Origin of the sequence: Mucilaginibacter sp. 3215 (assembly GCF_050433785.1) — a bacterium.
In the GTDB taxonomy this organism is placed as follows: domain Bacteria; phylum Bacteroidota; class Bacteroidia; order Sphingobacteriales; family Sphingobacteriaceae; genus Mucilaginibacter.
In genome coordinates this window covers 57,672-115,342 of record NZ_JBNPWO010000015.1, presented here as the reverse complement: position 1 = coordinate 115,342, position 57,671 = coordinate 57,672, and the positions used below count along the sequence as shown (strand labels likewise).

59 protein-coding genes (2 of these 59 cut by a window edge) are annotated in these 57,671 nt (G+C 43.8%); 36 read left to right on the top strand and 23 right to left on the bottom strand.

What is annotated here, in order from left to right:
• From ABIC84_RS21140 to ABIC84_RS21110, 7 genes are all read left to right on the top strand, one after another.
• Positions 1-34, top strand: partial view of a Crp/Fnr family transcriptional regulator gene (locus ABIC84_RS21140; protein ID WP_429264850.1) — the final stretch only. The gene continues 539 nt to the left of window position 1, outside the view; only the last 34 of its 573 coding nucleotides appear in the window; its start codon lies beyond the left edge, outside the window; the stop codon is at positions 32-34.
• 109 nt (positions 35-143) lie between these two features.
• A complete protein-coding gene (locus ABIC84_RS21135; protein ID WP_429264849.1) occupies positions 144-677 on the top strand; it encodes a YceI family protein in 534 nt (177 codons plus the stop codon).
• A 27-nt stretch (positions 678-704) separates the two neighbouring features.
• Complete coding sequence (locus ABIC84_RS21130; RefSeq protein ID WP_429264848.1) at positions 705-923, top strand: tautomerase family protein; 219 nt, start codon at positions 705-707, stop codon at positions 921-923.
• A gap of 4 nt (positions 924-927) precedes the next feature.
• Positions 928-1,662: an SDR family NAD(P)-dependent oxidoreductase gene (locus ABIC84_RS21125; RefSeq protein WP_429264847.1), complete on the top strand. Its 735-nt coding sequence runs from the start codon at positions 928-930 to the stop codon at positions 1,660-1,662.
• A 71-nt stretch (positions 1,663-1,733) separates the two neighbouring features.
• Positions 1,734-2,111 (top strand): nuclear transport factor 2 family protein, encoded by a 378-nt coding sequence (locus tag ABIC84_RS21120; RefSeq protein WP_429264846.1) that lies wholly within the window; start codon positions 1,734-1,736, stop codon positions 2,109-2,111.
• 120 nt (positions 2,112-2,231) lie between these two features.
• Positions 2,232-3,308, top strand: a complete 1,077-nt coding sequence (locus ABIC84_RS21115) for an NAD(P)H-dependent flavin oxidoreductase (RefSeq protein WP_429264845.1) — start codon at positions 2,232-2,234, stop codon at positions 3,306-3,308.
• Entirely contained in the window at positions 3,305-4,054 is a 750-nt protein-coding gene (locus tag ABIC84_RS21110) for an MBL fold metallo-hydrolase (protein ID WP_429264844.1), read from the top strand. The genes ABIC84_RS21115 and ABIC84_RS21110 overlap by 4 nt, the downstream gene beginning before the upstream one ends.
• Positions 4,055-4,070: 16 nt before the next feature.
• Here ABIC84_RS21110 and ABIC84_RS21105 read toward each other — a convergent pair whose 3' ends face one another.
• The 8 genes from ABIC84_RS21105 to ABIC84_RS21070 all read right to left on the bottom strand — a co-directional run bounded on the left by ABIC84_RS21105 (position 4,071) and on the right by ABIC84_RS21070 (position 15,982).
• Positions 4,071-5,330 (bottom strand): cation:proton antiporter, encoded by a 1,260-nt coding sequence (locus ABIC84_RS21105; protein ID WP_429264843.1) that lies wholly within the window; start codon positions 5,328-5,330, stop codon positions 4,071-4,073.
• A gap of 23 nt (positions 5,331-5,353) precedes the next feature.
• A complete protein-coding gene (locus ABIC84_RS21100) occupies positions 5,354-6,655 on the bottom strand; it encodes a phenylacetate--CoA ligase family protein (RefSeq protein ID WP_429264842.1) in 1,302 nt (433 codons plus the stop codon).
• Positions 6,652-7,029: a holo-ACP synthase gene (gene acpS / locus ABIC84_RS21095; RefSeq protein ID WP_090533594.1), complete on the bottom strand. Its 378-nt coding sequence runs from the start codon at positions 7,027-7,029 to the stop codon at positions 6,652-6,654. Before acpS ends, ABIC84_RS21100 begins: the two co-directional genes overlap by 4 nt.
• On the bottom strand, positions 7,026-8,708 hold the full coding sequence (locus tag ABIC84_RS21090) for a C45 family autoproteolytic acyltransferase/hydolase (RefSeq protein ID WP_429264841.1): 1,683 nt from the start codon (positions 8,706-8,708) through the stop codon (positions 7,026-7,028). Before ABIC84_RS21090 ends, acpS begins: the two co-directional genes overlap by 4 nt.
• A complete protein-coding gene (locus ABIC84_RS21085; protein WP_426583009.1) occupies positions 8,701-10,215 on the bottom strand; it encodes a phytoene desaturase family protein in 1,515 nt (504 codons plus the stop codon). Before ABIC84_RS21085 ends, ABIC84_RS21090 begins: the two co-directional genes overlap by 8 nt.
• Complete coding sequence (locus ABIC84_RS21080; RefSeq protein WP_426583010.1) at positions 10,208-14,068, bottom strand: 1-acyl-sn-glycerol-3-phosphate acyltransferase; 3,861 nt, start codon at positions 14,066-14,068, stop codon at positions 10,208-10,210. Before ABIC84_RS21080 ends, ABIC84_RS21085 begins: the two co-directional genes overlap by 8 nt.
• Before the next feature lie 3 nt (positions 14,069-14,071).
• A complete protein-coding gene (locus ABIC84_RS21075) occupies positions 14,072-15,268 on the bottom strand; it encodes a DUF2062 domain-containing protein (RefSeq protein WP_429264840.1) in 1,197 nt (398 codons plus the stop codon).
• 183 nt (positions 15,269-15,451) lie between these two features.
• A complete protein-coding gene (locus ABIC84_RS21070; protein WP_426583013.1) occupies positions 15,452-15,982 on the bottom strand; it encodes a hypothetical protein in 531 nt (176 codons plus the stop codon).
• A gap of 197 nt (positions 15,983-16,179) precedes the next feature.
• On the opposite strand from ABIC84_RS21070, the gene ABIC84_RS21065 reads away from it, so the two are divergent.
• The 19 genes from ABIC84_RS21065 to ABIC84_RS20975 all read left to right on the top strand — a co-directional run bounded on the left by ABIC84_RS21065 (position 16,180) and on the right by ABIC84_RS20975 (position 31,600).
• Positions 16,180-17,799 (top strand): HAL/PAL/TAL family ammonia-lyase, encoded by a 1,620-nt coding sequence (locus ABIC84_RS21065; RefSeq protein WP_426583015.1) that lies wholly within the window; start codon positions 16,180-16,182, stop codon positions 17,797-17,799.
• On the top strand, positions 17,796-18,524 hold the full coding sequence (gene fabG, locus ABIC84_RS21060; protein ID WP_129569468.1) for a 3-oxoacyl-ACP reductase FabG: 729 nt from the start codon (positions 17,796-17,798) through the stop codon (positions 18,522-18,524). Before ABIC84_RS21065 ends, fabG begins: the two co-directional genes overlap by 4 nt.
• A 334-nt stretch (positions 18,525-18,858) precedes the next feature.
• The gene (locus ABIC84_RS21055; protein WP_426583017.1) at positions 18,859-20,079 is read left to right on the top strand and encodes a beta-ketoacyl-[acyl-carrier-protein] synthase family protein; all 1,221 of its coding nucleotides are present in this window, start codon (positions 18,859-18,861) and stop codon (positions 20,077-20,079) included.
• Between the two features lie 11 nt (positions 20,080-20,090).
• Positions 20,091-20,348, top strand: coding sequence for an acyl carrier protein (locus ABIC84_RS21050; RefSeq protein WP_426583019.1), 258 nt, complete (start codon positions 20,091-20,093; stop codon positions 20,346-20,348).
• Positions 20,348-21,226, top strand: coding sequence for a hypothetical protein (locus ABIC84_RS21045; protein ID WP_426583021.1), 879 nt, complete (start codon positions 20,348-20,350; stop codon positions 21,224-21,226). The genes ABIC84_RS21050 and ABIC84_RS21045 overlap by 1 nt, the downstream gene beginning before the upstream one ends.
• Entirely contained in the window at positions 21,223-21,645 is a 423-nt protein-coding gene (locus tag ABIC84_RS21040; RefSeq protein WP_426583023.1) for a 3-hydroxyacyl-ACP dehydratase, read from the top strand. Before ABIC84_RS21045 ends, ABIC84_RS21040 begins: the two co-directional genes overlap by 4 nt.
• A gap of 8 nt (positions 21,646-21,653) precedes the next feature.
• The gene (locus tag ABIC84_RS21035) at positions 21,654-22,298 is read left to right on the top strand and encodes a hypothetical protein (protein WP_426583025.1); all 645 of its coding nucleotides are present in this window, start codon (positions 21,654-21,656) and stop codon (positions 22,296-22,298) included.
• A 12-nt stretch (positions 22,299-22,310) separates the two neighbouring features.
• Positions 22,311-22,736, top strand: coding sequence for an acyl-CoA thioesterase (locus ABIC84_RS21030; RefSeq protein ID WP_426583027.1), 426 nt, complete (start codon positions 22,311-22,313; stop codon positions 22,734-22,736).
• A 12-nt stretch (positions 22,737-22,748) separates the two neighbouring features.
• Complete coding sequence (locus tag ABIC84_RS21025) at positions 22,749-23,876, top strand: beta-ketoacyl synthase N-terminal-like domain-containing protein (RefSeq protein WP_429264839.1); 1,128 nt, start codon at positions 22,749-22,751, stop codon at positions 23,874-23,876.
• Positions 23,876-24,421, top strand: a complete 546-nt coding sequence (locus ABIC84_RS21020; protein WP_426583031.1) for a hypothetical protein — start codon at positions 23,876-23,878, stop codon at positions 24,419-24,421. Before ABIC84_RS21025 ends, ABIC84_RS21020 begins: the two co-directional genes overlap by 1 nt.
• Positions 24,422-24,448: 27 nt before the next feature.
• Positions 24,449-25,699, top strand: coding sequence for an NAD(P)/FAD-dependent oxidoreductase (locus ABIC84_RS21015; RefSeq protein WP_429264838.1), 1,251 nt, complete (start codon positions 24,449-24,451; stop codon positions 25,697-25,699).
• 63 nt (positions 25,700-25,762) lie between these two features.
• Complete coding sequence (locus tag ABIC84_RS21010) at positions 25,763-26,401, top strand: hypothetical protein (RefSeq protein WP_429264837.1); 639 nt, start codon at positions 25,763-25,765, stop codon at positions 26,399-26,401.
• Between the two features lie 95 nt (positions 26,402-26,496).
• Positions 26,497-26,832, top strand: coding sequence for a phosphopantetheine-binding protein (locus tag ABIC84_RS21005; RefSeq protein ID WP_429264869.1), 336 nt, complete (start codon positions 26,497-26,499; stop codon positions 26,830-26,832).
• 3 nt (positions 26,833-26,835) lie between these two features.
• Positions 26,836-28,035, top strand: coding sequence for a beta-ketoacyl-[acyl-carrier-protein] synthase family protein (locus ABIC84_RS21000; RefSeq protein ID WP_429264836.1), 1,200 nt, complete (start codon positions 26,836-26,838; stop codon positions 28,033-28,035).
• Positions 28,036-28,038: 3 nt separating this feature from the next.
• Positions 28,039-29,088: a beta-ketoacyl synthase chain length factor gene (locus tag ABIC84_RS20995; RefSeq protein WP_429264835.1), complete on the top strand. Its 1,050-nt coding sequence runs from the start codon at positions 28,039-28,041 to the stop codon at positions 29,086-29,088.
• Positions 29,082-29,855 carry a polysaccharide deacetylase family protein gene (locus ABIC84_RS20990; RefSeq protein WP_429264834.1) on the top strand — a complete coding sequence of 258 codons (774 nt, stop codon included), beginning with the start codon at positions 29,082-29,084 and terminating at the stop codon, positions 29,853-29,855. The genes ABIC84_RS20995 and ABIC84_RS20990 overlap by 7 nt, the downstream gene beginning before the upstream one ends.
• A 163-nt stretch (positions 29,856-30,018) precedes the next feature.
• Complete coding sequence (locus tag ABIC84_RS20985) at positions 30,019-30,642, top strand: outer membrane lipoprotein carrier protein LolA (RefSeq protein ID WP_429264833.1); 624 nt, start codon at positions 30,019-30,021, stop codon at positions 30,640-30,642.
• Positions 30,605-31,240, top strand: a complete 636-nt coding sequence (locus tag ABIC84_RS20980; RefSeq protein WP_429264832.1) for a hypothetical protein — start codon at positions 30,605-30,607, stop codon at positions 31,238-31,240. Before ABIC84_RS20985 ends, ABIC84_RS20980 begins: the two co-directional genes overlap by 38 nt.
• Positions 31,241-31,600 carry a hypothetical protein gene (locus ABIC84_RS20975; protein WP_429264831.1) on the top strand — a complete coding sequence of 120 codons (360 nt, stop codon included), beginning with the start codon at positions 31,241-31,243 and terminating at the stop codon, positions 31,598-31,600.
• Positions 31,601-31,760: 160 nt separating this feature from the next.
• Here the strand turns inward: ABIC84_RS20975 and ABIC84_RS20970 are convergent, their stop codons facing one another.
• Positions 31,761-32,348 carry a DUF308 domain-containing protein gene (locus ABIC84_RS20970; protein WP_429264830.1) on the bottom strand — a complete coding sequence of 196 codons (588 nt, stop codon included), beginning with the start codon at positions 32,346-32,348 and terminating at the stop codon, positions 31,761-31,763.
• Positions 32,349-32,463: 115 nt separating this feature from the next.
• Positions 32,464-33,060 carry a Crp/Fnr family transcriptional regulator gene (locus ABIC84_RS20965; RefSeq protein ID WP_429264829.1) on the bottom strand — a complete coding sequence of 199 codons (597 nt, stop codon included), beginning with the start codon at positions 33,058-33,060 and terminating at the stop codon, positions 32,464-32,466.
• Between the two features lie 180 nt (positions 33,061-33,240).
• Here ABIC84_RS20965 and ABIC84_RS20960 point away from each other — a divergent pair, with 180 nt between their 5' ends.
• Positions 33,241-33,408, top strand: coding sequence for a hypothetical protein (locus tag ABIC84_RS20960; RefSeq protein ID WP_429264828.1), 168 nt, complete (start codon positions 33,241-33,243; stop codon positions 33,406-33,408).
• A gap of 124 nt (positions 33,409-33,532) precedes the next feature.
• The gene (locus tag ABIC84_RS20955; protein ID WP_429264827.1) at positions 33,533-35,956 is read left to right on the top strand and encodes an outer membrane beta-barrel protein; all 2,424 of its coding nucleotides are present in this window, start codon (positions 33,533-33,535) and stop codon (positions 35,954-35,956) included.
• Positions 35,957-36,011: 55 nt separating this feature from the next.
• On the opposite strand, the gene ABIC84_RS20950 is transcribed toward ABIC84_RS20955, so the two are convergent.
• A complete protein-coding gene (locus ABIC84_RS20950; RefSeq protein WP_429264826.1) occupies positions 36,012-36,335 on the bottom strand; it encodes a hypothetical protein in 324 nt (107 codons plus the stop codon).
• 156 nt (positions 36,336-36,491) lie between these two features.
• Between ABIC84_RS20950 and ABIC84_RS20945 the strand changes: the two genes are divergently transcribed.
• From ABIC84_RS20945 to ABIC84_RS20935, 3 genes are all read left to right on the top strand, one after another.
• Complete coding sequence (locus ABIC84_RS20945) at positions 36,492-36,818, top strand: nucleotide pyrophosphohydrolase (RefSeq protein WP_429264825.1); 327 nt, start codon at positions 36,492-36,494, stop codon at positions 36,816-36,818.
• Positions 36,819-36,933: 115 nt separating this feature from the next.
• A complete protein-coding gene (locus ABIC84_RS20940; protein ID WP_176626455.1) occupies positions 36,934-37,812 on the top strand; it encodes a DUF4349 domain-containing protein in 879 nt (292 codons plus the stop codon).
• Between the two features lie 168 nt (positions 37,813-37,980).
• Positions 37,981-38,394: a hypothetical protein gene (locus ABIC84_RS20935; protein ID WP_426583062.1), complete on the top strand. Its 414-nt coding sequence runs from the start codon at positions 37,981-37,983 to the stop codon at positions 38,392-38,394.
• Positions 38,395-38,541: 147 nt separating this feature from the next.
• Here the strand turns inward: ABIC84_RS20935 and dapF are convergent, their stop codons facing one another.
• A complete protein-coding gene (dapF, locus tag ABIC84_RS20930) occupies positions 38,542-39,327 on the bottom strand; it encodes a diaminopimelate epimerase (protein ID WP_429264824.1) in 786 nt (261 codons plus the stop codon).
• A gap of 192 nt (positions 39,328-39,519) precedes the next feature.
• Between dapF and ABIC84_RS20925 the strand changes: the two genes are divergently transcribed.
• Positions 39,520-41,049 carry a Do family serine endopeptidase gene (locus ABIC84_RS20925; protein WP_429264823.1) on the top strand — a complete coding sequence of 510 codons (1,530 nt, stop codon included), beginning with the start codon at positions 39,520-39,522 and terminating at the stop codon, positions 41,047-41,049.
• Between the two features lie 650 nt (positions 41,050-41,699).
• On the opposite strand, the gene ABIC84_RS20920 is transcribed toward ABIC84_RS20925, so the two are convergent.
• The 9 genes from ABIC84_RS20920 to ABIC84_RS20880 form a co-directional block, all read right to left on the bottom strand.
• Positions 41,700-43,454, bottom strand: coding sequence for a carboxypeptidase-like regulatory domain-containing protein (locus tag ABIC84_RS20920; protein WP_429264822.1), 1,755 nt, complete (start codon positions 43,452-43,454; stop codon positions 41,700-41,702).
• Between the two features lie 171 nt (positions 43,455-43,625).
• Positions 43,626-44,618, bottom strand: a complete 993-nt coding sequence (locus ABIC84_RS20915) for a FecR domain-containing protein (RefSeq protein WP_429264821.1) — start codon at positions 44,616-44,618, stop codon at positions 43,626-43,628.
• Entirely contained in the window at positions 44,615-45,253 is a 639-nt protein-coding gene (locus ABIC84_RS20910) for an RNA polymerase sigma-70 factor (protein ID WP_429264820.1), read from the bottom strand. The genes ABIC84_RS20915 and ABIC84_RS20910 overlap by 4 nt, the downstream gene beginning before the upstream one ends.
• Positions 45,254-45,276: 23 nt before the next feature.
• Complete coding sequence (locus tag ABIC84_RS20905) at positions 45,277-45,960, bottom strand: DUF6134 family protein (RefSeq protein WP_429264819.1); 684 nt, start codon at positions 45,958-45,960, stop codon at positions 45,277-45,279.
• Positions 45,961-46,535: 575 nt separating this feature from the next.
• A complete protein-coding gene (locus tag ABIC84_RS20900) occupies positions 46,536-47,741 on the bottom strand; it encodes a type II restriction endonuclease (RefSeq protein WP_426583076.1) in 1,206 nt (401 codons plus the stop codon).
• Between the two features lie 49 nt (positions 47,742-47,790).
• A complete protein-coding gene (gene dcm, locus ABIC84_RS20895; protein WP_426583078.1) occupies positions 47,791-48,993 on the bottom strand; it encodes a DNA (cytosine-5-)-methyltransferase in 1,203 nt (400 codons plus the stop codon).
• Positions 48,994-49,007: 14 nt separating this feature from the next.
• Positions 49,008-49,238, bottom strand: a complete 231-nt coding sequence (locus tag ABIC84_RS20890) for a helix-turn-helix domain-containing protein (protein ID WP_129569492.1) — start codon at positions 49,236-49,238, stop codon at positions 49,008-49,010.
• Positions 49,239-49,298: 60 nt separating this feature from the next.
• Entirely contained in the window at positions 49,299-49,718 is a 420-nt protein-coding gene (locus tag ABIC84_RS20885; protein ID WP_426583080.1) for a very short patch repair endonuclease, read from the bottom strand.
• Between the two features lie 40 nt (positions 49,719-49,758).
• On the bottom strand, positions 49,759-50,142 hold the full coding sequence (locus ABIC84_RS20880; protein ID WP_429264818.1) for a (deoxy)nucleoside triphosphate pyrophosphohydrolase: 384 nt from the start codon (positions 50,140-50,142) through the stop codon (positions 49,759-49,761).
• 669 nt (positions 50,143-50,811) lie between these two features.
• On the opposite strand from ABIC84_RS20880, the gene ABIC84_RS20875 reads away from it, so the two are divergent.
• Positions 50,812-51,753: an NADP-dependent oxidoreductase gene (locus ABIC84_RS20875; protein ID WP_426583084.1), complete on the top strand. Its 942-nt coding sequence runs from the start codon at positions 50,812-50,814 to the stop codon at positions 51,751-51,753.
• Positions 51,754-52,549: 796 nt separating this feature from the next.
• Here the strand turns inward: ABIC84_RS20875 and ypfJ are convergent.
• Both ypfJ and ABIC84_RS20865 read right to left on the bottom strand, forming a co-directional pair.
• Positions 52,550-53,401, bottom strand: coding sequence for a KPN_02809 family neutral zinc metallopeptidase (gene ypfJ / locus ABIC84_RS20870; RefSeq protein ID WP_112656461.1), 852 nt, complete (start codon positions 53,399-53,401; stop codon positions 52,550-52,552).
• Positions 53,402-53,519: 118 nt separating this feature from the next.
• Entirely contained in the window at positions 53,520-54,218 is a 699-nt protein-coding gene (locus ABIC84_RS20865) for an SIMPL domain-containing protein (protein WP_321556125.1), read from the bottom strand.
• Positions 54,219-54,561: 343 nt separating this feature from the next.
• Between ABIC84_RS20865 and ABIC84_RS20860 the strand changes: the two genes are divergently transcribed.
• From ABIC84_RS20860 to ABIC84_RS20850, 3 genes are all read left to right on the top strand, one after another.
• On the top strand, positions 54,562-55,332 hold the full coding sequence (locus ABIC84_RS20860; RefSeq protein WP_426583089.1) for a Ku protein: 771 nt from the start codon (positions 54,562-54,564) through the stop codon (positions 55,330-55,332).
• A gap of 243 nt (positions 55,333-55,575) precedes the next feature.
• Entirely contained in the window at positions 55,576-56,121 is a 546-nt protein-coding gene (locus ABIC84_RS20855; RefSeq protein ID WP_091173178.1) for a ferritin-like domain-containing protein, read from the top strand.
• Positions 56,122-56,364: 243 nt separating this feature from the next.
• Positions 56,365-57,671, top strand: partial view of a hypothetical protein gene (locus ABIC84_RS20850; protein ID WP_429264817.1) — the 5' portion only. 88 nt of this gene lie beyond the right edge of the window; only the first 1,307 of its 1,395 coding nucleotides appear in the window; the start codon lies at positions 56,365-56,367; its stop codon lies beyond the right edge, outside the window.

The window sequence follows — 57,671 nt, the reverse complement described above, 5'->3', positions numbered from 1 at the left end:
AAGAGAAACACTGAGCCGTTTATACCATTCTTAAACTGTGATCTACATCACATAAATAAAGCGGCGTTTCAATTGTGATGTAGGTCACACAGTTTCGCGGTCATTAGTCCCCAACTTTGTATTGTCATTAAAGACATAACAAAATGGAAACTCAAAAATTTGAAATCATCAGCGCAAAAAGTAACATCGACTGGATTGGTCGTAAGGTTACAGGCGCACACAATGGTACCATCGCTATAAAAGAAGGCACTTTAACTTTTGCAGATGGACAATTAACCGGCGGTAAATTCGATATCGATACCACCTCTATTAAAATCCTTGACATAACTGACCCGGCTACCAACGCCCAGTTTGCAGGCCACCTTGCTTCCGACGACTTTTTTAATTCAGAAAATTATCCCGAAGCTCAATTTGTGGTTACTGCTATCAACAAAGGCAGCAACGGCACTTATCGGATCACCGGTGACCTGACCATAAAAGGCATTACCCATCCTGTAGGTTTTGATGCACAGGTTAGCCGCGCTGCCGATACCGTAAGCGCAACCGGTAAAGTTGTAGTCGACCGTACCAAATATGGTATGAGGTTTCGTTCCGGAAACTTTTTTAAAGACCTGGGCGATACGCTTATCTACAATGATTTTGACCTGAATGTAAACATAACCGCAAAAGCTGTTTAAAACAGCTTTTGCTTAAAAACCAAAGCCATGCCATACGTAAAAATTGAACTGACCCGCGAAGGTGTTACCCGCGAGCAGAAACAAATCCTGATAAAGGGTGTAACCGATTTGATTACCGAAACCCTGAACAAAGACCCGCATTTAACCCATGTAGTGATCAGCGAAGTTGAGTTGGATGATTGGGGATATGCCGGCGAACAGACATCAGTATTAAGAGAAAGAGGCATCACTGCCAACAAGAAATAAAAAAATGAAAAAGCAAACAATAATCGTTACCGGAGCTTCATCCGGTATCGGTAAAGAAATAGCCCGTTATTTTTTAGAAAAGGGCGATAACGTAGTCATCAACTCAACAACTGCCGATAAACTGGAAGCTGTTTACCAGGAGCTTGGCGCAGGCGATAACCTGGCCATGGTTGCCGGAAATGTAAGCGATAAAGCCACTGGCGAAAAGCTGGCCCAAACAGCCCTTGATAAATTTGGAAGCGTAGATGTGCTGATCAACAACGCCGGTATTTTTGAAACCAGGCCGTTTCTTGAAGTTGATGAAGCCTACCTCGACCGCTTTTTAAACACCAACCTTAAAGGAACCTACTTTACCACCCAGGCCGCTATACCGCAAATGATTAAACAGCATGACGGTGTTGTGATCAATATAGGTACACCATTAGTTGGCCATGCTCTTGCCGGGGTACCTATTACAGCGCAAATGGCTTCAAAAGGCGCGGTACATGCCCTTACCATACAGCTGGCCGGCGAATTTGGTAAAGATAATATCCGGGTAAATACTATTGCGCCCGGTACCATCCGTACCCCAATGCACGGTGATGATGCCGACCAAAGCGCAGGATTACACCTGCTGAACCGCGTGGGCGAAGTTGAAGACGTAGCCCAAATGGTATACGCCGTTGCCAAAAACAATTTCATCAGCGGGGCCATTATCAATGTTGATGGTGGCATGGCAGCAGGCCATAATTTAAATTGAGTGTAAAATTCTTTTAGCAATTGCATTATGCCTTGCTTAGCGGCAGGCATAATGTTTAATTTATCAGTGAAATGGAAACTAACGATCAAAGCAAAGCCGCCATTGAACAGGCGCTTGAAAATTACTACTTCAAGGGGATTTATGAAGGTAATTTGGATTTGTTAAACCAGGTAATGAATACCGGCACCCTGCTTTTTGGCGATGTAAAAGGACAGCCTTATGCCAAAACATTGGATGTTTATCTGGATGGGGTAAAAAACAGGGTAAGCCCCAAAGATTCGGGAAAACCATTTGACGGAAAAATCATTTCTGTTAAAGCGGTAAATTCAATTGCTGTTGCCGAAGTAATGGTAAAAATGTACGACTTTAATTATCATGAGTTTTTGTCGTTCCATAAACTCAATGGCAAGTGGCTCATTGTAAATAAAATGATCAGCGATACGAATTAATTTCGTTTCTGTGATAAATTGATCTATAGTCTTCAGTCAGAAGTCGAAAGCTCTAAGTGCATAAAAAGAAAATCAGACTTGTGACTTCAGACTTAGTACTATCCACTTAATACTAAAATCATGTGGTATAACACAAAAGCATCGGAAATACTGGGTATTGATTACCCGATTTTACAAGGGCCTTTTGGCGGTAATTTATCGTCGGTTGAATTGGTAGCCGCGGTATCAAACGCAGGCGGGCTGGGCGGTTATGGGGCTTATACCCTAAGTGCCCCCGAAATCGCGGCAGTTGATAAACAGATCAGGGCAGCAACCAACAAGCCATATAATATCAACCTGTGGGTTTCGGAAACAGACGCGCCGAACGGTGAAGCTACTGATGAGCAGTTTGAACAGGCAGCACAATTGTTTAAACCTTATTTTGACGAAGCCGGGATCCCGTTGCCCGCTAAACCGGCTCCGTTTAAATTACGATTTGAAAACCAGTTGCAGGTGATCTTTGATCTGCGACCAAAAGTATTCAGCTTTATGTTTGGCACCCTACCTGCGGATGTTTTGGAGCAATGCCGCAGACTGGGTATTGTTACTGTTGGTGCTGCTACCACATTGGATGAAGCTATAGCTTTAGAAGCCACCGGGGTAGATATGATAATTGCTTCGGGCTTTGAGGCGGGCGGCCACAGACCATCATTTCTCGCCCCTGCCGAAGCTTCAACTACAGGCACTTTTGTGTTACTTCAGCTGATAAAAGATAAAGTTAAAACACCTGTTATTGCCGCCGGTGGTATTGCCAGTGGCAGAGGAGTAGCAGCAGCTTTAACATTAGGTGCCGATGCTACACAGATAGGGACTGCTTTTTTGGCCGTTGATGAATCGGGTGCACTTCCCGTCCACAGGCAAATGCTGTTCTCAGATGCAGCGAAATATACTACCTTGTCCCGCGCGTTTACAGGCAGGCTTGGCCGGGGGATTACCAGCAGGATTGCTAAAGACCTGGCCGGAAAGGAAGCCGGATTTTTACCCTTCCCCCTCCAAACAACTTTTATGTCGCCGTTAAGAAAAGCCGCGCTTGAGCAGCAAAAATGGGATATGATTTTGTTTTGGGGCGGACAGATAGCGCCAATATTAAAACACACCAAAGCAGCCGCGTTGATGCAATCATTAATTGAAGACACTACTAAAATTATGAACCCATGAAAAGCGAAGTTAATGTAACCTACCTGGGCGGACCGACCATCATTTTGGAGATCGGCGGTTTAAGGCTTATGACCGACCCTACGCTTGACCCCGCCGGCGAGCAATTCATGATCAACGATAAGCCTGCCTACCATAAAACCGAAGGCCCTGCTAATACCGACATCGGTAAAATAGATGTGGTTTTGCTAAGCCACGATCAGCATGGCGATAACCTTGACCATGCCGGCCGGGAACTGCTGAAACAGGTTGATAAAACATTAACCACCCAAATAGGAGCCGAAAGATTAGGCAGCAATGCCCTTGGCCTGGCCCCATGGGAAAGCGTAGCGCTTAACGATGAAGTGGTTATAACAGGTACACCTGCGAGGCATGGTCCCGCTGGCAGCGAAAAACTTACCGGTGATGTAACGGGTTTTATTATAACTATTGCCGGGCTCCAGATCTATATTACCGGGGATACCGTGTTTTATGATGGCGTAAAGGAGGTTGCAGAAAAATTTAAACCTCAATATGTATTCATATTTGCCGGGGCAGCCAAACCCCGCGGTCCGTTCAATGTAACAATGGGTACTAATGATGCTATTGATACCGCCTTTGCATTTCCTGATGCTACAATCATTCCGGTGCATTTTGAAGGCTGGTCGCATTATACCGAAACGGGCGAGATGCTGCAGCAATCATTTAACGCGCTGGGCATTGGCGGTCAGCTCAGGATTTTAGAGCCGGGCGTAAAAACAAGTTTATAAGCAATTACTGGTATCATTACCGCTCGTGGCAGGTATTTTGGGGTTCTGATAAAATTTCGGGCTCTTCTATTGATGCAACCACCTTTTTAGCGGCGCGCTCTGTAGCAAATGATGCTACCACGCAAGTAACCAGTATCAATATAATGGTGCCGTTCAGGATATTGTCGTCAATAATCTGCGCCTTATATCCCACTAAAATAATGGCAAGGGTAGCCGCAGCATGTGCACTGCTTAAACCGAAAATGAGGTTACGCTGTATGCCCGAATATTTGAATATTTTTTGGGTAGATAATGCCGCCAGCCATTTACCCAGCAAGGCTCCAAGCGTTAAGCTTACTGCAACAATGGTAGCCTGCGGCCCGCGGCCCAGCACACGCAAATCAACCAGCATACCTACACTGATCAGGAAGAATGGAATAAATATGGCATTACCCACAAAATCGATCCTGCTCATTAGGGTTGATGACTGCTGTACTGCTTTATTTAAAGCAAGCCCCGCCACAAAGGCCCCTATAATGGGTTCAACCCCTGCCAGCTGGGATAAAAAGGCCGACACAAACACAATAAAAAGCACAAACACATATGGCAGTGTTTTACTATCGCGATAGCGGTTAAAAAACCAGTTTGCCAGCGGCGGGATCAGCACAAACATGATGAACGCGAATATCGAAAGCGAGATCATCAGCTGCAACCAGAAGCCGAAACCCAGCCCTCCATCCTTAGCGCCCATAATTACAGGCAGCAAAATCAGTACGGCGGTATCGGTCAATATGGTGCCCCCTACACTTATGGCGACGGCCTCATTTTTTGCGACGCCATATTTGCTCACTATGGGATAGGCCACCAGTGTATGCGTGGCAAACATACTGGCCGTTAAGGCCGATGTTATTAACGAATAACCGAGCGCATAATAACAAACAGGAAAACCGATCAGTATTGGGATGCAGAAAGTAAAGAAGCCAAACACAAAGCTTTTATGTTTCTTCTGCTTAAATTCGTTCAAATCAAGCTCGATGCCGGCAATGAACATAATATAGAGCAGCCCTATGGTAGAGAACAGCTCAACCGCCGAGTTTTTGGTGAGCAGGTTTAACCCATGCGGACCAACTGCTATGCCAGCCATAATAAAACCCACAATACCCGGAATTTTGAACTTGCCCATGATGATTGGAGCAAGTAATATGATCAACAATATCAGCGAAAAAACAAGTACCGGGTTACTAAATGGCAGCTCAAGCTGTTGTGTTAACCGGCCCAGGATATCGGCATTATGCATGGGACAAAGTTAGCACATAATAGCTACTTTCTTTTATCGATAAACTTAACAGGCTTGCGCACCGCTTCAGGGAATTGTAATTTCTGCATCTCATCGTGCTTCAGATAGGTGATATGCGGGCTCACCCTTAGCCTGGCCTGCAAATTAGCCCGGATCTTGCGGTCGCATTCATCCGTATAGTTAACAGGCAACAGGTGAAGCAGTACTTCGTCCATACCTATCTCATTCGAGTACACTTCGGCTACAAAATCTTTAATCTCTTCCATGCCATTTAGCAGATCAAACAACGCCGGAGGGTAAAGGGTTGTACCCTTAAATTTGATCATTTGCTTTTTACGGCCAACGATAGATGATAGCCTAATACTTGTACGACCGCAGCCACATGGTTCATCAAAATAATGGCAGATATCCCCGGTTTTATATCGTAATAACGGCATACCCTCAACGCCAAGCGTGGTAATGGTAACCTCCCCCGATTCACCCGGAGCCACCGGGTTGTTCTGCTCATCCAGTACTTCAACTATCAATAGCTCTGGTTGGTGATGGCCGCCCCTGCCTTCGCCGCATTCGGCAAAAGCGGTTTGCATTTCGGTAGAAGCATAGGTTGAATACAACTTGATATCCCAGGCTTCGGTGATCTTTTGGCCTAAGATATTCAGGCTGAAATCGGTATTACGGATATTCTCGCCAATACAAACCGCCTTTTTTACTGACGATGTATTGATATCGATATGATGCTCCTGCGCAAAATGGATCAGCTTTAAAATAAATGATGGTACCGCTACAATAGCAGTCGGCTTCAATCGCAAAATGGTTTCCCATTGTAGCGATGGCACACCAGGTCCAAGCCTGATGATACCCGCCCCTATTTTGCGGATCCCCGAGTAATAGGCCATCCCGGCCATAAACTGCCTGTCGAGCGTAAGCATCAACTGGTATAAGTCGGCAGGCAAACCATCAGCACAGGTAAAAGAATTGTATTCGTTATAAGCCAGCCGTTCCAAATCATTTTCGGTAAGGGCAATAGTTACCGGGCTGCCTAAAGTGCCGGAGGTGGAACTGTACTCAATGATTCTCCCCTTATCCACACATAAAAAATCATCATTTCGTTTTTGCAGGTCTTCTTTAGTGGTGGTCGGGATCAAACGCAGGTCATCAAGCGTTTTGACCTGGTTGATATCGATCTGATGTGCTGCGAAAAGGTCTTTATAAAACGGCGAGTTTTGGCTGAGGTATGCCAGCAACTCCTGCAGCTTTTGCTCCTGGTATTTTACAACCTCGTGTTTGGGTTGGCGTGCTAATGGCTTAGGGTGTTGTGTTATCACTGTTCAATAATTACCACGGCCGATGCCATTGTTTTCAGATGGGTTAATGATACGGAAATTTTTAACGGCCCGTTACGGTTAATCACTCCCGCACTTTCGCCGGTAGGTTCTAAAATGGGCTTGCCGTTTTCATCATTGCTGATCTCAATTTCGCTAAAAGCGGTATCTTTTAGCCAGCCCGTACCTAATGCTTTAAAAAAAGCCTCTTTGGCGGCAAAGCGGGCGGCATAATGCTGATACTTATTGGTCTTACTCTCGCAATAGGCTATCTCTTTTGCCGAAAATACCAGCTCACGAAAACCCTGTTCTTTAGCAATACTGCTTTGCACACGCTCCACCTCTATCATATCAATACCTACACCTAAAACTGTCATGAGCTTACCTTTTTAGTACATTTTTCAACCTGCTTTTTGATATAGTTTTCCTCATTTACTGTGGCTATTACCTTGGTTAAAGCCGTTTTGTAATACCCGAGGGCTTTTTTATACTCGTTATGCTTAAACGAGTAATCGCCGGCAATCACATACGCGTGGTAAAATTGCGGATTGCTGGCCACTACGCTATCAGGGTTAATCTCGCCGCCATCAAAAGCTTTTTGCTTCAGCGTACGATAGGTTATAAAATTACGATAAGCCCGGGTGTTCAAAAACGTATCGGGCTTAATGGTAAGCGCGGTATCCATAATTTCATGATCGGTTTGCATGCCTTTCATGGCGAAGATTTTTTTTAAATCATAAGCAACAAACTCACCCAGCTGCCATGGCGAAGTGGAAACCCAAACCAGCAGCTTTTGCGGCTCGAACACTACCGAGTGGTGCGCTATCAATTGGTTCGGCGCTTTCTCGTTGCCCATACCAATATCTTCACCGTGCAGGCCCTGGCGGTCGCGCAAAATATCAACTGTTTTTTGCACGGTGTTCTTGCCTTCGGCATTCAGCAGTTCCATTAAACGCTGGTAACGATAGGGCGAAGCGCTATTGCTTAGTTGTACCAGGTTTTCTTTAGAGTGTGCCAGTCCTTTGCTTTGAAAGTGGTTGGCGCAAACAATATAGTTTTGGCGAGGATCATACACATCCAGCGTATCCGGTGTTTTCTCGATCACTACGGCTTTGTTATCCTCGGCAGAGGCAACCAAAAATGATTCGGACACAAACATTTTGCGCTTTTTGGCTATTGTGATGGCCTCTTTAATGTTTTTGGCGTACTGCAAGATCTCCCGGGCCACTAAAGATACCGGTGTAGCCGAACCCGATGGGATATTGGTTTTATCAGCGTTGATGGTAACGCTCAGGCCTTTTTCGTTCATGCCGGATACCGCGCCTACGAAGCCGCCCCAGGATATGGTCATGAATTTATGCCCTTCAGATGGATTGAAGAATGCCACTATTTTATCATGCGCAAAATTATCACCCACATAAAAATCAAAGTTGCGACCTATGATCATGGTACCATCGGCCGAGCGATCATTCCAGGTACCGAACGAGGTGCAGCCCACCAGCGCCATACTCTGCAATGCGTGACCAATATCATGTGCAGCATGGTAATTCAAAATGCGCTGATAGTTAGAGCCGATATACTGGTATTTATCCGAGGCTGATTTAGAGATGCCGTAGATCTCCTCTTTATATTCCTCGCTTACGTTCTTAGCCAGATCGCGGTTAAACCAGGCTATAAAATATTTCAGGAACGACAGGTATGATTTTGATGGGATGATTTTGTTGATCTGATCAGTAAAATAAACCTCCTGGTTTACCACCAGCTCTTTGCTCAGTTTGCCATTAATTACCCCGCGCTCAAAAGGCTTACCCTCTACATACATTTCAAACAAACCGCTTTTACTTTTCCGGAACCAGTTGTTATTAATGGTATAAAACCCCGGCGAAGGTTCCTTTCGTTGTAATTGCAAGCTGCTCAAGTCGGCAGGTTTGGGCGGGTAATCGATAGCTACGCAGTACAGGTAAATAAAGCCGATCAGCAGCAAGCCCACAAACACAAGGCCTGTATACAACAACCTTTTCCCAAACCGCTTCCAGCTAAATTTCCTGTTACGCATTTCTTATTTTATCTATCAGATCATCATTGCCCAACAAGGCGCAACAGGTAACTATCCCGCTCATGGCCGCGCCTAAAATGCCATGTAAATTAAGGTTTTGCCCGGTGAAGTACAAATTAGGCAATTTAGTGCGAGGCGAAATAAACGTTTTCAGCGGGTGTTTATAATCCTTGGCAATGCCATAAAGCGAGCCATCATCATTACCTATATAATCGCGGTACGAGAGCGGTGTGGCGGTATAGTATGAATAGATCTGACCTCTTAAACCCGGAAACTTTAACTCCACATCATCCAGTAAAACTTCAGCTCTTCGCTTTTTAAATTGCTCGTAAGTTTCTCCGCGATAAGCCTCATCAGATACGGTATTGAAAGTATCTTCCCATGGCTTCACTTCCTCATAACGCATATAGGCCAGTATGGTCATACCGTCTGCATATTCCTTATTTTTTGACGATGGTGTCATGAACACGGCATAGCCCAGCGGCCAGTTTTGCTCCGTGTAATCGGCCATGTGCCATACCTGTCCGTCCTTAAAACTATAAACGTTGTGGCTAAAGTATTTGAACGTATCTTTTTTAAATACGATGTTAATGGTAAACGACGATACGGAGTTTTCCAGGCTTTTCAATCGGTTACGATACACGTTCTTGATTATCTGCGAGTCCGTCATCTCCAATGTTTTTACCGGGTGAATGTTGGATATAAAATGACAGGCATCCAGCTTTTCGCCATGCTGCAGTTCAACATACGCTATTTTACCATCCTGTTCTACCAGTTTTTTCACGGCTTTATTCCGGATGATAACGCCGCCCCTGTCGCGGATATTGCGGGCAATGAGCCTGGCAATCTGCGATCCGCCGTCAACACATTTCCAAGAGCTTTCAATGTAGCTGTTAAGGATAAGTGCATGAACGTAGAGCGGTGTTTTATCGGCCTGCCCGGCATATAAAGAATTGTTACCGGCCAATACCTGCTGCAATTTTTTATTGTTGGTGATAGATGCCAGGAAAGCCTCCGTGTCCACCTCCAGCACATCGGCCTTTTCATAAAAATCATCCGACGAGCGCAAATTATACAGCGGGAACTTATCGCAAACCTCTTTCAGTTTATTGCAATAGGCGCGCAAAGCCGGTTCCTCATCCGGGAAATAGACCAGTAGCTGTTTGATGAAATTATCATAACCCTGCGCCTGCGGATATTCAACCGGATCATTATCGATCAAGATCTTATCAAAAGCATCAGGGCTTTGCTTTTCCAGTTTCAGATTATTAATAATATCTATATACTTAAAGATCTGGTATAGGTTTTGGCCTTTATCCAACCCGCCAAGATAATGAACCCCAGAGTCGAAGATCACCCTATCCCGCACATAAGTTTGCAGCGAGCCGCCAAGCTGTTTGTTTTTTTCAACAACGCAAACCCGATACCCTTCGCGACCAAGCATATCGGCGCAAACCAGCCCACCCATACCGCTGCCAATGATCAGTACATCAAACTTATCACCCATAAACCGGCTGCCCTTCCTTTTTGATCACAAAAATAATATTTGAAGTGTATTTCGTGTTGTCGATCTCGGTGACCGAAAGCTTATGCACAGCTGCGATGTCCCTCAGCATTTGTCCGGAAAAAAAAGATAAGCCATTTGCCCCCGTTTTATTAAAACCGAGCAGTTTGGTTGAAAACGTTTCGGTAAGCTCCGTGCCCTTGTGCCTTTCCTGCATATCCTTATTGCCATCTCTGATGATGAGCTGGCCATTAGGAGTTAGTTGGGTGATACATTTTTCTATCAATTGCTTTTGCTCAGCGGGTTGTAAATAATGCAGCATATCGGCCATAATAATGGCATCATATTGCTGCATTTCAAAAGCAAGGGCATCAGCATAAACAAAATTGATCTCAGCCGTTTTGCTGAAACAATTGTTGGCTACTTCAATTTTCTCCTCATCATAATCAACCCCGGTAAACTCGCGCTCCGGTGCGGCGAAATGCAACATGTAGGGCATAAACCCATATCCGCAACCCAGGTCGAGCATTTTCCCCTGTTTAGGCAACAGCTCATGAAATACCTGGTAATTTTTTTCGAGGCAGACTTTGATCCGCATATACCATTCTAATACCGGGCCTTTGTACAGGTAGTTGTAAAACAGTTGCTCTTTAAAATAAGCCGGTTGCTCAATTTCGGCGCTTAGCTTTTGATATTCTTCTTTAAAATAGCGGCTGATATTTTTGGTGCGTTCGGCATAACCATTGCCAAATGATGTATCAGCAGCAGCAATGCGCGGCAGGTATTTGATGGTAATCGTTCCATTCTTCAGCAGAAAGTCGCCTTTGGTCATGTTATAACCTGTGCCGTGCAGCATAATGGGCAGAATATCCATACCCAGTTGCCCGGCCAAAAAGAAAGCGCCTTTATGGAAACGTTTCATTTTGCCATCGGGCGAGCGGCTTCCTTCGGGGAAGATCACCATTGAGTAACCTTGTTTAACTTTTTCGGCCAGTTCATCAACATTCTGCTCCACGCCTTCGGCCACCGGGAAATACCCGGCCATCCGTACCACGGCACCAAACACCGGCGAATTCCATACCCAATGATTGGTAAACAATATCAGCTTAGGGTGCTGCATGATCAGCACCAGGATATCTAAAAACGATTGGTGATTACTGATCACCACGGCAGGTTTCTCAAAACTGTCCTTGTTAACCACACGCTTACGCAGGTTAGGCATAATGTACATCATCGACCAACAAAACTTCGACAGGATAGCATGATAAACATATTTGCTCCTTGGCCCTTTAAACGGGTTGAGCTTGATAAGGAACAAGCCGATCAAACTTGATAACAAACATCCGCTTACGAAGTAAGTGAAGGCGAAAACCGAGATTATGAAGCCGCTCAATGTCCATGGGAAGCGTTTGGCTTTTACCCGGTTCCTGATCAGCAGGTTAAACAAAAACGGGATCAGGATCTGAGCCATTACCACTACGCAAACTATGCCGATGATGGAGATCAACGCGATAGAACGCAAGGCCGGGTGTTTGGCAAAGATCAGCACCCCCAAACCCACAACCGTAGTAATGGCTGATAGAAAGATGGACGACTTGTATGACGATAAATTCTTTTTACCCGTTTTATATTCCTGCAGCAACCCATCCATAATAAACAGGCTGTAATCATCGCCCAAACCAAATATCAGTGCCGATATAATGATGTTCACGATATTGAACTGAATGCCCAGCAAGCCCATCAAGCCCAAAATCCAGATCCAGGAAATAAACATGGGGATAAAGGAAACCAGTGTAAGTTCGATCCGTCCGTAAGTGAGCAGCAATACCGTAAACACCAGTAATGACGACATCACCGCGATACTGGTAAAATCATTATTAATGATACCAACAAAACGGTTTGTTAAGTATTGCTTATCAACAACAGTAACATTTGGCGAGTTCTCGAACAAGTTGTACAGCTTGGTTTTATCACCCTGCGAGATCTTAACCAATGTAATTACACCGGCCCTGCCTGGTCGCTCGGTGATGTAATCATCCAACAAACTTTTGCGGATGCCGGCCATTTCATCCTGGCCAACCGGTTTAAAGTTTTTATTGATGAGTTCCTTAAAATGGTCAAAAGCGGATGGCTTGAAACCTACGGCAGCGCCTTCATTAACCAATACAGCCATTAACTGCTGTTTTTTTGCAGGTGTCCAGTAGTTATTCCAACGGGCAATTCGGGCTTTTTGCAGCGAATCGGAAATAATTAGCGATGATACGCCGGAGTATTTTTTGACGATGTTTTTTTCTTTCAATAATTCTATCTGTGCCGAGAGCTTTTCGTTGGTGCGAAGCGCATCATCAAGGGTTTTTCCCTCGGCCAGGAGGTAAACTGATTGCAGGGCGTATTTATTAATCGCATTCAGCTTAGCTTCGGATGCTTTGAGTTTATCGGTCATGAAATTCATGCGGTTCATATCCGTTTCAAAGCTTACGTTCCGGGCGGTATAGCTAAATACTACGGTAAGAATGACAATAGTTGAAATAATAAATTTATTATACTCGGGATTATAGGCCGATAGCTTATCAATCCACGAAAGCTGGGCTGTATGCTGATCCTGTTCTTTTTTTGAGGCGATGAAATGCGGGAGAAACACCAACGAGCAAAACGACGCGCCGATTAAGCTAAAGGCCGCAAACAGACCAAGATCTTTCAGCATTTCCGACTCTACAAATTCCAGGCACAAGAAACCGCCGATAGTAGTAAAACTGCCCACAGTAAGCGGCATAGCCAAATCGCGGATCACCTGTTCAATACTACGGGTATGGCGATAATGATTAAACACATGCAGCGAATAATTAACCGCAATCCCCAGCACAACCGAGCCCGTCCCTAAAGCAATTACCGAAATACTGCCTTTCACAAAATAGATCACCGCCAGCGAAAACCAAGCACCGAACAATACCGGCACCAGGATCACTACCGGGGCACGCTTCTTTTTAAAATAAAATGCCAAAAAAACGACCAGGAAAACTATGGTAATGCCCTGAGTAAACATCGAATCACGCCGCAATTGCAGGGCGTTGCCTACCGATACGGCCGTTGTACCGAAGTAACGGCAATTGATCGTTGTAAAACTTTTTTTTTGCAGGCTATCGATAGTATTGTCCAGTCCCTTAAGCAGTACGGCGTTTTCGCCGGTATTATTGGGCGAATATTTTGGTGTGATGAACAGCAGCAGGTTTTTGTGATCTCTGGTCATTACATAGCTGTCGTACAATTCAAAATTTTCGTCGTATTGCAGCTGCTGTAATTTTTTAAGGCCGAGGTATGAGATGCCAACCGGGTCGCTGCTAATCATACTTTTCAGCGCTAAACCGGCAGGCGAGGTTAGCGTGCGCAAATCGCGGGCGAGGGTTTCTTTTACCTGATCGGGGCGGATAAGTGTGTCAATATTTAAATAATCGCGCTCGGTAAGGTAAATGGGCAGGTTTTTATTAATAGTACCAAAAAGCGCCAGCACCAACCCCTCATCAACCTTTGCATTGATCTTACTTACATACCGTGGAAGTTTTTGCTGAACGGTTTCGGTAAAATTATCGGCAAAGACGATAAGGCTATCGGGCTGCTGTTGTGTGGAATCTTTTAACGATACCATCACCACCAGCTTATCAACAAACTTGGAGTTTTGAAAAATATAGTTGAGTTTCTCTATCTTTTTATCCTTCGGCAGTATTTTGGAAATATCCTCCTCAAATCTTATCCTCGAAGCGAAAAAACCGATAAGCACAAAGCTTAACGCAAACACAGTATAAAACAGTGGTTTGCGGATATTGAAATAATTATAGATGCCTACCAGGATTTTTTCCATGAATTACAGGGCGGGGACTGGCCTCCGCTTAAACAGCTTTAGTAACGCAAAAGTGAGCAATCCAGCTATAATACCTGCAAAAATTGCCAGCGAAATGCTGCCGTAAAGATATTGTTCCAAATGTTCGCCAATGGATTTAAGCGAAATTTTATCCAACGGGATATCCACATCCTTGCCGCCCATCCATAGGCTACCTGTTTTATAACTCAGAAAAATAATAACCGGGATCATGGGCGCAACGCTGATGTGGGCTGCCGTAACCACAATGGCTTTATTGAGCCTGAACAGGAAGGCCAGCGAAATAGCCACCAACAACTGGAAACCCCAGATAGGGACAATCCCCATAAAAACGCCAAAAGCTACAGATTTAGCTTTTAACTGATGCGAGTGTTCAGGGTTAAAAAACAGGTTTTTGAGCATCTGCTTTGCTTTTTTTTTATCAAAAAGCGTCCTGAAAAAATCGCGGGGTTTGATGTATGCGAAAGTTATGATAACCAGTACAGTGTTGAGTACACTAATGCGCGAAAAATCCTGAAAAGGGCGAAAATGCGATACCCGTATTTCTTTGGGGGCATAATAAACCTTTACCGGAACCCAATCTATCTTGATACCTTTCCAGGCGGCACGAACGATCACTTCTATCTCAAACTCATATTTACGGGTAATGAATTTGGTGTTCTTTAACAGATGAATGGGATACAAACGATAGCCTGATTGCGTATCCGGGCATTTAATGCCTGTCTCCACCCGAAACCAAAAATTAGAAAACTTATGCCCAAAACTACTTTTCCCCGGCACCGACGATTGCTCCATATTTCGCGAACCAATGATCAGCGAATCCGGTTCCTGTTCCAGTTTTTCAATAAAAGCAGGTAGGTCGGTAGCAAAATGCTGACCGTCCGAATCAATGGTGATAGCGTGTTGGTAACCCTGCTCGGCAGCAAATTCAAAAGCTTTGCGCAGGGCCCAGCCTTTTCCCACATTTTGGGTATAACTTACTGATTGTATTTGCGGGACCGACCGGATAATGGCAGGAGTACTATCAGTAGAGCCATCATTTACCACAATAACCTGATCGGTATAAGCTAACACATCGGTAATAACAGCGGCCAGCGTACCCTGGTTATTATAGGTGGGTATAATAACGCATACCTGTAATTGTTTAAACTTTGCCTGTATAAGTTCTAAATTATCCGTCATATATCATTCAATCGCACGTACCGGCTTCAGTCCAGGTTTTTATCAATGGGTTTTGTGGGTTTACGTTTAATACTTTACAAAAGTATTGTTTCAGGTTAAATTAAACGTTAAATTTTAGTGTGAAGTATTTTATAATACTCAATGTTCGGTGATAGCGACTCCTCACCTTGGCTACGTCTTAGTTTAATATTTTAAAGAAAACACTGTTAACAGAAACCATATCCCCATATAAATCACAAAAATTAAAAAGTCTATCCCTGTTATTTTCTCACCTTCAATCCAATCTGTTCTTGCTCCTTTTGACGGCACGCCAAACTCTCGCTTTTGTGCTTTTATACTAAACATCCTCAACAATTGAAAAAGCAACAGCAAAGGGAAAGTATTGGCAAGAGCGCCAGATGGATTTGCCATCCCTATGCCTAATTCAACATCATATCTAAACCATAAAAAAACGATAAAATGTATTATCCCGAAACACAACCAGATGAGATACGATCTAAAATTCCTTAATGACACATATAGGAATCCATAAAAAAATAGCTGGGTCGATATGGCATAGGCGACAATGGAATTTTGCCTTGCACTTACCCCTAAGATAAACGGAGAAAATACAATAACTAACGTTAGTGCAGTATAAATAACAATAGTAACCTGCTCCCAGTATTTAAGCTCTTCATAGTGAATAAACGGCTTCTGGATTTTAGTTTTCTTCATTTGCAACAAGGTCAGCTATCAAAACTATCATTTTTTTGAATATGATTTAGAGGCAGGATTATTATTAACGATAAATAGCCCAATGTCTCTACAATACCCACCCGCCGGGCCCGTTAAATAGCAGCCACCCCTCCGAAGCAAAGGACGGCGTTGTTATTTTCAAATCCGAACATTTACCTTATTTTCGCCCTGATTTTGTGAAAAAGAGTAATCAAACCTTATTAAATAAAACTGCTGTGCCCATACTACAGGTTGGAGGAAAAACCCTTACGCTAGATGATTTTTACCAGGTAATTTTTAATAGTGCTACGATTGCTCCTGACGAACAGGCACTGCAAAAGGTAGAAGCCAGCTTTACTTTTCTTGGCAATTTTTCATCCAACAAGCTTATTTACGGCATTAACACCGGCTTTGGCCCAATGGCGCAATACAAGGTGAGCGATGAAAACCGTTTGCAATTACAGTATAATCTCATCCGCAGCCATGCTTCGGGCGGTGGCAGTTTGATGCAGCCCCAGTTGGTAAAAGCCCTGATGCTTGCCCGGCTTAACAGTTTTATGCAAGCCCATTCCGGTGTACACCCCGAACTGGTGAACCTGCTTGCCGAACTCATCAATAAAAACGTTACTCCCTGTATATTTGAACATGGCGGCGTAGGTGCCAGCGGCGATCTGGTACAGTTAGCCCACCTTGCACTGGTTTTAATTGGCGAAGGCGAGGTGATTTATAACGAAAAAGTACAACCAACAGCTTCTGTTTTTGAAAAACTGAATATTAAACCACTGCAAATCCATATCCGTGAGGGACTGGCCATTATCAACGGTACTTCGGCCATGACCGGGATTGGATTGCTGAATATTATCCGAGCTAAAAAACTGCTGGGCTGGTCGGTAATGTTATCGGCCATGATCAACGAGGTGGTGGGTGCTTTTGATGACCATTATTCGCACGAGCTAAACAGGGTTAAACATCATACAGGTCAAAATGCTATTGCCGCGCAATTGAGGGAAATCCTGAAGGATAGCCAAATGACCCGCAGCCGCTCAGAGCATTTATACAATCCCGAAAATATTGATCAGGAAGTTTTTGAGGATAAGGTGCAGGAATACTACTCGCTTCGTTGTGTTACGCAAATTCTCGGTCCGGTGTATGATACAATTGCTCGGACAGAAAGCGTGGTTGTAGATGAACTGAATTCAGTGAACGATAATCCGGTTATCGATCATGAAAACCATAACATCTTCCACGGCGGTAATTTCCATGGCGATTATGTTTCGCTGGAGATGGATAAACTCAAGATAGCTGTTACCCGTTTATCGATGCTATCAGAAAGGCAGTTGAATTATTTACTGAATGATAAGCTGAACCAGAAGTTTCCGCCGTTTTTGAATTTAGGTGTATTAGGCTTCAACTTCGGAATGCAGGGAATGCAGTTCACGGCTACCTCAACCGTTGCCGAAAACCAAACCCTTTCGTATCCCATGTACGTACACAGTATCCCAAACAATAATGATAACCAGGATATTGTAAGCATGGGTTGTAATGCGGCATTGTTAACAAAAAAAGTGATCGATAACAGTTTCGAGGTACTGGCTATCCAGGCTATGACGCTGCTGCAGGCTGTCGATTACCTTGATTGCGCAAACAAGCTATCTACCCAAACCAACAAAGTTTATACCGGCTTGAGGGCTATATTCCCTACATTTATTGAGGACAAACCCAAATACCAGGACCTGCAGCAAGTAAAAGCCTATTTTGAAACTGCCGAAATATTTCCTGAATTTATTAAACCTTTTAACACCAAAAACATCATATGAAATGTGCATTAGTAACCGGCGGCTCAAGAGGAATTGGCAGGGCCATTTGCTACAAAATGGCCGCTATGGGTTATTATGTACTGGTAAACTACAAAGGCAATATTGATGAAGCCAACAATACCCTCGCCCAGATCAGGGAGAACGGCGGCGATGGCGAACTGTTGCAATTTAATGTAGCCGATAAGAACGATATCCAGCAAAAATTAGGCAGCTGGATAGAAACCAATACCGAAAAGTACATTGAAGTTTTAATAAACAACGCCGGCGTTAAAGATGATGGCCTGATGATGTGGATGACAGACCAGCAATGGGATGGCGTAATAAATACGAGCTTAAGTGGCTTCTTTTACGTTACGCGTTTAGTCCTTAACGGAATGCTGGTTAAAAAATACGGCCGGATTGTGAACGTGGTTTCGCTTTCAGGGTTAAAAGGCTTGCCGGGACAGGTGAATTATTCGGCCGCTAAAGCAGGTGTTATCGGTGCAACCAAGGCATTAGCGCAGGAGGTTGGCCGCAGGGGGATTACGGTAAATGCTGTAGCACCCGGTTTTATAGCTACAGATATGACTGCCGGGCTTGATGAAAAGGAGTTAAAAGCGATGGTGCCCTTAAAAAGATTTGGCACTCCCGAAGAGGTTGCTCATGCGGTAGGGTTTCTGGCGTCGCCGGAAGCCGCTTATATTACAGCTGAGGTGCTTTCGATAAATGGTGGGCTTTATTCGTAAAAAAGAAAAAAGCCGCCCCAACCGCCGCCGCTCGGCTCCAGCCGAGTGGCAACTATCAAGCGGCCTCTGGCCGCCGAAGCGAAAGAAGGAAGAAAGCCAATAATTACCACTCGGCTGGAGCCGAGCGGTGGCAAATTTTATTTACCGATAACAAACACAAGCGTAATTAACTCTTAATATAAACTTAATTATAAGCTATTAAGATACAGGTATTTTAATAGCCGAAATTTGGAACATTAAACGAGCGCTATACATACAAAAACCAGATTAAGTTCTATTTTTTTGTATTTTTATCACATTTTGTTGACTATGTACTATCAGTTTTTGCTCAAATATGAATAGGGTTGTGATAACAGGGATGGGTATCTATTCGTGTATTGGGAAAAATCTTGATGAAGTTAAGGAATCCCTTTATGCCGGCAGGTCGGGCATTGTATATGATGCTATCCGTAAAGATTTTGGCTACCGCTCGGGCCTTACCGGTGCGGTTGAAAAACCCAACCTGAAAGGCACGCTTGATCGCCGGGCACGTATCATGTTGCCCGAGCAAGGCGAGTACGCCTACATAGCTACCATCGAAGCATTACAACAGGCAGGTATCGATGCTGATTACATCGCCCAAACCGATGTAGGCATTTTATACGGTAATGATAGTACCGCTAAGGCTGTTATTGAAACTACCGATATTATCCGCGAAAAAAAAGACACTATGCTCATTGGTTCGGGGGCAGTTTTTCAAACCATGAACTCCACTGTTACCATGAACCTGGCAACCATATTTAAGCTGCGCGGTGTCAATTTTACCATCAGCGCGGCCTGTGCCAGCGGTTCACATTCTATAGGCATGGGCTATCACCTCATCAAAAGTGGTATGCAGGACTGCATCATTTGCGGTGGTGCGCAGGAACTAAGCCATTATTCAATGGGCAGTTTTGATGCGCTTTCGGCATTTTCCGTACATGAGGCCGACCCGGCAAAAGCTTCCCGCCCCTTTGATCGCGACCGCGATGGATTGGTGCCAAGCGGTGGTGCTGCTACCGTGATCCTGGAAAGCCTGGATTCGGCCCGGAAAAGAGGCGCTACCATTTTGGGCGAAGTTGTTGGTTACGGTTTTTCATCAAACGGGGGGCATATCTCAAACCCAACGGTTGAAGGGCCGGTACGCTCGTTGAATATGGCGTTAAAAGATGCCGGTATAAAGGCTTCTGAAATTGATTATATCAATGCTCATGCCACCTCTACCCCTGCCGGCGATGCCAGCGAGGCTAAAGCCATTGATGAAGTTTTTGGAGATTATAAGCCTTTGGTAAGCTCAACCAAATCCATGACCGGCCACGAGTGCTGGATGGCAGGCGCAAGTGAAATTGTTTATTCCATGCTAATGATGCAAAACTCGTTCGTGGCGCCTAACATTAACTTTGAAAACCCCGACGAGGATTCGGCGAAACTTAACATCGCTACCGAAACCGTCGAAAAAAATATAGATACATTCCTGTCAAACTCGTTTGGGTTTGGCGGCACCAACTCGTCCCTGATTATTAAAAAATATATTTAAACTAAGCCATTATGCAAATTGAAGAGATCATAGAAAAAATCAACAGCTTCCTTGCCGAAGAATTTGAAGTTGATGCAGATAAAATGGTGCCCGCAGCTAATCTGAAAGAAACCCTCGACCTTGACAGTCTTGATTATATCGACCTTGTTGTAGTAATTGAAAGCAACTTTGGGTTCAAAGTAAAACCCGAAGATTTTACGGGCATTGTTACCTTCCAGGATTTTTACGATTACGTACTATCACGCGTACAACCTAAGGAGCTTGCATAATGCCCGCCTGGCAGGGAAAATCTAAAGGCAACACCCTTGGCTACCGCATTTTTGTAAGCGTTTTAAAAACAGCAGGTGTAATGCCGGCCTATTTTATGCTGAGGTTTGTAGCGCTTTACTATTTCCTGTTTTCGTGGCAAACATCAAAAGGAACATACTACTATTTCCACAAGCGGCTCGGTTTCGGCAGTGTAAAATCAATATTCAAGCTTTACCGAAATTACTATCTGTTTGGTCAAAGTATTATCGATAAGGTGGTGATTATGTCGGGGATTCCCAACAAGTTCACTTTCAACTTTGATGGAATCGACAACCTACGGCAGATTGCTGCCATGAACAAGGGCGGATTACTGCTTAGCTCGCATATCGGCAGCTGGGAAATAGCAGGTGAGCTGCTTGACCATATCAACACCCGCATTAATATCGTAATGTTTGATGGCGAGGACAAACAGATCAAGCGATACATGGATTCGGTAACCGGCGAGCGGAGAATAAACATCATTGTGATCAAAAATGACCTGTCGCACATATTTAAAATCAACGCCGCATTTCAGAACAATGAGCTGGTTTGCATGCATGCCGACAGGTATATCGAAGGCAATAAAACCATAACAAGGGAGTTTTTAGGTGAGGATGCGAAATTCCCGGCAGGGCCGTTTGTAATGGCCGAAAAATTTAAAGTCCCGGTAACTTTTGTTTACGCTTTAAAGGAAAGCGCGTTGCATTATCACTTTTTTGCCAGCCCGGTAAAGGATTATTCAGATCTGGGCAGGGGCAAAGGCATGGAGCAACTTACAAATGATTTTATCGCCAGTTTTGAAAACAAGGTAAAAATGTATCCCGAGCAGTGGTACAACTATTATAATTTTTGGCAATGACCTTACCAACACAGGATATTTTAACGTTAATACCACAGCGCCCGCCATTTGTAATGGTTGATACGCTGGTGTCTTCGTCGGGTGATACCACGGTAACATCGCTGTTGATATTGCCCGAAAATGTTTTGGTAAGCGATGGTGAATTAAGCGAAGCTGGACTGACTGAAAATATTGCCCAAACCGCCGCCGCAGGTGCTGGATATGCAGCTCATCAATTGGGCAAGTCTGTACTGCCTGGTTTTATCGGCGCGGTAAAAAACCTGGAAGTATTTGCTTTGCCAAAAGTTGGCGATACCATAGAAACCGAAGTAAAAATTGAAAACCAGGTTTTCGATGTTACCATCATCAAAGGAAAAATTACTTGCAAAGGCATAACGATAGCCCAATGCGAAATGAAAATATTTATTCAACCACAATAATATCAACCATGAAAAAAAACGCAATTAAACTGAGTTTACTGATACTTTTATTAACCGCGTTCTTAAAACCGGCATCTGCCCAAACCAAAGCAGAGGTATTTGATAGAAAAACCCCGATAACCTGGTTAGGTATGGATTTTTCACAAATGAAATTCATTGGTTCGGAAGAAGCTTACAGACGGGAGGTGATCAATGCCGAATTTGTTGGCAAATACATCCCCCTATGGGAAAATTTCTTTCTAAAAGAACCTAAAAAATATAACCCGGCCAGGGCGGTTCACCGCGATACCGTTCATTTTGCAATGAATGTTACCGAAAAAGTTAACAACGCGCTTACCAAAAACTTCTTTGATACTGATCCCGGTCATTTCAAAACGCTGACCGAAAAAGATATTGATGCATTGATTAAAAACTATGATTTTTTAGGTAATAAAGGCATCGGCATGTTGCTGATTGTTGAAGGCATGGATAAAGGGCGGGCGCAAGGGGGCGCCTGGGTAACTTTTGTTGATATGGATAAGAAAACTGTTTTATATACCGTTTTCCGCACCGGCAACAGCCGTGGATTTGGTTTTAGAAATTACTGGGCACACCCATGGCCGGTAATCCTGGACGATTTTGGCGCTGATTTCGATCTTTTCAAAAAATACTAAGCCCCTAAGGTTTTGCAGCAATCGCTAATAAATACTATTGAGATTGAAGTCAAATTCAGCGATGTGGATATGCTGGGCGTGGTTTGGCATGGCAATTATGTCCGCTATTTTGAGGACGGTCGCGAAGCATTTGGCAAACAATACGGCCTGGGTTATATGGATGTATATAATGCGGGCTACGTTGTGCCTATAGTTAACGTAAATTGTGATTATAAGCGCTTTTTGCGGTACGAGGATAAGGTTATTATCGAAACCACCTACACCCCTACCGAATCGGCCAAGATCAATTTTACTTACAGGTTGCTCAACGCCCAAACAGGCGAACTTATCGTTAAAGGATCGACAACACAGGTTTTTGTTCGCCGTGATAATTTTGAACTGCAACTCACCAACCCGGATTTTTTTCTGGATTGGAAACAACAACAAGGTTTGATATAACAGAACGCCGTGATGAAGAAGGTTTACCTTGTTGCCGATAATGTTTACTCGCCGTTAGGGGCTACCACCACTCAAAATTTTGAGCACCTGGTTAACGGGGTTTCAGGCGTGAGGCACCACGATGATAAAGTCCTGTCTGACGATCCTTTTTTTGCATCGCTATTTGAAAAAGTATATTTTCAAACCGATGAATGCTGCACCAAATTCGAGCACCTTCTCATCGCTTCGTTAACCGAAACCTTACATGGAGTCGATAAAAATATATCCGATAAAAAAACTGTTCTGATTATTTCCAGCACCAAAGGCAACATTAGCCTGTTGGAAACCGAACAAGCGGGCCCTGAACTGGATGAACGGATAGCCCTGCATACTTCGGCCAAAAAGATAGCCCAACATTTTGGCTTTATTAATGAGCCAATAGTAGTTTCGCATGCTTGTATTTCCGGCTTGGTAGCTATGATAACCGGGATGCGGCTGATCCAATCCGGGCAGTACGACCATGCGGTTATAGCCGGGGCAGATGTGATTTCAAAATTTGTGCTTTCGGGCTTCCAATCTTTTCAGGCCGTTAGTCGGGGATTATGCAAACCATTTGATGCAGATCGTGATGGTATCAATTTGGGAGAGGGCGCGGCTACGGTTATTCTATCTACAGACAAACCAACCGGAGAAGCTATTGAATTAGTTTCGGGTGCAATAAGCAATGATGCCAACCATATTTCAGGCCCATCACGCACCGGCGAAGAATTATATTACGCCATCAATAAAGCGATGGATGCTGCCGGTTTAAAGCCTGAGGATATTGATTTTATATCTGCCCATGGTACAGCGACCGTTTATAACGACGAAATGGAAGCAAAAGCCGTAACGCTGGCCGGTTTGCAGCATGTTCCACTCAATAGCCTGAAAGGGTTTTACGGGCATACCTTAGGCGCATCAGGCTTGATCGAAGCCATAATTTCAGCGCGATCATTGAGGCAAAATATTATTATTCCAACAAAAGGTTTCAACAAACAAGGTGATGCCAACCCCGTAAGTGTTTGCAGTCAGTTAATCTCAAAACCGCTCAATAGCTGCCTCAAAATAGCTTCAGGCTTTGGGGGATGCAACGCTGCTATAATCCTAACCAAATCACAATAATGAAAAAAGCACTGATATTATTTGTTTTATACTCATTGATCTGCGCATGTAAACAGAAGCAGAAACCCAATCCCGATATCTGGACAAAAGAATATGAACAAGGGCTCTACAACTACATTGATTCTACAACCAAAGGCGGCATGGCTGATGAGCGGGAAAGAATAAGTTATATAAGGTACATGGTAAGGCGAATCAAGGAGGAAATCCCCAATGGCTTTAATTCCGTGTCAAAAGATAGCTTGCAAAGTTTAAACATAAAAATCACCCGGGAGTATTTAATAAAACAAAGAAACGAAGGGCGTTCTTTTGAAATGGCAACCCGTTATCAAAAATGGAGCCCCTTTATAGAAAAAGGGTTCAGAGATAATTATGTTGCCATATATCAAAGTATGGGCCCCGGATTTGGCGATAAATTATGCGATTGTATGGTTGGTAAACTAAAAAAAATGTACCCCGACTCATTACCACTTCCAATCCCAAAAGAAATTAACCGAAAATTAACCCTTGAGTGTGTTGAGGTAATTAAAAAAAGCAAATCAATTTAACCAAATCACAACAAGATATTTGATAATATGAATACAGAACAGGTAGACGTATTGGTGATAGGCGCTGGTCCGGCTGGAACAGTGGCCGCTTCTATCGTACACCAGGCGGGCTTTAAGGTAAAAATTGTAGAGAAGCAACTTTTCCCCCGCTTTGTGATTGGCGAAAGCTTGCTGCCCCGCTGCATGGAAGCATTAACCGAAGCCGGTTTTGTCGACGCCGTTAAAGCGCAAGGTTTCCAGGAAAAAACGGGCGCAAAGTTTGTGAAAGACGGTAAGATCTGCGACTATCAGTTTGCCGATCAGTTTACTCCCGGTTGGAAATGGACCTGGCAGGTGCCCCGGGCCGATTTCGACAAAACTTTAGCCGATACCGTTGAAAAAATGGGCGTTCCTGTTCATTACGAAACTACCGTTACTAATATTGTTTTCAACGGCCAAAACTCGGTAATTACATTGGAGGATAAAGACGGAAATCAAACAGAGATTTCGGCCCGTTTTATCATCGATGGCAGCGGTTATGGCAGGGTGATCCCCAAACTATTTAACCTCGACAGGCCATCTACCCAGGTTCCGCGTAAGACCCTGTTTGTGCATACCGTTGATAAAAAACGTTCCATGGCCGATGAGCCAAACCGCATTACCATTGTGGTACATCAGCCCGGCGTTTGGATCTGGATCATTCCTTTTGCCAATGGCATTACCTCACTGGGGTTTGTAGGCAACCCTGAGTTTTTTAAACAATATGAGGGTAGTGATGAAGAAATACTGCGAGAACTCATCGCTTCGCAGCCTTATTTCAGTGAACGGTTTGCCGATGTAGAATTTAAATTTTCGCCCAAAGTGCTGGAATCATGGTCGGCCACAACAAGTAAATTTTATGGCGATGGCTTTGTGCTTACCGGCAACGTGACCGAGTTCCTCGACCCTATATTTTCATCGGGCGTAACGCTGGCTACGGTTTCGAGCCAAACGGCTGCCAAACTCGTGATTCGTAAGCTCAAGGGCGAACAGGTAGATTGGGACAAAGAATACATGCAGTACATGATGCAGGGCGTAAACACCTTCCGCTCATATGTTACCTCATGGTACGAGGGGGTTTTGGATACCATATTTTTCGCCGATAACCAGGATCCGCTTGTGAAAAGCCAGATTTGTTCGGTATTGGCCGGTTACGTTTGGGACCTGGATAACCCCTACGTTAAAAACCACGAAACAGCATTACATAAACTGGCACGCACCATTACTTTAAGGGATATGGTAGCGGCGGATAAGAGCTGAAAGCAGAACGCTTAAAGCTCAAAGCTTTTTATTTGATTATAATATCGACAGACGCATTATAAATTGAAAAACCACTATTACATATCAGCTCATTGCAGTATCAGCGGCAACACAGTTCGTTATAATAACGAAGTGGTGTTTGAGGGTACAGAGAGTGATATTCCCGGTTTTTTGCTGTCGGTTTATCAGCACCTGGGGATAAAATACCCTAAGTTTTATAAGATGGATAACCTCGCAAAGCTGGGTTGGCTTGCTGCGGAAATTTTGCTGAAAGATTTCGACAAGGAAAAATATCAACCTACCGACATTGGCGTAGTGCTAACCAATGCAAGCTCGAGCCTTGATGCTGATAAACGGTATTTTGAATCCGTTCAGGATATAGCAAGCCCAGCCTTGTTTGTTTACACGTTGCCGAATATCGTTATCGGCGAGATCTGTATCCGTCATCATTTTAAAGGCGAAAACGCTTTTTATATTTTTGACCGGTTTAATGCGAATTTTATCAGCAGATATGTTTCTGTTTTATTGGAGACAGGGCAACTAAAAGCCTGTATTTGCGGCTGGGCGGAAATGACAACCACGGGCTATAAAGCCGTTTTGTTTTTGATTGAGAAAGCGGGGGCAATACCTTTTTCTATCGAAACAGTCAAAATGGGATATGATTCATTGCCGTTGGTTTTAACCAACGGTAAAAAGGGTTAACGGATGCTGGCTTTAGCCACAATCTAAAAGCGGCATTTTGGCTAAAGCCCCGGGGTACGGATGAGTATTCCGTTGGCTGAAGCCAACGGCAATGAATTATAAATTGCACAAATGAAGTCAATAGAACTTCACAACAGAAAATATTAATAAAATTTACAGTACAGCAAATGGATAAATTAATGGCCGATCTGAAAGAGCAGATCATTGAGCAGTTGAACTTACAGGATGTGAAGCCGGAGGATATAGGCGACGATCAGGCGCTTTTTGGTGATGGACTGGGGCTTGATTCAATAGACGCGCTGGAACTGATCGTGCTGCTGCAGCAAAAATATAAAGTAAAGCTTTCCAACGCAGAAGACGGCCCGAAGATCTTCCGCTCGGTACGCACCATCGCCGAATTTATTGAAAGCAACAAAATCCCGAACGCTTAAAAAATGGATCAACCTGTTTTTATAGCCGGCGTGGGGGTAATTTCGGCCATAGGTAACTCTGTGGCCCAAAACCTGCTGTCGCTTGAGCAGGCTGAAACAGGTATTGCTTCCATCAAATATCTAGATACCGAACACCGGGATGAATTTCCTGTTGGAGAGGTTAAACTGAGCAATGATGAACTTGCGGAATTGTCTGGATTTAAACCCTGCATCAGTCGTACGGCTATGCTGAGTTTAATTGCCGCCAAAGAAGCTTTAACAGATACAGGAATTACCAATCCCTTAGGCTTACGAACAGGCTTTATCTCGGCAAATACCGTCGGTGGCATGGATAAAACCGAAGATTTCTTTCGGGATTTCTTAGCCGATAACACCAAAGGACGTTTACGCAATGTGGTAAATCACGAGTGTGGTACAGTTACCAATTTAGTCGCCGATCAGCTGGGCATCCGGCATCATGTAAGCACTATCAGCACGGCATGTTCTTCATCGGCCAATGCCATTATGTACGGCGCACGGCTCATCAAAAACAATATGCTTGATGTGGTCATAGCCGGTGGTACCGACGCGCTAACCCGCTTTACACTGAATGGTTTTAACACCCTCATGATACTGGATAAACAACCCTGCCAGCCCTTTGATGCTAACCGTCGCGGCCTTAATCTTGGTGAGGGCGCTGGTTATGTAGTGCTGGTATCTAAGCGCTTTGCCTCATCGCTTAAAAAAGAGTTGTATTGTATCTTGAGTGGCTACCACAATGCAAACGATGCCTATCATCAAACGGCTTCATCACCAGAAGGTACGGGTTCATTACTGGCGATGAAAGGCGCGCTGCAAAAGGCTGGATTGCAACCTTCAGATATTGATTACATTAACCTGCACGGTACCGGCACACAAAATAATGACAGCTCGGAAGGTGCTGCTATCAACACCCTATTCGCAAGGTATTATCCTAAAATGAGTTCGACCAAAGCTTTTACCGGGCATACGCTTGGGGCAAGCGGTGGCATTGAAGCCGTATTTTCGGCTTTGGCGGTGCAGCGTGGGTTAGTATATCCTAATCTAAGGTTTGAAACGCCGATGGAAGGCCTGCCTTTTACGCCCGAACCTCGCTTTTCAAAACAACCGGAGATAAAGCATGTACTGTCCAATTCGTTTGGCTTTGGCGGTAATTGTTCATCATTAATATTTTCAAAACTATAGGTGATGTACATTAGGGCAGCAAGCAACATATCGCCTCAAAACACCTTCGGTAATCAGCCGTTTCTTTCAGAACTGGCAGAATACACCGGCGACAAACTCACTTGTATCGAGCCGGACTATAAAACCCTAATCGATCCAAAACTCATCCGCCGCATGAGCCGCATCATTAAAATGGGTGTGGCCGCAGGGATGGATTGCCTGCACCAGGCGGGGATCAACGCACCCGATGCCATTATTACCGGCACGGCTTACGGCTGTTTGGAAGATACCAATACCTTCCTGAGTAAAATGGTGCAGCAGAATGAGGAAGCGCTTGCGCCTACGGCTTTTATCCAATCAACCCATAATACCATCAGCGCGCAGATAGCGCTGTTGCTGCAGTGTCATCGATACAACAACACGTTTGTAAATGGCGGTGCGTCATTTGAAAACGCCTTGCTTGATGCCATGATGCTTTTATATGAGGGTGAAGCAAGTAATGTACTCATAGGCGGCATTGATGAAATCACTATTAATAGCCATGCTATTCTAAAGCGCATGGGACTATATAGCCGTGAACCGGTATCAAACTTTGAACTGCTTAATAATACCGGTAAGGGAACAATGGCCGGCGAAGGATCCGCTTTTTTCCTGTTAAGCCGGGGAGCCTCGGGTAATGACTGGGCTAAAATTGAAGGCGTATCCAGCTTTTATAAACCGCGCAACGTTGCCGAAATACAACAGCATATCCGCACGTTTTTGTTAACACAAAATACTGATATTAATGAAATAGGCCTCTTGCTAACAGGTAGCAACGGTGATTTAAAAAATGTTGCTGTTTATGAACAACTACTGCAGTATGATTTTGATAATGTGCCTGTTATCAATTACAAAGCCCTCTGCGGTGAATACCCAACTTCATCTGCATTTGCGATGTGGCTGGCGGCGCATGAAATCAAAAACGGTGTTTGTTCATTTGTATCATCTCGCAATCAAATTCCGTTAAAAAAAGTGCTGATCTATAATCACTACCAAAATATTCACCACTCGCTAATTCTGCTCTCGGCATGTTAAACTTCAGGAATGCCAATATCCTTTTTGCCGGGCTGCTGGGGTTAATAATCTGGCAGCACATTACTGAAGGGGTATCGTGGTGGAGCTACCTGGTGCTGGCATTTATTTACTCGTTGATATTATTTTACGGTTGCTACTACATCGGCTCCAATTTTTTTATGCGGGTGATGTGTGCTGCAAAAACCAGCAAAAAGGCCATCGCCATTACTTTTGATGACGGGCCGGACGCTACTGCTACACCTCAGATCTTGGATATTTTAAAGCAACTTAACGTTCCGGCGGCTTTCTTCTGCATAGGCAACAGGATAGCCGGCAATGAAACTATTTTAAAACAGATCCAGGAGCAAGGCCATATCATCGGCAATCATAGTTTTTCACATCATTTCTGGTTCGATCTGTTTCCCTCGGCTAAAATGCTGGATGATATGCTTCAGGCCAACCAATTGGTGAGGCAGACGATTAACTTAAGTCCCCTATTGTTCAGGCCTCCTTATGGAGTGATCAACCCTAACCTTAAAAAAGCTATCATAAAAAGCAGGATGGTGCCCATAGGTTGGAGCGTACGCTCGATGGATACGATTATTAGCGATCCGGAAAAACTTTTAAATAAGATAAACCGCCGCATAAACCGCGGCGCCATTTTCCTGTTTCATGATACAGGAGCAGCAACAATTTCGGTTTTACCCTTGTTTATTGAACAAGCTAAAGCACAGGGATACGAAATAGTACGGCTGGATAAAATGCTAAATTTGCAGGCATATGCGTAGATTGATTGAAAATAAAATATTAAAAGCTGAAGCAGGGGCTGTGCGATTCCCTCCCTCGGGAGGGTGTAGGGAGGGCTTTCATCAGCGTTTAACCCCTACCTCCTCCTTCCCCAAGGAAGGAATCGCGCGGGCCGCCACACTTTTATCATGTACTAAGTCTCTATTGATTCTTTTGATAATCATCTGCGCGGCCATCTCTGCCCAAGCCCAACACGCAGGCTATACCCAGCTATCCGATCTTACCAAATTTAAGCAGCAATTTGCCGATGTCGCCGCAAAAACCAATAGCATTAAAAGTGATTTCACCCAGGAGAAAAGCCTGAGCATGCTCTCGGAAAAGATCACTTCTAAAGGCAAATTCTGGTATCGCAAGCCCAATATGCTGCGCATGGAATATACCCAGCCATTCAGCTATCTCATGATCCTCAATAAGGACAATGTGTATATTAAAGATGGGCAAAAGGAAAATAAGGTATCTACCCGTTCCAATAAGGTATTTAAGCAAATTAACAAGATCGTGGTGGATTGTATCCAGGGAACGGCCCTCAACAGCGGCGATTTCAAGTCGGCCGTTTATGAAAACAAGGGCACTTATTTGGTTTCGCTTTCACCTGTTAACAAGCAATTGAGCGAGTTTTTCAAAACCATTGAAATTACCGTTGATAAAAAGGACTATTCCGTAGACACTATCCAAATGCTGGAAAGCTCGGGCGATAGTACCACACTCCGTTTCACTAATAAAGAGATCAATGCCAGTATCCCGGATGCGCTTTTTGCTATTAAGTAGCTGCCTGCTAATGCTGGCCGGCTGTGCGTCGGTTTATAAAAACCTGAAACCGGCAGATGGCAGCGTACGTGAGATCAGGAAATTTGCTCCTGATTTTACGCGGGCGCTTTATAAAACCGAAGTTGATGTTATAGGCGGTCACCATTTAAGCGGCTTGCTGCTTATTAAAACCCTACCCGATAAAAGCGTTCGTATGGTGTTCAGTAATGAGATGGGCTTTAAATTTTTTGATTTTGAGTTTAAACCCGATGGAGGCTTTAAGGTATATTACATCATAAAGCAAATGGATAAGCGCCCGGTGATCATTACGCTGCAGAAAGATTTTGAACTGGTGATGATGCGCAAACAAAATCCGGAAACGGCCTATATTCGCAAGGACGACAACTATTTATACTACGTTTTTCCACAGGAAAAGGGCGCAAACTACTATGTTACGAACAAAGCGGGCACAGAATTGATCCGAATGGAGCGCTCATCCAACAGAAAGCCCGTGGTACAGGCTATTATGCATGGTTTTCACAATGGCATTCCGGATACCATTGGCATTAGCCATAAAAACTTTAAATTTAATATCGGCCTTAAACGTTTGGAAAGATAGATGCTTAACAATAACTTTTTCGGTTTTACCACTCCCGAAACAGATGGCTGTTTGCTCAAAACAACCATCACCCTTAACCCCGCGCATGAGATTTTTAAGGGGCATTTTCCCGGTAATCCTATTGTGCCGGGTGTGTGTATGATGCAGATGATTAAAGAAGTGCTGGAAAATCAGCTCGGCAAAAAGTTAAGACTTGTTAAGGCTGATAATATCAAGTTTCTGTCGTTCATCAACCCTAATGAATACCCCCAGTTTGGGTTGGGGATAAAGATGAGTACCGTTGATGAGCAGGTTAAGGCAGATGCACAGCTGGTAAATGAGGGAATTGTGTTTTTGAAGTTTAAGGGAGTATTTAAATAAAAAATGTCATTGCGAGGAGCTGCTGGGGACGAGCGTTGGACGCGACGTGGCAATCTCGTAGCTATGCATAAATACATTGCAGGTTCGCTCTGCTTTCGACGAGATTGCCGCGCTACGCTCGCAATGACATAGTTTTATAATATATAATAAAAGGCGAATATCAATTCTGCGGAACCGCCTTAGCGCTTTTTCCCAGCCTTATAGCAGCTAACAAATAATAAAAAGCCCCAAATGCTGAATATCCTGCCAAATTCACAATACCCATATTAGGCGAATGTGCCATGGCGATGAACGACACGCCGGCAAGCATAGATTGGCCGCCGCTTATTATCATCGGCCGTTGACCGCCAAACTCTTTTCGCCTTTTCAAGCCAAGCACCAGTTGGATCAATCCTGTTAACAAAGCCCAGGCACCAAATACAATTAATGCAGCAGGTACACCTTTGGTTATAGCAAAACCTACTGATAAGGTTGTAATAATACTGATAGCAGCGTTTACATACTGTGGCGTTACCGATGTGCCATTACCCTGATTAGCGCGGATATCCAGGAATGTACCCACAACATCCCAAAGCGGATAGATTACGAGCAGGATAGTAGCTGCGGTGAATGAGGTTTTGGCTAATAAGGATACCAATATTACCCAGGTAACTGAAAATGCTACTCTTGTAAAATAAAGCTTACGCAGCTCGCGTGCTGTTTTCACTGCGGCTGATGTTTCTATGATCAATGTTTTATTTGCTGACATGACTTTCAATTTTGTTTTCGTTTTTGTTTGATGAAGCAAAATTGGGCACAAAACCGGGCAGTAATTTTCACTTAGGTGAAAACCGGATGGGACATTTGTCAGCGGAGTATCGTTTTTACGGCTTTTGTTGGGATAGTCGTTTTTTGATTCGTGTTAGCGATGGGTTTTTGATTCCTAAATACGACGAAATGTGATAGGCAGGAATCCGGTTTACAATGTTGGGATGCTGGGCTACCATTTTTAAGTAACGTTCTTCGGCGGTATTAAATAAAAATTCTTCTGTACGGGCTTGCGAGTGGTTGAAGAACAGTTCGGCAATCAGGCGACCAAACCTCGGCCAGCCGGTCGGGGTTGTATAAAGATATTGGAGATCGGTATAATTGATGGAGATGATCTCGGCATCTTCCATCGCCTGTATAAAATAAGCGCAGGGGTACTGGTTAATAAAGCTCCTAAACGATACAAGAAATTGCCTTTCGGAAAAAAAATAAATATTCTTCTCTTCCTGCGTTTCGGGGTGCACATAATAAATCCGGAACAGACCTTTGGTTATCAGCGCCAGATCGGTACATACAACGCTTTGCATATTAAAAAAATCAGTTTTAACAATTTTACGGCTGCGCCAGTAAGGCAAGCTAAGGGCAACATCATTTGCCGATAATTCGGCAAAATTGCCAAGCAGTTCATTCAATACCTCCTGTTTTTCGTGCATAGTGTAAAAAATGTGTAATCCTCTCAAATATCGGTACAAAAAACCACACCCTTTTTCACCTTGGTTAATCAAATGAAAGTTTAATTTCTTATTTTACATTCAAACTAAATTCAGGATAAAAACAATCGTTAAAAAAATCAATCAGCATCATGAAAAACATAAAATTATCGCGCCATGTTAATGAGTTTGATCGAGGTGGCCCTTTTCCTGTGTGCCATCATACTGGTGGCATCTGGTCCAAGAAAAAACAAAAAGAAAGAAAATAAGATCAATGCCGATGCGCTCCTGCATTCTGAATATCATGTTACAGAAAACGGCGGACTGGAGCACATAAAAAGCAATTATTAAAATTTTATAACTCCCCTATCAATAACCGCGACAACCTTTTAAATAAAAAGAAACCGCCTCAAGTAATTTTGCGGCGGTTTTTTGTTTATTTTACCGCTTTATAAACCCCTGTCTATCTCCCGATTTGAAATACATTTACAGTTTTTTATTATTCAGCTTAGTTTGCGGCGGCCTGTTTGCGCAGGTAAAAGTTAGTGGAAAAATAACCGATGCTTCAAAAAGCCCGGTAACCCTGGCAGTTGTTAATCTTCAGCAGCAGCACTCCGAACAAATAAGGGCAGTACAAACTGATTCGCTGGGTATGTTTTATTTTACCGATGTTGATAATGGGGATTATTACCTAACCATCACATACACCGGCTATCAGAAAACAGAAATTAAACTAAACCTGCGGCATGACACCACCCTATTCATCACCCTTACCGACCTTATTACGCGGCTCAATGAGGTAACCGTAACAGCCAGCAAACCCTCTGTTGAAAACCGGAGCGATAAGCTGGTTTATAATGTGTCAACCAGTGCAACATCGGCGGGGGCTGATGCACTTACTGTTATAGGCCGGGTACCGGGCGTAAAGGTTGGTGATAACGACCTGGGTATTGTTGGCAAGGGCGGGGTTAAGGTTATGGTGAACGAAAGGCTGGTACAACTGGCCGGTACCGATCTGCTCCGCTATCTGCGTTCACTATCTGCAAGCCAGCTGGCCAGTATCGAGCTCATTAAAAACCCGGGCGCTAATTATGATGCCGAAGGGAATTCCGGGCTCATCAACATCACTCTCAAACACAGTAAAAAGCAAGGTTATTCGGGCAGTGTACAGATCAATGATAAACAATGGCTGCATAAACCGACCACTGTTTTTGGCACCAGCAATTACTGGTGGTTTAATGCCAGTGGGGGCATCAACTATAATTCGGCCAAATTATCGGCCTATGCCAGCGTAAATATTGATCACGACCACGAATTGGAAGGCTTTGAAACCGATATTTATTACCCCAAACAAACCTGGCTGCAAACCGACACAGGCAACTACCGCTATCACAATTTAAATTTTATAGCCGGTGCCGATTACCGCCTGAGCTCAAAAGTTACAGTCGGCATAAATTACCAGGGCGGGAAAAACATCTATGACGGATCAGACCATGTGAACAACCCCATCATCAACAACAGTACCGGCGCTATCGATTCAACATTAAGAACTTATGCCACCTACCATCCTGTGGCTATAAGCAATGCGGTTAACCTGCACGGTACTATAAAACTGGATACGGCCGGCGCCAAACTGCTGCTTAATGCTGATTACTTTAACTATTACCGTACCGACCGGTCTGACTTTGAAAGCAATACCTACCTTGCCAATGGTTCTCTGAATGCTGCCAGCCGCAACCGCTATCATGATACCAACAAGCAGGATATTAATATTTATACCTTTAAAGCAGATGCTGTTGTACCTGCCAAATATGCCCGCTTTGCATTTGGCGGTAAGCTCAGCTTTATCAACAATTACAGCAATGCATTCTATTATAAAAAAACCGTTAATGATTCACTGCGTTATGACGATAACCTGAGCAACGAGTTTACCTACACCGAAAACACCCAATCTGTTTATGGAAGCATAAGCCGCGAGGATGGCAAATGGAAATACCAGGCCGGTTTGCGGGTTGAACGAACCGAAACCAAAGGTTTTTCGCATACGCTTAACCAAACTACTGTTAATAATTACACTAAACTGTTCCCCTCGGCAACGGTGAGTTACCAGGCAGGGGTTGATCATATCCTTTCGCTAAATTTTGGCAGGCGTGTAAACCGGCCCACCTTTTGGAACCTTAACCCTTTCAAGAGCCTATTTACAGTCTACAGTTACGGCGAAGGCAACCCCTACCTTCAACCCGAATACAATACCAATTTTGAGTTTTCGCATACCTATAAAAACAGACTTACTTCGGCCATATTTCTAAATGTTACCAATAGTGGTTTTAACAATGTAACCATCGCCCGGCCGGATACCAACCTTGTTTATACCACTCCGCTCAACTTTATTAAAACTTACAGGGTGGGTGTTTCCGAAAACTATTCGATGCAATTGCTTAGCTGGCTTGATAATAATAACCAGTTCACTTTTTATCATACAGATGCAAAATCGGCCCTTAACGCGGTGAAAAACGTCAGCGGGTTTGGAGCCTATATCGCTACTAACAATAATATTTATTTTAATGCCGATAAATCATTTTCATGTGCGGTAAACTTCTGGTACCAGTTTCCGGAGATAGACCATGTTGGTCGCAGCGACGCCTATTATAAACTCGACCTTGGTCTTAAAGCATCCGTTTTTAAAAAGAAGTTCGATGTTTCGTTTGTAATTAACGATGTTTTCAGGAGCAGCGCATCGGCAGTTACTACAATTGTTAACGGGGTAAGGCAAAAATACACCAACTTCCAGATTAACAGGTATGCTCTTGTTGGCATCAGTTACCGCTTTGGCAATAGCCAAAACAAAGCAGAAAAGCAGGATACCGGCAACCAGGAAGAGAAAGGCCGGATCCATTAAAAGCAAAAAGGGGCTTTTGCGGCCCCTTTCAAACAATTACAAAACAAAAACAAGGTTACATTTTACCTGTGCTGTCTTTCCCCGTTTTGCCTTTACCCATTTTACTTTTTGACATTTTATCATGGCTCATTTTATCCGAACCCATTTTGTCTGATGCCATTTTATCATGGCTCATTTTATCAGTACTCATTTTGCCCGAAGCCATTTTATCGTGGCTCATTTTGTCTTTGCTCATCTTGTCCTTTTTCATTTTACCGGTGTCGCTTAGCATAACGGTATTATGCGCAGGATTTAATGTTTTAGCTTGTACATTAGCTGTAATGCCGGCAATAGCAAGGGTGGCGATAAGGGAGCCCGAAATAATTGATGTGATTTTCATGTTTGATTTTTTAGTTGGTATTTGCCGCTTAGTCGGGTTGATAAATGAAACCTTACAAAATATTTTCATTTATTTAGAAAGCCATCCGGTAGGCTATCAATCAAAAAAATTCGTGAAATTCGTGCACACTCAATTCGACCACATTAAAGCTACTTTATGGAGATCAGCCAGGCACAGCAACTTGTAGATAACTGGATAAAAACAACCGGCATCAGGTATTTTAACGAACTTACCAATACCGCTATTTTAATGGAAGAGGTTGGCGAAGTAGCCCGCATTATGGCGAGGCAATACGGCGAGCAATCATTCAAAAAATCAGATACGGAAGTTAACCTGGCCGATGAAATGGCCGATGTGCTTTTTGCCCTTATTTGCCTGGCCAATCAAACCGGCATCGACCTAACCGACGCCCTGGAAAAGAACATGGAAAAGAAAAGCATCCGGGATGCCAAACGGCATAAAAACAATGAAAAACTGAAATAGTTGAAATTAAATTCTACAACATTTAAATAAACAAAATTAAATTTCGTTTATTTTCTATTTAATATAATTTAATAAGGCAATCATCGTTTAATTTAAACAATTAAACAACCTTATTATGAAAACCTATTTTATACTGTCGGTAAGTTTTTTACTTGTACTGACATCCTGTGAACGTCAAAAAGAACAAAAAGCAACAATTGCCGAAGTGGCGTTAGCACCCGTTCCTCCTGCAGAAAAATCTGATATGGAAGTATTTAAAACGCCGGCAGGTGTTGACGATAAACACGTTTCTGCCAATACAACAATTACCGATACCGCCAAAAAGATCATCAAGGAAGGAGACATCCGTTTTGAAACCGGCAATCCGAAAGCAGCAAGACAAAACATCGTTTCATCGCTCAAAAAGTTAGGCGGTTACCTTGCCGAAGAAAATGAGACCAACAGCGGCGAAACCAATCAAAAGGAATACAGTCTCAAGATCAGGGTTCCCTCTAAAAACTTTGATGCTTTTTTAAATAGCTTAACTTCCAATGCAGATCATATCGACTCCAAAAACATTCACATCAGGGATGTGACAACGCAATTCATCGACGTTAAGGCACAAATCAACAATAACAAGCAGTTAGAGCAGCGTTATTTGCAGTTGGCTGCTAAAGCTATCAAAATGACCGACCTGCTGGCTATTGAAGATAAGCTTGCCGCTATCCGTACCGAAATTGACTCGGCACAAGGGCAGTTGAACTATTTAAGCAGCCAGGTGAGTTACAGTTCGCTGGATATCAGCTTTTACACCAGGCAGGCCAACCTGGTTAACAATGGCAATGGTTTTGGCTATAAGTTTAAAAACTCACTGAGTACCGGCTGGGATACCATGCAAAACATGTTCTTTTCAATAGTATCCCTGTGGCCTTTAATATTTGTTGCGTTAATTATTTACCTGTTAATCATCCGCTGGAAAAAACGAAGGAGAGCAACTGTGTTAACAGAGGCATAAAAAATATCGTTAAAGTTAATTTAATATTTAAATTATAAAAAGGCCAATGCAAAAAGGTATTAACTAATGAAGATTTAATTAAAAGGGTAGAAACTTTACTAAATTATTTAATAAATGCTTGATAAGTAGAAATTTAACACCTAATTTTAAGCACCTAATTATTTGATCATGATCCGTGTACGGTCTAAAGTTGTACTGTTGGTTGCCCCCCATGTAGTTGGCCTTGAGGTATTGCCTAATAACAAGGTTTTTAAACATATTTCAGCTATTCCGGCTATTTTTCCATCCATACACGATATCAAACCCAACCTGCTCATACTTGATTACGATTATCTTGCTCAAGACATCGAAAAGATCCTTCGCCGTTTAAGCACAAACATTGCATACAAAAATATCAGGATTTGCTGCTATAAAAACAAATGGAACTCCAAGGTGGATCCTTTCCTGAAAACATTAGGCGTTGACCATATTTTTTACGCTGAAGATATGCAGGACGAAGTCACCAGGAAAAGCGCATTTGACGCCATTGGCAATGTTATAATGGACGGGACGTTTTTTAATTTATTAAAGCCGGTGCATTGAGTGTCCGTTTCTTTTAGATATCATTGCGGACACGCGGCGTGGCAATGACCTGTTTTTATTCCTATATCATGGTTCTTGTCATCCTGCCTCCTGATCTCTTGTTTCCTGATTCTTGATGTCTTGCTTCTGACCCGTCTTGTCTCTCCTTTAAACAACCACATCTCCCTCAAAAACCCTAACAGCCGGCCCTTCTAAAAAGATTTCCGTAAAGGCGCTGCCATCATAATCAAAACGGATATTGAGGTTGCCCCCCAATACTTTTATAGGAGTGGTAATATGCCCGGTTTGTTGTTTGTGCTGCGCCATGGCCAGGGCAACTGCAGTTACGCCTGTTCCGCAGGCAAAAGTTTCATCCTCTACCCCACGCTCAAATGTGCGTACAAAGTAGCCCTCCTTCATTGGTTCAACAAAATTTACATTAATGCCGTTTTTGCGATAAGTGGCATTATTGCGGATAGCATGGCCTTCCTGGTAAACATTGCGCTGTTCAAGCCCCTCAACCAGCTTTACGTAATGTGGCGAGCCAGTGTTAAGCACATAAGCGTCAGCATCGGTATTAATTTCGTTTACATCAATCATTTGCAGACTTACCCAATCACCTTCGTCTGAAATTTTGGCATAATGGGAGCCATCTACCGCCAAAAATTCAGTTTCCGATTCAATAACGCCTAAAAATTTGGCAAAGGCCACAATGCAGCGACCGCCGTTGCCGCACATGCTGCTTGGCTGGCCGTCGGCATTATAATAAATCATCTCAAAATCGTACCCTTCTTTGTTTTGCAACAGCATCAAGCCATCACCACCGATACCGAAACGACGATCGCACAGGCCCGAAATCAGCTTGGGATTATGATGATCAACGCTGTTATCGCGGTTATCAATCAAAATAAAATCATTGCCTGCGCCCTGGTATTTATAAAAATGTATCTTCACAATTATCCTGTTAATATCAGCCCCCTTTAATCTTCAACAAAACCCGTGCTAACAATTAAAATAGCCGATGTTTATGTATTTAACAAATTTTAACAAAAAACGGGATAACTAATCATTGATTATCTCGTCTATATGGTATTAAATTTGATCTGTAAAATAAGTAAACTTAATAATAAGAAAGGCAAATAATAAATGAAAAAGATTGGTTTAACACTATTAACCGCTTTTGTTGGAGGTGCGATGGCCTTAGGAGTATATAAGGTTATCGAAAACAAGTACTCCGACAACCTGAGCTTCGAAGACAAGCAAAAGGTATATTTTACAAGCAACCCGTCCACCCCGGTTTCATCAACCGGCGACCTTGATTTTACTCAGGCAGCGGCGGCAGCTACCCCGGCGGTGGTTTATATCCGCACAACCTATACTAACAAAGGCAGCGGCGGACAGGATCAGCTGGAGCAGATGTTTGGCGATATGTTTGGTCAGCGGGTGCGTCCGCAAGGCCCACAGATGGCATCAGGCTCTGGTGTTATCATTTCGCCCGATGGTTACATTGTAACCAATAACCACGTGGTTGAAAAGGCCGATAAAATTACCGTTGCTACTAATGATCACCGTACTTTCAGCGCCAAAGTTATCGGCACCGACCCAAGTACAGATCTTGCTCTCATTAAAGTTAGCGCTAACAACCTGCCAATTGTAAAATTAGGTAACAGCGACGACGCTAAAGTTGGCGAATGGGTTTTAGCTGTAGGCAACCCTTTTAACTTAACATCAACCGTTACAGCCGGTATCATCAGCGCCAAAGGCCGTAACATTGGTATTATTGGCAGCGAAAACAATGATGACGATAACCCGTTTGGCCGTACCCGCAACCAGTCGACTCCTAAGCTGAACAAAGCTATAGAGTCGTTCATCCAAACCGATGCGGCTATTAACCCTGGCAATAGCGGCGGTGCCCTGGTGAACACCCGTGGCGAACTGATCGGTATTAACGCCGCTATCGCTTCACACACCGGTTCATATGAAGGCTACGGCTTTGCAATCCCGGTTAACCTGGCTAAAAAAGTACTGAACGATATCAAGAAATTCGGTACAGTAAAACGCGGTTTTGTAGGCGTAACGTTCACCGAACTTAATCCCGACGTAGCCCAAAAACTTGATGTGACAACCACCAACGGCTTGTATGTTAACGACCTTGTACCGGGCGGCGGTGCCGAGCAGGCAGGCTTACGCAAAGGCGATATCATTGTTAAGGTTGAAGGTCAGCCGGTTTATGAATCATCTGATCTGCAGGAGCGTGTAGGCCGTTTACAACCCGGCGACAAGATCAACGTTACCGTGTTGCGCGATGGTAAGGACAAAGATTTCGCGGTAACGCTTAAAGGAGATGCCGTAGCACCATCAAACCGTATCGCGGCGTCTAAATCGGCTGAAGAGCTGTTTAACAAACTGGGCGCAAGCTTCCACGCTTTAACCCCTGCCGAAAAGAACAGGCTGCATGTTAACGCCGGTGTATTGGTTACCCAGGTACGAGAAGGTGGTTTATTTGACGCCGCCGAAATACCCGAAGGCGTTGTGATCACCAGCATTAACAAACTGCCGATTAGCAGTATCGAAGATATTGACAAGGCAATTGTAAAACCTATCCAGGGCAATATCATTATTGCCGGGATCTACCCCGATGGTTCGCACTTTAGCAGCGCGTTCCCGGCTCAATAAGCTTTTTTAAGTGATTTTGCATACGGAAGCTCCGGTCTCTTTTGAGATTGGGGCTTTCTTTTTATGTGGGATTTTAGGGATCTAATGGACCTTTTGTGGTAATTAACTTACATCGTCCGCTCTTGGCCGCGGGGGCCAGTTACTTTACCTTAGATGCAAAGTAACCAAACATCAAGACAAAAAAATGCTTCCTCCCGCGGGCCATACTCCCTGGCCCGCTTTTTTGTCGGGCCAGCGCACTTTTGTTTTGGGGTCAAAAAAATCATGTCATTGCGAGGAGCAGCACGGGAATGAGCATCAAGAGTGACGCGGCAATGACATGGTTTTGAGTACGCTGGCGCTATTACTGTCTTGTCTCTTTCCTTCCTCGTCAGCAGGTAAGCTTCGGGCGAAAGCGGACAGAACAATGGTCGCCTTGCGCGATGGAAAGGGCATAGCAAGTTTTTGCAGAAGAGGTAGCAACGAGCGAGCGAAGCCGGGCAAAATAATTGCAGCCCGTGGTTCTGTCCGCTTTGCAGGGCAAAGGCCTTGAGCGCAAAGAAGCCTCCCTGCTGACTTGACTTTTTGGTTACTTTTGTGTCAAGACAAAAGTAACAGCCACCCGCGGCAATTGAGCGGGCCAATGTTAGTTAAATACAACTAAGGCCAGTTTAAAACAAATTAACCCCAAAACTCCACCCAACCCACCCGCTCCAATTCCTGTTATCACGGATAAAAGAATGATGCAGGTCCCGCGCATAGGCGTAACCATCTACCGGGGTGCGCTGGTCGGAATAAAGGAAATTTAACGACGGCCCTGCGAAAATGGAAAACTTACGGCTTACCTTATAAGTAAAATCGAGGTTGAACTTGTTAAGCTGATTGGTTTTTAACCATGTACCCTGGTACAGGTAGCTTGAACCTATTTCGGTGTTGATAGCCAGGTGCTGCCCCAGTCCAAACTCGCGCCCGAACCCCAAACCAAATGAATATAATTTACTGTTGCCATCAACCCGCATACCGCCCTGCCAAATGGTGTATAGCTTGCTGTTGCCGTTTTTGAAGGCGAGGTTGATATTTTGAGTTTCATTGGTAGAGATAGCCAGTTTATGGTAACCGCTGTTAATAATATTCAACAGCCCGATACTAAATCCCGAAGAAGTATCGGCTATGTTTACCAGCGCCAGTTGAACACCGGTGAGATGTTTGGCATAGTTAAACAATCCCGCCACCTGCAAGCCGCCAAACTTTTGCTGTGCTATATTACCAATCCCACCCAGTTGCAGCGCATCAGAATTTTTGCCGGCAATATTGCCTATCGCCCCTAACTGAATGCCCCTGACTGATCCGCGGGTATGGTTGTAAAGGGCTGACAACTGCAAACCATTCATGTTTTGTTTTACGCTGTTATGGAGCAGGGCCAGCTGAATGCCCCGCACGTTGCCCAGCACGTTATTGTACATGCCGCCAAGCTGAATGCCATTTACTGAGCCGCCCACCACATTAAAGATCCCGGCTATTTGTACCGCACCAACATCGCCTTTATCTAAATTGAAAATAATGCCCATTTCAAAGCCATCAACCCCGGCATTATAGCCGCCCACAACATTGAGGGAAACCACATTCACTACCTGTCCGCTGAAGTTGCCGTGAGTGCTTACGCCCGGTATGGCCGAAGCCTGGAAGGGGGCCTGTGCAATCAGCCCGCCGAGATTGGCCGCCTGGATTTGCTGTTTGGTGGAAAGAAACAGTCTGCCCAGCGAAGTATTTTCGACCCCAGAATAATCGTCACTAAGGATATACCCCAGGAGGCTGCGTTTTTTCTTCAGGGTGGTGTCGGTGCTCCTTACGTTAACATCTGCTAAAAAAGTAACCGTAGTATCCTTATAAAATTCCCGGCTGACGGTGAGGGTGATCGGCTGGCCTTCGTTATGCAGGCTAATATCAAAATGACCTTCCTTATCGGTCAGTACCGATTGCAATTGCTCGTGCGAGTATACACTGGCATTGGGCAGGTTATGACCGGTTTGCTCGTCGGTTACGGTACCGCTGATGTTGTAATTGTCGCCCTCGGTAGCGGTCTTGTCGGTAACTATGGTCAGTTGGAGGGGTGCATATCTCAGGATAATAAAATTCTTCGATTCGCGGTACTCAAAGCGATAGCGAAGCATGTGGTCAAGCACTTCTTTAATCGTCCAGTTATCCGCATTGATGGTAACCAGGCTGTCGGTTTTTACAATGTTGCTGTTGTATGAAAAGTAGAAGTTGCCTTTTTGTTCGATGGTTTTAAGCACCGTGCCCAGGCGCATTTCGGTTACGTGAACGGATATGTTTTTGGAAAGGATGGAATCGGCACGAGCGGTTAAAGCTGTCAGGAGCAGCAGGCAGATGGTATGGTTTAGGTAACGATGTAATTTATACAACATAAAAGTATTATTCAGCCAATATTAATAAACCAGCAATTTTTCCACTACGTCATTGCGAGGCACGAAGCAATCGCGAGCTATACAGGGCAGATTTGCACGGCCGATCTGCTTATTGGCGATTGCTTCGTGCCTCGCAATGACGTCTTTTTTAATACTGCGTTTCTTTCCTTTCTACCTCAACACAATCCCCTTTTTCCCGCGCTCTACTTTGATCTTGAACGTTTCGGAGATCACCAGCAGCACCTGATCTAACGACTGATCTTTAAACACCGTAGTGATAGGCAGGTTGGCAATGGCTTTATTGCCTATAACAATGTGCGCCCCGTACACTTCGTTTAATGACCCTACCAACTCATTTAGCGGGGTTTCATCGCAAACCAGTTCATGGGTTGCATAATAGTTATATAAACGCCCTTTGATGCTTTCTTTAGCCTGCAGGCCATCCTTCCCGGTAACCAACACCTTTTCGCCGGGATTGAGGTTTACGCTTTTTTTCTTTTCGCTTACGTTAACTATGCCCGTTTCAACAATAACCTGCGTTTTGCCGTCGCGGCTCTTTATATTGAATGACGTGCCAACCACCCTAACCGTTACACCGTTCACCCTAATTATAAAAGGTTTGGTTTTATCGGGCGTTACTTTAAAAAAAGCCTCGCCCAGCATAGTCACCGGGCGGATCTTGCCGGTAAATTTTTCGGGGTAAATAAGGGTACTGTGACTGTTCAATGTAATCACCGAACCATCGGGCAGGGTTTGCGAACGGGTTTTCCCTTCGCTATCTACCTTAACAAAAGCGATAGCCTTGTTATCGTAATAATGGCTAACCGTTAGCCAGGCCACCGTGCAAATCAGCAATAGCGATGCCGCGATACGTATCCACCAACTGGTTTTCATTTTGCGGACCCGCGCTGATGGAGTTACGGCCGGAACAGTATTATTCAGCCTTTTTTGCAGGCGGAGGTAAGCGGCATCTTCATCCAAAGTCTTAGTTGAAGCAATTTGCCGGCTCTCATCCCAGATCAGTTTAAAATTATCATACTCCAGCCTGTTTTCCGGCGAAGCGGCAATCCAGTTCTGTATAGCTTCCACCTCGGCGGGCGTAGCTTCGCCAACCAGGTATTTCACCAGCAAATCATCATCTATGGGCATACCGGTATAGCTCATACAAACCAATTAATAAATAACAATAAAATAATGGGTAAAAACTCGGCCAGTTTCTGGCGCATTACCCGCAGCGCTTTGCCCATCTGATTTTCGATGGTTTTGATCGAGAGGCCCATTTGATCGGCAATTTGCTGGTATTTGAGCTGCTCAAACCTGCTGAGCTGAAAAATGATACGGCACTGCTCGGGCAGTTCGCTCAGGGCTTTTTCAATGTGCTTTTGCAGCTCGGCGGTGAGCAGTTTTTTTGAGGCCAGTTCATCGCTGCCAACCTGCTCCATTTCATCGGCATAATAAACGCCGAAATTGGCGCGTACCTTTTGGTGTTTTAAGTAGTTCAGGCTTTCGTTATGTACCGAGCGGTACAGGTAGGCCTTGATACTGCCATCGGTTTTAAGCTGATCGCGTTTTTCCCAAATGCGGCAAAATACGTTTTGTACTACCTCTTCGGCCATTTCATCATCCTTTAAAAAAGTGTAGGCATAGGCGTGCAGGCTTTTAAAATGATCTTTAAAAAGCCGCTCAAAAGCCTTCTGGCTTCCCTGTTTAATTAAACTGATGGCCGTGCTATCGCTGTATTCCACTTTTAGGAGGTAGATGTTAGCGCTAAAGATAGCTTGTTTGGCCGTTAAATTCATAGCTCCCAAATGTTAAAAATCAATCAGGCCAATTGAATCTGGATAGTGTACAGGGTGTGGTGAATATCAACCTTGCTGCACACACCATTGGTGTAGCTGTAAAAATTATAATTGCCATCGGGTAGGTCAATGCGGTACACATGCGGGCTCACTTGCTTAACCTGCAAAAATTGCTGAAAGTTATCAGAGTACACCTGCGCCCGGTCGGCCGGTTCATGGCAGTACAGCAGCATGAGGTTGGCGGCTATTTGCTTCTGATCAACCGTTTTGCCGCATTTGCCTTCGGCGATGGTTTGGTAGCCCGAGGCAACAGCTTTGGTTTGGCGGTTGCATTTTTCTGAACCGTTAACGTTGCGGCACACCTGCGAACTGATGAGCTTGCCGTTGTTAAAAGTGCTCTCCTCCTGGATCTCCACCTTAACGCTGAAAATAAAGCGCATTTTAACCTCCGAAATCATTTTGAGGTACAGCTCATCGCCCTGGCGTTTTTGATACAGGTTCATGTGGCCAACCACCTTGCCGCTGTGCAGCACATTGTATTTAACCGTTTGTTCCTGCGCCAGGGCACCCACAGCGAGGCACAGCAAGGCCACCACCATAGCCGCCCATTTTAGCGGACCGAAGATATTGAACGTTGGGAAAGTTTTATTTTGAAGGGCAGGCCGGATATATTTTTTAAATAACCAAATTATTAAAGCGGGTATCATGGGTTGTTATTTTAAAGTGATTGAATAAAGCTTTTAACGCGTTTACTTTATTACAACACTCTAAACTTTTACCCCTATGCCTTTGCATTATTTTGTTCGATTAATTGAATTACTACTATGCCTATATGCATTATATAATTTCAAATATAAGTAAAAAAAACGGGTGTCCCAATTTTTTGATTCCCCACAAAAAAATGAAAAAAGCACGCGGTCCGTTTTTGCGAAAATAAGCGTGTTCCATTTTTTGAGTGTGAAAACGCGGAACATCTTTTTTATGAAACACACTGATAATCAAACAATTAATATTTCGACCGAAACAACGATAAAATACTGACAATCAATTACTAAAACTTTTAAGAGTAAAATATAGCCTTGATTGAGGCACCCCGGCAGACAGATTTTTTTTGGTAATTTTTTGATGTTTTTTTAATGAAAAATGGCTTTAGGCGATGTGGGGTGGTTGGGGTGCTGACAATATAGCGCCACCATTTGGTGGGGGGTTAAGCGCTATTTTTAATACTCATTTTCGTGATATCACGAAAATGAGTAGGGATTTATAAGTAGGTGTTTTCCGATTATAACATAGATTGTTTTTTATAAACGTGCTTTATAAAATCGCCAAGATTGATAATATGCTCTTGTTGCTCTTTTAAGTACGTAGGAATAATAGTTTTGGGTACAACTAATTGTAATTGTTGAGCTCGCATTTCTTCTGTTTGATTCCTACTTATAGAAGGTTCAAGGGTGATCAAGTGTTTATAGGGGATTTTATCAGCTTCAGATAAAACTTGTCGCCATCTGTCTTTGGCTGTGGTCTTAACGCCAAGCATTGTTAATAATTCAATATTGAATTCCGGCGAATGATAGCGATTTTTAGGAAAAACGAAATCGGGTTTATTATTTCTTTCTGTTAGTTTACCCTTGTCAAATAATAATTTATGCTCATCAAAAATCACAGCTAAATGATTTTCAAATGAATGTCCAGCTCGTGACTTCCTTCTGTTTTGAACGCTTAATGAAAAACTTATAAACTCGTCGACATCAGTCCCATCTTTTCCAAATCCCGCCTTAAGTCTTTCTTTTACGATAATAGATTCCAAGGTTCTAAATAATAACTCTTCTTTTTCAAGCCATGCAATCAATGTCTCGTCTGGTGCATCAATCACAGATACATCTTTAACTATGGATCGAGCGTAGGCAGAAAATTCATTTGTGGAAGGAAATACAGAACCAAATTTTTGTATTAAGATATTGGCGTCAAATTGTGGCTCTTCTATTTCAATACCCAATGAAGAAATTATATACTTTCCAGCAAAACCAATATCTGATTTCTGCCCTGTTAAATCCTTAACGATGAATTTGTTTTCGACCTCATCCAAATCAAACAACCAAAGCAACTGTTTTTCAGACGTCGAACCTTTTTGTGCTACAAATATAGCAGCAGTGTTATCTCCTGTTCGCGCTACTATGATTAAGTCACCAACCGAAGAGTATGGAATTACCTGATTATCGGTATAATAAAGCCTATGTTCGGTTCTCGTTGCGTGATTTTCTCTTGCATCATACCAAGTCAACTCCCCTGTATTCTCAATAATGTTGTCTTCATCTTCTGATAGATATATAAACTTCGCTGTAAACTTAAGCGGATCTAATCCAAATATCTTTTTAAAGCCTGAAGTGCCATTTAATTCATGTTGATTAGATTTTTTAGGGTTAATTTCTACTTCGCTTAGCCTTTTGGCTCCTAAACTGATAAAGTATTGGGATAACGAATTTGCCATGTTAGTGCTCTTGGTTTAATGCAACAAAACTTTGATCATGAAGCCTAATTTAAATATCATATGAGTTTATGATATTTATTAACTCTTTTCCAACAGCCTGAATCAACGGTGTCACGACCGAATTTCCAAATTGTTTATATGCTTGATTATCTGAAACAGGTATTCTAAAACTTTTATTCCCCTTATTCACAGGATAGCCCTGTAAAGCGGCACTTTCCATTGGTGTTAATCTTCTTGGATTGCCAGTGGCCTGTGGTATTAATATTTCAGATCCATCTTTATAGTACCGCGCACTCATCGTTCTGCTAATCCCATCTAAATTAACAAGCCCAAAGCCAAAACCATTTCCTTTCAGCTTATGCTTTTTTGAATATTCTTGAAGAAAATTCCACAGTTTATCGGATAAGGTGTACTTCGGGTCTACATTATCCTGGAGGATTGTTCTGATTTGCTTATCGGCTTCTGGTAATTTAACCAGATCAAAATCAAAGCTTATATCATCACCAAAAACATTCTTGTCAAAACCAACCATCAAAGTTCTATCCCGATGTTGTGGTACAAAGTGTTTACCGTTAAGCACTCTATGATCAAATGAATAGCCTAAGTCTATAAGCGTTTGTTTAATTACTTTAAAAGTATTACCCTTATCATGAGATACAAGGTTCTTGACATTTTCCAGGAAATATGCTTTTGGGCGATGTTTTTCAATGATTTCCGCTACGTGAAAAAATAAATTGCCTTGCTTTTCATCCTCAAAACCATGCTTCCTACCCAGGCTATTTTTCTTTGATACTCCCGCTATCGAAAATGGTTGGCACGGAAACCCTCCACATAAAACGTCAAAATTCTGAGGTATAAATGATTTAGTTTCTTCTTTTGTTATATCACCAAAAGGTGTTTCACCAAAGTTTGCAAAATATGTTTTTTGAGCATACTTGTCATATTCCGAACTGTAAACACATAGGCCGCCCAAGTTTTGCAAAGCCAATCTAAAACCTCCTATACCTGCAAACAAATCAATAAATGTAAACTTCTCTGTTCCTTCTTTTGGTCCAGGAAACGGGATATCAGTGGCATCAAAAAGGTTCTGTTGTACTGCTGAATATAAAGCTTCAGGTTCTTTAAATTCATTCGGTGCGTTCTCAACTATCTCGTACGCTTTTTCCTTATATATTGGGTTTTGTGTAACTACATAGTGTGTTAAAACTGCGGAGTCGAGTTGGTCTGGTAATATTGTCGACGTAGCTTTCATGGATTTAACCGCCATTAATTGGTTCCTCCATTGAAAGATTCACTGTTAAAGAAATCTCTAATAGTTACGTCAAGTGCACAAATTATTTTTTCAAGGTTGATTACAGAAACATTGCGTTTTCCATTTTCGACTTCGTTAACATAGGTCTTATCTATTTCAGCCTTAAAGGCTAAGGCTTCCTGGGTGAGCTTTAAATTTGTTCGGTATTCCTTTATGCGCAAACCGATTTTCTTCCGAATATCCATAGCTGCAAGCTATTGTCTATTCGACTATAAGTCAATCGGATATAAGTGAACTTTAGAGAATTATTGAGTGTTGAGAATTACAGTTAACGCGTTCAGTGAATTATCCAGAGATGCTTTTTTTAATTCACATTCCCATATTTTAATAATCTTCCAGCCATTAGCAATTAACGCTGTTTCGGCTTTAATATCATTTGATGTATTGCCATTAATCTTATTTAACCACCATTCAGTTCTTGTTTTCGGTACAACAAAATACCGGCACCCCTCATGCCCATGCCAAAAGCATCCATGAATAAAAATCACTGTTTTATACTTTGGTAAAACTATATCAGGCTTACCCGGCATATCTTTCACATGAAGCCGATAGCGGAAGCCATTTTTATGCAGAAACTTACGCACTAAAAGCTCTGGCTTGGTATCCTTGCTCTTAATCCGCGACATGTTGTAACTCCGTGTTTCCTTTGAATGAACGTCTGCCATATTATCTAAACTACAATCCTAACCTGGCAAAGTTTCATTGCTAACTCTCCACATACCACCTAACCACCGCCACATCCGCCTCCGCCCAATCCAAAGCTAATAATTCATCTTTATGCAGCCACTTAAAATCAAGATGCTCTTTTAACAAAACCTGCCCCAATGTAATCCTGCAAACAAAGGGAATTAGCTGTATGGTAACGTTAGGATATTGGTGTGTATTGGCCGGCAAAGAGGCTACTATTTCAACATCCACATGAAGCTCTTCCTTAATCTCGCGGATGAGGCAGGCTTCGGCGGTTTCGCCGGGTTCAATTTTACCGCCGGGGAACTCCCATTTTAAAGGCAGGCTCATGGTTGCGCTCCGCTGAGCGGCAAATACAAGTCCGTCGGCATTAACAATAATAGCGCATGTTACTTTGATCACGTTTCTAAGATAAGAGTTTGGGGAAAGAAACAAGACGACAATGTGAAGAAGCACGACAGTAGAAGGACAGAAGCAAGACGGTAAGAGTTAAGAAGTAAGATAAGAACCATGACATATTGTTATCAAGCCCAAAACAAAAGCGCGCCGGGCCGACAAAAAAGCGGGCCTGGGAGTATGGCCTTGTGGGTGGAAGCATTTTTTTGTCTTGATGTTTGGTTAATTGCATCTAAGATAAAGTAAAGTACTCCGTCCGGCCAACATAGCCGTTAACTTAACGAAAAACTCTTCAAAAGCAGGGAATGTGCGACTCCCCTCTTGAGAGGGGTGGAGGGGTGTGTTATTCTACGTGCAGCCTATCGCTTGTATAACACACCCCTGCTCCCGCTCTTTCCCACTACGCCCCCTCTCAAGAGGGGATTTTAAAGCGCATGTGCTAAATTAATCTCTTAGGTTAATGGCTATGGCCCGGCCAGGAGGGCGACAATGTTTGTTAGTTACAACAAGGTTTAAACAGAATGATGTATACCAATTTACCATGTCCTTTTTCCATCCCACAAAACCAAAGTTTAGGGTGTATGCCCCAAAACACTAAATTATATTCCCCGTTTATACCATGTATTTTATTTACCATGGTATAACTTTGGTATATCAAACGAATAACATCAAACCATGAAAGCAATAATTTTAAAAGACTTTGGCGGGGTTGAAAACCTGGTACCTGCCGAAATACCTGTACCAACCATAGCCGCCGATGAAGTACTGGTAAAACTGAAAGCCATCAGCATAAACCCTGTGGATGTTAAAACCCGCTCGGGGAAAGGCGTTGCAGGGCTTATTAAGGACGAATCGCCGATTATATTGGGCTGGGATATTTCGGGCGAGATCACCGAAGTGGGCGCGGATGTTACCGGCTTTAAACCCGGCGACGAGGTTTTCGCCATGATCGCTTTCCCCAAAACCGGTAAAGCCTATGCCGAATATGTTAAGGCTAAAGCCGATGAACTTGCACTGAAACCTGCCGGCGTTAGTCATGAGGAGGCTGCGGCAGCTACACTTGCCGCGCTTACTGCCTGGCAGGCTTTCCACAGCAATGCGCCTGTTAAACCCGGCGACCGGGTACTGATCCACGCCGCATCAGGCGGGGTTGGTCATTATGCCGTGCAGATAGTTAAACATTTGGGCGCCTATGTTATCGCCACTTCTTCGGCTGCCAACCGCGATTTTGTGTTGGGCCTGGGTGCCGATGAACATATCGACTATAAGGCACAGCCCTTTGAAACCGCTACCGGCGATATCGATTTTGTGCTTGACACCATTGGCGGCGAATACATTGACCGCTCGCTGCAGGTGATGAAAAAAGGCGGCACCATTATAAGCATCGTTTCGGGCATGAACGAAACTGTTACGCCCAAAGCCAATGCACTGGGCATTAATGGCCACAACACCCGGGTAAAACCCAATGCCGAAAACATGGCTACCATTGCCGGTTTGCTGCAAAAAGGGATCATTAAATCGTACATATCCAAAGTATTTCCGTTTGAGCAAATGGCCGATGCACATTTGCAGTTAGAAAGTGGGAGGACAGTCGGTAAGGTGGTGCTGACGTTTTAATCCCTCTTCATTCCCCTCTTGAGAGGGGGCGCGATGGAAATGTGTGATGGCAGGGGTGTGTTTATGCGATTGGCTTATCAAAGCAGATCGCCCCCGCAGTTCCTCTCAAGAGAAAAATCGCACATGGTGCGCGCTATCGCTTAATAATATTTAGTTGTATTTAACTAACATTGGCCCGCTCAATTGCCGCGGGTGGCTGTTACGTTTTTCGCTGTTGTTTGTTTTTTTAAGGTGCTCAAGAGGGCTTCGCCGTCTGTCTTGACACAAAAGTAACCAAAAAGTCAAGTCGGCAGGGAGGCTTCTTCGCCGCACGGCCTTCGCCCGCTTGCCTTTCCCTGCCTTTACCCTGCAAAGCGAGCAGAACCACGGGCTGCAATTATTTTGCCCTGCTTCGCCCGCTCATGGCCCTCGCTTCTGCAAAAACCTGCTATGCCCCTGCAGCCGCACCACCCACCATTGTTCTGCCCGCTTTCGCCCGAAGCTTACCTGCCGACGGGAGGGGGAAAAGAAGCAAGACAGTAGAAGGAAAGAAGCAAGACGGTAAGAGTCAAGAACTAAGATAAGAACCGTGACATATTGTTATCAAACCCAAAACAAAAGTGCGTCGGCCCGACAAAAAAGCGGGCCTGGGAGTATGGCCTGCGGGGAGAAGCATTTTTTTGTCTTGATGTTTGGTTACTTTGCATCTAAGGTAAAGTAACTGGCCTCCGCGGCCAAGAGCGGACGATGTAAGTTATAAAACCACAAAGCTCGTCCCTGCCCCAATGCACATCCCACCAATGAACTATTGAACTAATCAATCCAAATCCCCATTGCCAAAAGTATCTCCCTGGTTAATATCCCCGGTGTCGAAACCTTTTTTAAACCAGTACATCCGCTGGGCACTGGTGCCATGGGTAAAACTATCGGGTTCTACATGGCCCTGTGCTTGTTTTTGTAATCGGTCGTCACCTATGGCGTTGGCCGCGTTGAGCGCTTCTTCAATGTCACCTTTATCAAGCACGTTTTTCATGGTTTTTTCGTAATGCGCCCAAACGCCGGCATAAAAGTCGGCCTGCAGCTCCAGTTTTACTGAAAGCTTATTGTATGCGCGTTCGCTCAAACGTGAGCGTGCCTGATCCATTTTTTGTGAGATCCCCAACAGGTTTTGCACATGATGGCCAACCTCATGCGCTATCACATAGGCCTGCGCAAAATCGCCGGCGGCACCGAAACGGTTCTTCAACTCATCGTAAAAGGAAAGATCAATATATACCCTCGAATCGCCCGGGCAATAAAACGGACCGCTTGCCGAGCTGGCATTACCGCAAGCCGACTGTACATAATTGCTGAATAGGGTTAAACGCGGCTTTTCATAAGTACGGCCCATGTCATTAAACAGCTTCGTCCAGATATCTTCGGTATCGGCCAAAACCACGCGCACAAATTTCTTGCCTTCATCTTCGGGACCGTTATTAACGGTTTGCTCCTGCCGGGCCGGCTGGTTGGTTGCTACCTGGTTAAACAGCGCCGAAGGATCGACCCCTGTAAAAAAATAAATAGCGGCCGCTATAATACCAAGTACGCCACCGCCAATGGCTAACCTGCCGCCGCCACCGCCGCGTTCATCATCTACATTATCGCTTTCGCGTCTGCCAAACCATTGCATATGTTGCCCCCCGGCCCCCTAAAGGGGGAGTTTTTTATACATGATAATAAAAAAAAGCCTCCGTTTGTTTGAACGGAGGCTTCAGATTTTTTCACCCCCCTTTGGGGGTACGAGCCGATTATTTCACAATCTCAAATACGGCCTGGATCTGGAAACTTAGTTTGATGTTTTTGAAACTGATATCCGAATCGCCAACGTTGCTATCTGCCGAAGCTTTGAATGTCATCACATTGGCAGCATACATCCTTGGTTGCGGAAAGCTGCTGTTATCGCTTTCGGTAATATTGATAGCACCACCCAGCTTTTCACCAAGGGCAGCCAACAGGTAAGTCGCTTTATCGCGGGCGGCCAACAGGGCTTTGATTTTAAGATCGCGCTTTAAATCGGCCATTTTTGAATAGTCGTAGCTTTCAATATTGGTAGCCTGAATCCCTTTAGGATCAATTTTCGACATGATCTGGTTAAACTTATTCAGGTCGCGCACACGCAGGCCGTATTGTTTGCTGGCCAAAAAGTCGGGTGCTTTTTTCTTTTGATAGGTATTGTTCCAGGCAGATACATTGTTCACCGTAAAATCTGACGATGGAATGCCGGCATCTTTAACGGCTTTTTCCAGCTGGTCTTCCAGATCGTTAATGGCAATGTGCTTTTTGCCATCCATGTATTCCTGTAGTGATATGGTTACGTTTATAATATCAGGAGTAACCTCCTGCTCGGCAATGCCGGTAACTTCAATTTTACGCCTAAGGTCAACGTTTTGGGCAAATGCGCCAATGGTAGTTGCTAATAGTGCGGCAAGGATAAATAGCTTTTTCATGTGTATTTTATTTGATGTTATGACTAAGGTAACGTATGTTTAGTTTAATGTGTAACAGTAAGGCTACAATTAATTGCTAAGCCATTGGTATGCTTGTAAATAAACCGGCGGGTGGTTTTGTTTGAGGGGTGAAGTTAATTCCCTCCCTGGGGGGCACGTTGAAATGCGCGGTTGCAGGGAAGGGTTTCTTCGCTTTGCGTTAATAAAAACAGTTTAAAGAAATCCCTTCCTACACCTTCCCCTGGGAAGGAATCAAGCAGCCCCCACTTTTGATATATCGCCCCTCCCTTCAAACCCTTTACCTTTTTAATAGTTATACTACAACGCACTAATTTATTTGGTTATGAGATCGATATGGAAAGGTTCGATAGGTTTTGGGCTGGTGAGCATCCCTGTTAAATTATATTCGGCAGTACAAACCAGCTCGCTTGATTTTGATATGCTGGACAGCCGAGATCATGCACGCATCCGTTTTCAGAGGGTAAACGAAAATACCCACAAGGAAGTCCCTTACGATAAAATTGTAAAAGGCTATAAGCTTGATGAAGATTACGTGATCATGGACGACCAGGACTTTGAGGATGCAGCGCCCGAAAAAAGCAAGGTGATTGAAATTGAAAGCTTTGTAGACATTGCCGATGTAAACCCTATGTTTTACGAAACATCATACTATACCGAGCCCGATACTAAAAACAACAAAGCCTATGCCCTGCTTATCCAGGCACTTACGCAATCAAAAAAAGCAGGGCTGGCCCGTTTTGTACTGCGCAGCACCGAAAGCCTTTGTATCGTTCATCCACTTAAAAATGTACTGGTAGTAACCCGCATCCGCTTTGGACAGGAAATTCGTGACACGGGAGATCTTAACCTGCCCGATAAGATAGATGTAAGTAAAAAGGAACTGGATATGGGCCTCACGCTGATCAACCAGTATGCAGAAGATTTTGATGTATCTAAATTTAAAGATGAGTATAATGATGAGCTGCTCAGGATCATCGAGGCCAAATCAAAAGGTAAACGCGCCAAAGTTAAAAAGCTTAAACCCCGTAAAACAGGCAGTGACGATTTGTACGACCAGCTGATGGCCAGTTTAAAAAGCAAGAAAGGAGCTTAATGAAGCCGGAAGTACGGAGTTGAAAGTTTTAAGTCGATAATTGAATTATTCCTCAAAAAGAGTCAACGTGTGTTGTTTTCAGAACTCAAGGTTGGAAATGTTTGGAAAACTGTTTTTTTAAGAAGATAAAATCCTTCAGATAATACGATTAAATTATCCTAATAATTAATTTTATTTTTAAAAGAATAAGTTTTGGCTTTGTGTTTGTAGTGTTTATCTCACAAAAACATTAAAACATCTATCATGGCAACTACTAAAGTAAAAACACCCGAACAAACTAATGATGTGCAGGAATCGGCACTGAATGAATTATTTATTGACGAATTAAAAGACATTTACTGGGCCGAAAAACATCTTACAAAAGCACTGCCTAAAATGGCTAAAGCGGCAACATCCGATGAATTACGCTCGGCTATCGAAAGCCACCTGGCCGAAACCGAGCGGCAGGTGATTCGTTTGGAAGATGCATTTGCTTCCATTGGCCAAAAAGCCGTGGCTGTAAAATGTGAAGCGATGGCTGGCCTCATCAAAGAAGGTGAAGAAATTATATCAGAAACCGAAAAAGGCAGTATCACCCGTGATGCCGGTATTATTTCTGCAGCTCAAAAAATTGAGCACTACGAAATAGCATCGTATGGCACCCTCCGCACGCTGGCTGGCGTACTGGGCTATGACCATGCGGCCGAACTGCTTGATTCAACCCTGCAGGAAGAAAAAACTTGCGATAGCCTGCTCACTCAAATTGCCGAAGCCGGTATCAACCAGGCATCAAAAGCCGAAAAAGCTTAACGTTTGTTAGTTTTTTAAGAGCGGTCGTGGGGGAATTATTCCTCGCGGCCGTTTTTTATTTGAGCGTGCTGTCGCTAATCGATGAACGTAGCGCACAAGACTCCTCCTTGTTCCTCGTCGAATGACATTTCACTTTATATTAAGAAGTGTTAAGCCGCACCAACGTTAATTACATATTAATTAAAGCATTTCCACAAACAATAAGCGGCAAACACGGTTTACCAACAAAAAAACCGACGCCCTATGAAACAATTCCTCCTGGCACTATTCGCCTTTTTATTTTGCTTTTACGATGATGTTTTTGCCCAGGATAAATTAGATGGCGTTTATGCCGGATGCGAGTTTTCGCCAAGTCCGATATTTGGCGGAGGCATGAACAGAACTGACGTTGCTATATTATTCAGGCCTGATGGTACTTTCAATTCTTCGCTTAACAGTGCCGACTGGCAAACAAGCGTAAGCGGGCATTACACCATAATTAAAGGGGAGGTAACACTTAAATATACTAAAAGCTCGTCTGTTTATGGCATAACCAAATATGGAAGCCTTTCCAATTATGCACATGAACTGTTTAAACTTCAGGGGAACATTATACCTCCGGGCTATTACTCGTTCATCAGCGCTATGGGCGGTGGCGGCGCGGCCTATGGTACAACTTATGTAGGCGCTTTAAGCACACAGGGATTGAATTTCGACGGCAAGGGGCATTTTAGCAATTCGCGCTATTCGGGTTCAGTGGTAGCCGGCGAAAATGTTGGCGGTGGCAGCTCAAGCAGCCGGGACGGCAGCGGCACCTATAAAATAAACAAAGGGGTGCTTACACTTACCTATACCGATGGCCACACCGAACTACACAGTTTTTTTTGTGATATGGGCGGTAAAACCCGCATGGCTGTAGTTGATGGGCGGGTATTCTTTGTAGACAATGATGACAATGCCACCGCTAACAATACCAAATCATCAGCCGCGGCTAAAAAAACTTCCGAAAACTCCGCTGCAAATACAAGCAATGCCGCTGTGCCAAATGGGAAAACCCTGCTTTTAAAAGCCAATGCCGCCCATGGAGGCGATAAACTGAATGCATTGAAAACCGTCCGGTTAACTGGTTCCGTTTCGGGGTTAAAAGTTGTTGAGCTGATTGATATTCCCAACAGCAAGGTGCGCGTTGAAATATGGAAAAACGGCAAACCGGTTTCGGTGCAACAAACCGAAGGCAGTAACGGATGGCAATGGAGCAGCGGCAACAAATCCGATCTTCCGGCCAATAACGTTGCCGAGATAAAAACCGCCTTATACACCGGGGTTATTGGGTTGCGCAGGTCATCACTTGATCAAATGCAGATCATCAATACTCAAAAAATCCCCGATAATGATATGTACACGGTTCAATGCAGTTTAAGTGGCAACGAATACGTGTTTGCTATAAATAATCAAAACCAACTAATGGCTTACGGCTATAAGGTAGGCGACAAAACCCTGTTCGCTATGCTATCAGATCTTCGGCCGGTACAGGGTATTACCATTCCGTATCGTGAGGCCACAACAAGCGG

Bases quoted from the DNA above. Each gene is read 5' to 3' on its own strand.
- ABIC84_RS21135 (WP_429264849.1), top strand. From the start codon at position 144: ATGGAAACTCAAAAATTTGAAATCATCAGCGCAAAAAGTAACATCGAC.
- ABIC84_RS21130 (WP_429264848.1), top strand. From the start codon at position 705: ATGCCATACGTAAAAATTGAACTGACCCGCGAAGGTGTTACCCGCGAG.
- ABIC84_RS21125 (WP_429264847.1), top strand. From the start codon at position 928: ATGAAAAAGCAAACAATAATCGTTACCGGAGCTTCATCCGGTATCGGT.
- ABIC84_RS21120 (WP_429264846.1), top strand. From the start codon at position 1,734: ATGGAAACTAACGATCAAAGCAAAGCCGCCATTGAACAGGCGCTTGAA.
- ABIC84_RS21115 (WP_429264845.1), top strand. From the start codon at position 2,232: ATGTGGTATAACACAAAAGCATCGGAAATACTGGGTATTGATTACCCG.
- ABIC84_RS21110 (WP_429264844.1), top strand. From the start codon at position 3,305: ATGAAAAGCGAAGTTAATGTAACCTACCTGGGCGGACCGACCATCATT.
- ABIC84_RS21105 (WP_429264843.1), bottom strand. From the start codon at position 5,330: ATGCATAATGCCGATATCCTGGGCCGGTTAACACAACAGCTTGAGCTG.
- acpS (WP_090533594.1), bottom strand. From the start codon at position 7,029: ATGACAGTTTTAGGTGTAGGTATTGATATGATAGAGGTGGAGCGTGTG.
- ABIC84_RS21090 (WP_429264841.1), bottom strand. From the start codon at position 8,708: ATGCGTAACAGGAAATTTAGCTGGAAGCGGTTTGGGAAAAGGTTGTTG.
- ABIC84_RS21085 (WP_426583009.1), bottom strand. From the start codon at position 10,215: ATGGGTGATAAGTTTGATGTACTGATCATTGGCAGCGGTATGGGTGGG.
- ABIC84_RS21080 (WP_426583010.1), bottom strand. From the start codon at position 14,068: ATGGAAAAAATCCTGGTAGGCATCTATAATTATTTCAATATCCGCAAA.
- ABIC84_RS21075 (WP_429264840.1), bottom strand. From the start codon at position 15,268: ATGACGGATAATTTAGAACTTATACAGGCAAAGTTTAAACAATTACAG.
- ABIC84_RS21070 (WP_426583013.1), bottom strand. From the start codon at position 15,982: ATGAAGAAAACTAAAATCCAGAAGCCGTTTATTCACTATGAAGAGCTT.
- fabG (WP_129569468.1), top strand. From the start codon at position 17,796: ATGAAATGTGCATTAGTAACCGGCGGCTCAAGAGGAATTGGCAGGGCC.
- ABIC84_RS21055 (WP_426583017.1), top strand. From the start codon at position 18,859: ATGAATAGGGTTGTGATAACAGGGATGGGTATCTATTCGTGTATTGGG.
- ABIC84_RS21050 (WP_426583019.1), top strand. From the start codon at position 20,091: ATGCAAATTGAAGAGATCATAGAAAAAATCAACAGCTTCCTTGCCGAA.
- ABIC84_RS21045 (WP_426583021.1), top strand. From the start codon at position 20,348: ATGCCCGCCTGGCAGGGAAAATCTAAAGGCAACACCCTTGGCTACCGC.
- ABIC84_RS21040 (WP_426583023.1), top strand. From the start codon at position 21,223: ATGACCTTACCAACACAGGATATTTTAACGTTAATACCACAGCGCCCG.
- ABIC84_RS21035 (WP_426583025.1), top strand. From the start codon at position 21,654: ATGAAAAAAAACGCAATTAAACTGAGTTTACTGATACTTTTATTAACC.
- ABIC84_RS21025 (WP_429264839.1), top strand. From the start codon at position 22,749: ATGAAGAAGGTTTACCTTGTTGCCGATAATGTTTACTCGCCGTTAGGG.
- ABIC84_RS21020 (WP_426583031.1), top strand. From the start codon at position 23,876: ATGAAAAAAGCACTGATATTATTTGTTTTATACTCATTGATCTGCGCA.
- ABIC84_RS21015 (WP_429264838.1), top strand. From the start codon at position 24,449: ATGAATACAGAACAGGTAGACGTATTGGTGATAGGCGCTGGTCCGGCT.
- ABIC84_RS21000 (WP_429264836.1), top strand. From the start codon at position 26,836: ATGGATCAACCTGTTTTTATAGCCGGCGTGGGGGTAATTTCGGCCATA.
- ABIC84_RS20995 (WP_429264835.1), top strand. From the start codon at position 28,039: ATGTACATTAGGGCAGCAAGCAACATATCGCCTCAAAACACCTTCGGT.
- ABIC84_RS20990 (WP_429264834.1), top strand. From the start codon at position 29,082: ATGTTAAACTTCAGGAATGCCAATATCCTTTTTGCCGGGCTGCTGGGG.
- ABIC84_RS20980 (WP_429264832.1), top strand. From the start codon at position 30,605: ATGCCAGTATCCCGGATGCGCTTTTTGCTATTAAGTAGCTGCCTGCTA.
- ABIC84_RS20975 (WP_429264831.1), top strand. From the start codon at position 31,241: ATGCTTAACAATAACTTTTTCGGTTTTACCACTCCCGAAACAGATGGC.
- ABIC84_RS20970 (WP_429264830.1), bottom strand. From the start codon at position 32,348: ATGTCAGCAAATAAAACATTGATCATAGAAACATCAGCCGCAGTGAAA.
- ABIC84_RS20965 (WP_429264829.1), bottom strand. From the start codon at position 33,060: ATGCACGAAAAACAGGAGGTATTGAATGAACTGCTTGGCAATTTTGCC.
- ABIC84_RS20960 (WP_429264828.1), top strand. From the start codon at position 33,241: ATGAGTTTGATCGAGGTGGCCCTTTTCCTGTGTGCCATCATACTGGTG.
- ABIC84_RS20950 (WP_429264826.1), bottom strand. From the start codon at position 36,335: ATGAAAATCACATCAATTATTTCGGGCTCCCTTATCGCCACCCTTGCT.
- ABIC84_RS20945 (WP_429264825.1), top strand. From the start codon at position 36,492: ATGGAGATCAGCCAGGCACAGCAACTTGTAGATAACTGGATAAAAACA.
- ABIC84_RS20940 (WP_176626455.1), top strand. From the start codon at position 36,934: ATGAAAACCTATTTTATACTGTCGGTAAGTTTTTTACTTGTACTGACA.
- ABIC84_RS20935 (WP_426583062.1), top strand. From the start codon at position 37,981: ATGATCCGTGTACGGTCTAAAGTTGTACTGTTGGTTGCCCCCCATGTA.
- ABIC84_RS20925 (WP_429264823.1), top strand. From the start codon at position 39,520: ATGAAAAAGATTGGTTTAACACTATTAACCGCTTTTGTTGGAGGTGCG.
- ABIC84_RS20920 (WP_429264822.1), bottom strand. From the start codon at position 43,454: ATGTTGTATAAATTACATCGTTACCTAAACCATACCATCTGCCTGCTG.
- ABIC84_RS20915 (WP_429264821.1), bottom strand. From the start codon at position 44,618: ATGAGCTATACCGGTATGCCCATAGATGATGATTTGCTGGTGAAATAC.
- ABIC84_RS20910 (WP_429264820.1), bottom strand. From the start codon at position 45,253: ATGAATTTAACGGCCAAACAAGCTATCTTTAGCGCTAACATCTACCTC.
- ABIC84_RS20905 (WP_429264819.1), bottom strand. From the start codon at position 45,960: ATGATACCCGCTTTAATAATTTGGTTATTTAAAAAATATATCCGGCCT.
- ABIC84_RS20900 (WP_426583076.1), bottom strand. From the start codon at position 47,741: ATGGCAAATTCGTTATCCCAATACTTTATCAGTTTAGGAGCCAAAAGG.
- dcm (WP_426583078.1), bottom strand. From the start codon at position 48,993: ATGAAAGCTACGTCGACAATATTACCAGACCAACTCGACTCCGCAGTT.
- ABIC84_RS20890 (WP_129569492.1), bottom strand. From the start codon at position 49,238: ATGGATATTCGGAAGAAAATCGGTTTGCGCATAAAGGAATACCGAACA.
- ABIC84_RS20885 (WP_426583080.1), bottom strand. From the start codon at position 49,718: ATGGCAGACGTTCATTCAAAGGAAACACGGAGTTACAACATGTCGCGG.
- ABIC84_RS20875 (WP_426583084.1), top strand. From the start codon at position 50,812: ATGAAAGCAATAATTTTAAAAGACTTTGGCGGGGTTGAAAACCTGGTA.
- ypfJ (WP_112656461.1), bottom strand. From the start codon at position 53,401: ATGCAATGGTTTGGCAGACGCGAAAGCGATAATGTAGATGATGAACGC.
- ABIC84_RS20865 (WP_321556125.1), bottom strand. From the start codon at position 54,218: ATGAAAAAGCTATTTATCCTTGCCGCACTATTAGCAACTACCATTGGC.
- ABIC84_RS20860 (WP_426583089.1), top strand. From the start codon at position 54,562: ATGAGATCGATATGGAAAGGTTCGATAGGTTTTGGGCTGGTGAGCATC.
- ABIC84_RS20855 (WP_091173178.1), top strand. From the start codon at position 55,576: ATGGCAACTACTAAAGTAAAAACACCCGAACAAACTAATGATGTGCAG.